Source organism: Streptomyces lateritius (assembly GCF_014649715.1).
In the GTDB taxonomy this organism is placed as follows: domain Bacteria; phylum Actinomycetota; class Actinomycetes; order Streptomycetales; family Streptomycetaceae; genus Streptomyces; species Streptomyces lateritius.
Genome location: NZ_BMTO01000014.1, coordinates 73,340 through 122,083, shown reverse-complemented (window position 1 = coordinate 122,083; position 48,744 = coordinate 73,340). Strand labels below are relative to the sequence as shown.

Below are 48,744 nucleotides of genomic sequence, written 5' to 3'. Positions count from 1 at the left end.
CGCCGAGTTGGCGGAGTGGAGGGCTCTCGGAGGGGCCTGCCGGCTCGGCGTGGATGTCTCCGTCCACGCCGAGCCGGCAGGCCCTCACCTGTCGCGCTTCTCAGAGGGCGCCGACGATGTCCTCGACCCGGGCCTTCGCGTCGCCGAAGAGCATCGCGGTGTTCTCACGGAAGAACAACGGGTTCTGCACGCCGGCGTATCCAGAGGCCATCGAGCGCTTGAACACGATGACCTTGCCGGCCTCCCAGACGGTGAGCACCGGCATGCCGGCGAGCGGGCTGCTGGGGTCCTCTGCTCCGGCCGGGTTGACCGTGTCGTTGGCGCCGATCACGAGGACGACGTCGGTCTTGGCGAAGTCGTCGTTGATCTCGTCCATTTCGAGCACGATGTCGTACGGCACCTTGGCTTCGGCGAGGAGCACGTTCATGTGGCCGGGCAGGCGGCCGGCGACGGGGTGGATGCCGAAACGTACGTCGACGCCCTTCGCGCGCAGTTTGGAGGTGAGCTCCGCAACCGGATACTGCGCCTGGGCGACGGCCATGCCGTACCCGGGCGTGATGACCACGGACCGGGCCGAGGCGAGGAGTTCGGCGGTGCCCTGAGCGGTGGTCTCCTGGTGCTCGCCGTAGTCGACGTCGGAGCCCGACGGCGCCTCGATGCCGAAGCCGCCGGCGATCACGGAGAGGAACGAGCGGTTCATCGCCTTGCACATGATGTAGGACAGGTAGGCACCCGAGGAGCCGACGAGCGCACCGGTGATGATCAGCAGATCGTTGCCGAGCAGGAAGCCGGAGGCGGCCGCCGCCCAGCCGGAGTAGCTGTTGAGCATCGAGACGACGACCGGCATGTCGCCACCGCCGATCGACGCCACCAGGTGCCAGCCGAGGGCCAGCGCCAGGACCGTCACGGTGATCAGCAACCACAGCTCCGGCGTGATCACGAACCACACCGTCAGGGCGAGGAACAGGACCAGCGAGCCGAGGTTCAGGGCGTTCTTGCCCGGTAGCACCAACGGCTTGGAGTCGATCTTCGCGGCGAGCTTCAGGTACGCCACGATGGAGCCGGTGAAGGTCACCGCGCCGATGAACAGGCCGATGAACACCTCGGCGTGGTGTATGCCCAGCGTGCCGAGCGCGTCCAGGGCCTTGGCCTCGTGGCCGTTCGGGTCGTGCTCTACGTTCAGGAAGCCGTTCCAGCTGACCAGCACGGCGGCCAGACCGACGAAGGAGTGCAGAAGCGCGATAAGCTCGGGCATTCCGGTCATCTCGACGCCGCGGGCCCGCTTCAGGCCGATCAGCGCGCCGATCAGCATCGCGACGGCCATCAGGCCGAGGCCGGCGCCGCTGACGTCGCCGTCCAGCGCCAGCACGACCGTCGCGACGAGCGCCACGCCCATGCCGAGCATGCCGAAAGCGTTGCCGAGCCGTGCCGACTCGTGCTTGGAGAGTCCTGCCAGCGCAAGGATGAACAGCAGCGCGGCAACAAGGTAGGCCGCCTGTGCGGCGAGGGTCGCAGACATGTCAGCTCCGGTTGAACATGGCGAGCATGCGACGTGTCACCGCGAAGCCGCCGAAGACGTTGATACTGGCCAGAAGGATCGCGACGAACGAGAGCACCGTGACCGCCGTGCTCGTGTGACCGATCTGCAGGAGCGCGCCGACGACGATGATCCCGGAGATCGCGTTCGTCACCGACATCAGCGGCGTGTGCAGCGCGTGATGCACGTGCCCGATCACGTAGAAGCCGATCACGATCGCGAGCACGAAGACGGTCACGTGGGGCAGCAGCGCCGCGGGGGCGAACGCGGCGGTGAGGAACAGCGCCAGCGCGCCGAGGGCCACACCGCCGAACTTCTGCCTCGCCGTCGCCGGCGCCTTCTCCGGCTTCGCCTGCTCCGCCGCGGGCGCGGGGGCCGGGGCCGCGGAGACCTGGACCGGCGGGGGCGGCCACGCCGACTCGCCCCTGCGCACGACGGTGATCGAGCGCTGCACCGGGTCGTCCCAGTCAAGGACCAGCGACCCGTCCCTGCCCGGCGTCATCAGCTTCAGCAGGTTCACCAGGTTCGTGCCGTACAACTGCGAGGCCTGGGCAGGCAGCCGGCCCGCCAGATCGGTGTATCCGATGATCGTCACGCCGTTCTCCGTGACGGTCTTCCCGCCCTTCACGGTGCCCTCTACGTTGCCGCCGTTGGCGGCCGCCATGTCGACGATCACCGACCCCGGCTTCATGCTCGCCACCATCTCCGCGGTGATCAGCGTCGGAGCGGGACGGCCCGGGATCAGCGCGGTGGTGATGACGATGTCGACCTCGCGGCACTGCGCGGCGTAGAGCTCGACCTCGCGCGCCTTGTAGTCGTCGCCCATCTCCTTGGCGTAGCCGGTCTTGGAGACCTCCACCTCCGGGGACTCGATCGACAGGTACTCGCCGCCCAACGAGCGGACTTGGTCGGCCACCTCCGGTCGCGGGTCGGTCGCCCGTACGATCGCACCGAGCGAGCCGGATGCACCGATCGCCGCCAGACCCGCGACGCCGGCACCCGCGACGAGGACCTTCGCCGGCGGAACCTTGCCCGCCGCGGTCACCTGCCCGGTGAAGAAGCGTCCGAACTCGTGGGCGGCCTCGATGACGGCCCGGTAGCCGGCGATGTTCGCCATGGAAGACAGCACGTCCATCGACTGCGCCCGGCTGATGCGTGGCACGGCGTCCATCGACAGCGCCGTGAAGGGACGCCGGCTCAGGTCCTCGACCATCGCCGGGTCGAAGGCCGGCGCGAACAGGGCGATCACCGTCGCCTCCGGGCGTACCCGGTCCAGCTGCGAAGGGGTGGGGGCGTTGACCCCCAGCACCACGTCCGCGGCCGCCGCGTCGCCGACGGTCGCGCCAGCGGCCTCGTAGGCACCGTCGGTGAAGCCGGCCGCGACCCCCGCGCCCGAGGCGACGACCACGTCGTACCCGAGTTTGCGGATCTGTTCGATCGTGGCCGGCGTGGCCGCAACGCGACTCTCACCTGCCCGCGCTTCCTTGAGGACTCCGACAATCACGGGTGTTCTCCGTTCGCTGCTCTGGCCGTCACCGGCGTGTTCTCAACACGATCAGAAGTGCACCCGCAATGATCCGGAGCACGATGCTCAGCTTGGCCGTCCAGAGCTCTCCTTGAACAGCACCCACCGGTGAGGCACACGCAACATTCGACGGGACACGAATCCCATGTCTCACATAACGTCGTGCGTCTTGCAGCCGAAGCCCGAGCGGTCCGGGCGACTGCGGACGGTGGATGCCCCTGCCCGCCTCGCGTCTCAGGGGCCTGCCGCTGGGCGGTCGTCCGCGAACCGGACGGGCGGCCACGATTGGGCTGAGCACGGTCGGTGGTGATGCAGACCCGCGATCACGGCGCGTTGACCCCCACATGGTCCCCAGGGCCAGTGCGTCCTGGTCGGCTTCGCCGGGCGGGGACCAACTTGGGCTGAGTCGTCGGTCAGCCGTTCGCTCCTGGGAGCTGTGCTGACCGGATCTTGCCGGGTGGAGAGCGAGGACACGTTCAGCGAGCTTCGCCGTGGGGGCGCCGTGGCGAGAAAGCGGACCTGTTCGAGGTATCAACCCTCGGCACCGGCTCTGCAGGAGGACGCGTATCCACTGGTCGCGCGCCCACCCGGAAGTGGTTGGAACAAGCCCGGTGTGGAGCGAAGCGATAGGGATCGGTGTGCCCGGAACCGGGAACATGGCGGACGCACTGGCCACGCACCGGGTGCGGGCCGGGCACGAGGTGTTCGTCGGAGGCCGGGACGAACAGAAGGCCCAGCGGCTCGCGACGCGCATCGGGGGCTGTCGGGCCACGGGAGTCTGCAGCGGGCGGCGGACTTCGGCGAGGTGCTCCTGGCCGCGCTGCCATACGGCTCGGGGGCAGACGTCGTCAGCGGACTCCAGACGGCGCTGAGCGGGAAGGTCCTGCTCGACTGTGCCATTCCGGTCGGGCCCGGCTTCCGGCTGCTGACCGAAGGTGGCCCCTCGGCAGCGGGCCGACTTGCCGTGGCGGCACCGGATGCGCAGGTCGTCAAGGCGTTCACCCTCTGCCACGAGGATGTGTGGCGGATTGACACCGCCGGTCTTCGACAGCCAGCCCCTCGCGGTTCGCATCTGCGGCGACGACGAGGCGGCACTCACGCTGGTGTACGAACTGGTGCGGGACGTGGGCTGTGAGCCGTTGGCCGGGGGTGGGCTGGAACGCGCCGGGCTGCTGGGGGCGACCGCAGCCCTGTTCCCCGGACTGTGGGTGGAGCAGGCGGACGTACGAGCGATCGCACCGCCAGTGGCGACGAAGTATCCGAAGTGGGGGGTGCGCAGCTTCGAAGCCAACGAGCTGATCGAAGAACTGCTCGGTCGACCAGTCCTCCGGAAACCTGATCGGGTGGCGCTCGATCTGGTTGCGCAGGTTGTTGGTCGAGGTGGTCCATCCGCTGAGCGGGTCGTGGTCCAGGTGCCACAGTCGGCTGCGGTCGTCCGGGCAACGTGAGGAGTACGCCGTCGAGAAGGCTCCCCAACCGCGCCACGTCCATCTGCTCAGCCATCTCACGATGAGGAGTGACGGCGGGACACGATTCCAGATGCTGCCGAGTCAGCGCCCCTCAGGCCCCATGTGCGGGGTGCTGCATCTCCCCGCCTTCGACGACAGCCGTCCCCCTATTCTCGAGGTACGCCCCTGGGCGGAGACACCGCTTGGGTCGAAGCTCGACCGTAAGGGTCTTTGCCGCACAGCAGCGGAACGGCTCCGCCCTCACAAGAGGGGGGAGCCGTTTGCCGTCCGGGATGAGCCTGTGTCAGGCGTGGCTGTGATGGCGCTTGTTGCCGGTGACCAGTCGGTAGACGGCGAGGAGGATGACCGACCCGATGATGGCGGCGATCCAGGTGGAGAGGTCGAAGAAGCCATCGATGGAGTCGACGCCGAAGATGACCTTGCCGAGAAAACCGCCGAGCAGACCGCCGGCGACGCCGATGAGCATGGTGATGATGACGCCGCCCGGGTCCTTGCCGGGCATCAGCGCCTTCGCGATGAAGCCCGCGATCAGACCTATGAGGATCCAAGCCAGAATGCCCATGATGCGTCTCCTACCTCGGTGAATAATGCCGGTGTTAACGATCGTCTGCACCGTGCGGTGGTTTCCAAACGTCCCGACTCCCCCCTTGCTCGCATCGGGAGGCGGCTGCGGGCCGCCGGATGACGTGTCGCGAGTCCGGGCGTGCGGCCCGGGCTCGTCGTGCGAGCGTGAGTGGTGCTGGCCAGGGCCAGGTTCGAGACGGAGGGGCGGCATGGCCCCAGGTGTTGTGGCCTTCTTCAGCACCCACGGCATCACCGTCGAACGAGTCCTGACCGACAACGGCTCCCGTTACAAGTCCGCGCATGGGCGTGGTACGAAGCTGCCCTGGGTGCCGGGTGGGTCGGTGCGGATCTCGATGTCGGGGAAGACAGGTGGAACCCGCGGGCTTGATCCCGTGGGATTCCGGGCGCCGATCCTGATCCTTGAGAGACCAGGCCGAGGCCGCCGCGATGGCGCGCCCGGCATGACTGAACCCGTAGGAACACCTGCGAGGGGCCGCGTGGCAGGGGCCTCGACGGCGGCAGCCCGGAGCTGCTGCCCGGTCTGTTCCAGGGCAGCCGAACAGGTCCTGCCGTCGAGGGGCGTGGAATGAGGGCACGCCTTGGCGGTGTGCGTTGCCCGGCAGTCTGTGCGATGACGCTTCCCGAGCGACTGGGCGGCGTGGCTGAGCGGTGGTGCCATCCGAGCTGTTGCGGATCGATCAGTGGAGGCCGGTTACCCGGCGCGCTGGGTGGTCTCCCCTGCCTGGGCGGGTACGGCGGGCAGGGGCACAGTGCAGGACCCGCACCGTCGTGCCTGGGCGGGGACGGGGTTCAGGCACTCGGGGCAGTCCCGTTTGGGGGCTTGGACGTCGTGGTGGGGGGCGAGGCGCTCATGGAGCTTGTTGATCGGCAGCACGACCAGGAAGTACAAGGCAGAGGCGACGAGGAGAAAACTGATCGCCGCGTTGACGAAGGCGCCGTAGGGGAACTGGGTGCCGCCCACGGTGAAGGTCTTGTGGCTCATGTCGCCCGTGACGCCGGTGGCCAGCCCGACCAGCGGTGTCAGGAAGGCACTGACGAAGCCGTTGACCACAGCGGTGAACGCTGCGCCGATGACGATTCCGACGGCCAGGTCGACCACGTTGCCGCGCAGGATGAAGCTGCGGAAGCCCTTCACCTTCTCACTCCTTGGGGTTTCGACGTCGAGAGGGGAACCGACTGTGCTGGGGGCCGCTGACGGGCGTCGGGTCAGACCGCGGCCGGCGTGCGTGGGGGCAGGGCGTGTGTCGGCCGTGATGGCGGGAATGCGCATCGGCGCAGGAGGTCACGTGTGGTGCGCATGCTCAGCGTGCTGCGCCAGGCGAGGCCCGGGTGGCGGGAGCGCAGGTGCGAAAGTGCCCGGGGCGGGTGCGCGGCCACGACTTCCTCCGTTGGTTTCGGGCTACGGGGTGGCGGCGCCGGCCCTCAAAACGAGGCCGACGCCGCCTTTGGACGGTTCAGCCGGGCCAGGTGCCGGTCAGGCGCCGGGTGGTGGCGGCACCCGACCGGTCGACGGCCGCCTTGACGACCGCGAAGATCGCCCCTTGCAAGGCTGCGGCGATCAGGACTTCCCGCCAGGTGCGATGCTCGTCTGTGGCATCGGGGGCATCGTCGTCGTGGCCGATCATCTTCCACGCCTGCTTGAACGCCGCGCCGGCGATCATGCCGCTCGTGGCACCGAGCACCAAGCCGACCGGCTTGTAGGCGATCTTGGACACCTTCACCGGCACCTCCGGCTGCGGCGCAGGAGCAGGAACACCACGACCGCCGCTACCGCGGCGATCAGCGGGGTGCGGTTGGCGCGCGCCATGACCGCGGCCGTCTCAGCCTTCTCGCGGACCGGGTCGGGGGTCTTCTCGGCGGCGAGGTGTCCGGCGCGGGCCGCGCTGTCGCGTACCTGCGCCGCGGCGTGTGCCGCCTTGTCCAGGACCGGATCGGGGGTCTTCTCCTTGACCAACTGAGCGGCGTGCGCCGCCTTCTCCCGGAGCTGGTCGGTGACGTAGGTGGCCTTCTCGGCGGCCTGCTCCTTGAACTCGGCCGCCTTCTCCTTGGCCTGCGCCTTGACGTCGGCCTTGGCCGCCAGTGCCTCCACGGTCAGTCCGAGCTCATCACGGGTGTGCTCCACCTTCTCGCGCAACTCCTCGGGAGTGGGCGCGGATTCCTTGTCGCCCTGGTAGGGGGTGCTCATCGGTGTGTTGCCTCCTTGATCTCGGCCAGGTCGGCCTTGACGCTGTCGATTGCCTGCTCGGGCGCAGGGGTGCCGGCCTTGGTGATCTGCTTCTTCCCGGCAGCGGCCATCCCGGCGGCGACGGCCGCCAGCAGGGCGGCGGTAATCAGAGCCGAGGCCCAGACCGGGAGGAGCAAGGCGAGGGCTGCGATCACGGCGGCGACAAAGGCCTGCGCGGCCAGGATGCCGACCAGGCCGGCGCCGCCGAACAGGCCGCCGCCCACCCCGAAGCGTTTGCCCTTCTCGGTCATCTCCACCCGGGCCAGCTGCATCTCTTCACGGACCAGCTCCGAAATCTGCTGCGACGCTCGTGAAACGAGGTCGCCCACCGATTCGTCGGGGCTGCCGTGGTCCGGGTACCGTCCGACGGCGCTCATCTACTCTTCACCCTCTCCGCATGCTTGCTCCGTTATGGCGCGATGGCTGCACGATGGCCGCCGTTCGGGTCACCTGCGCGGTACCGCGCCGGTCAGTGGTCCGAATTGGTCCGGTGGTGTGCTGGGTGGGGGCGTCGGCGTTGCGTTTGACGGAGTCGGCCGTCCAGGCAGGTGCGATGGCTCTCGTGGTGCTCGCCGGCTGCGATGGCCCGCCCGTTCGCTGCGCTCACAACGAAGTGACAGCCCTTGCCGGAGCCGGTGCCGGACCTCGAATCGAGCCGTCACGGCAGACCCCTCCCTGGTGTAGATGTGCACGCCGCGAGCACGGCGCGCCTACCCCGCGAGCAGCCGCTCACCCGCCTGAGAGTGCTCTCGGTCATCCCAGCCGGAGGATCAGCAGACGGGGCGTCGCATGGACGAGGGCGCCCGCGGCCAGACCGATGGCGACGCCGGCTGCGACGTCGGAGGGGTAGTGCGCGCCGCTGTGGACCCGTTCAAGGGCCACCAACACGGTCGGAACCGCGCAGGCGGCACCCGCCCACGGCCAGGTGGACGCGACGGCTGCGGTGAAGGCCACGGCGGCAGCGGTATGCCCGGAGGGGAAGGAGGAACTGTCGGGCCGGTCCTCGACGTCGTCATGCGGAATCCACTCCTTGGGCGGCCGGCGCCGCTCCACGAGCTTTTTCGCGACTGCGTTGGACAGCAGCTCCGCCACCGCCATGCCCGCGATACCGGCCGTCGCAGCCTTCCGTCCCCTCCACCCGCCCCCGGTGGCCATGACTGCGGCGGCCACCCACCAGAGCTTCGTGTGCTCGGCCGCTTCCTCGACCGGCGGAAGGAGCCGGCGGGCCCAGGCCGAGTCCCAGGCGGCCATCCGCCGGGTCAGCCGATAATCACCGTTGCGCAACGTGGTCAGGACTCTCATGCTTTCGCCGCTTCCCCGCCAGCAGCTGTTCCACGCGCTGCTCACTCCAGGCGGCGGCGGTCCTCATCACTCCACCCACGGGTGTCCCGGGGCTCGACGTAGGGCTCCTCATCCTCCGGGTGCCCGCCGGCGACCGCGCGCTGCCGGGACATCTCGGCGTCGAACTCCAGGCCGAGGAGAATGGCCAGGTTGGTGATCCACAGCCACACCAGGAAGATGATGACGCCCGCCAAGGTGCCGTACGTCTTGTTGTACGAGCCGAAGTTCGCGACGTAGAACGCGAAGCCGGCCGAGGCGATCATCCAGATCACCAGCGCCAGGAAGCTGCCGGGGGTGACCCACTTGAAACCGCGGCCCTTGGCGTTGGGAGCTGCCCAGTACAGGATCGCGATCATGATCGTGACGAGCAGGATCAGGACGGGCCACTTCGCGATCGACCACACCGTCAGAGCGCTGTCACCGATGCCGAGGGCGGCGCCCGCCTGGCGGGCCAGGCCGCCGGTGAAGACGACGATCAGGGCGCTGACCACGGCCAGGATCATCAGTGTGACGGTCAGCGCCAGCCGCAGTGGCAGGACCTTCCACACCGGGCGGCCCTCGGGCATGTCGTAGACGGCGTTGGAGGTACGGATGAACGCGGCGATGTATCCGGAGGCCGACCAGATCGCGACGGCCAGGCCCACGACGGCCAGGAGCGAGCCGATGCCTGCGTTGCCCTGGAGCTGCTGGACCGCGTTGCTGATCACATCGCGGGCCGAGCCAGGTGTGAGCTTCTGAAGGTTGTCCAGGACCTGCTTGGTCGCAGACTCGCCCGCGATGCCGAGCAGCGACACCAGCACCAAAAGGGCCGGGAAGAGAGCCAGCACGCCGTAGTACGTCAGCGCCGCGGCCCGGTCGGTGAGCTCATCGTCCTTGAACTCCTTCAACGTGCCCCGCAGCACCGCCATCCATGATCGTTTCGGCATCTCGGTAAGTTGATCCGGAGCCCGCTCCTCGACCTGCTCATCGGGACCCACGCTCCCGGGCGCGCCCGCCGTGGGCTGGCGGTCGTCCCCGTGCTCTGGTTTCGGTGTACGTGTCATACCCGGCGGCTTTCCACTCACGCCCGTCCCATGCACCGCCCCGAGACCGGCGGGACGGTCCGGTTGCGTGCGGGCTACGGGGGAGGTCCAGCAGCGTGGCCAGCGGCAACGCCGCCGCCGTCAATTGGCGTGAACTGACGCGATGAGCCATTGCCGGCTGGCGCTCGGCCGTAAGGTCTCCGGTGCGCGGAGGCGGCCCCTGCCGTACTGCGTCCCGTCACGGGGACGGCGGCCTGTCCCGCGCGCTCCATTCCGGCACAGGCCGGGGTCGAGCCTAGTCCGTCTGAGGAAAGGGCGGGCCTGACTGGCGATGTTTGAATGTTCGAGCAGCAGGAGGTCCGGGCCGCCGACTCGGGTGATCCGAGACCCGCTGCCGTACGTTCGCCGGGACGGCACAGTCGCCGGATGCACGTCGGAGACCCTTCAAGAACACCTGCAGGGTCTGAACGACCGGATCTCCGCGCTGTCGGAAGCCCGCACTTCCTTGGCGCTCATCTCCGCCACCCATGACTGTTCAGGGCCGTCCTCCCGCCCCACGGCTTCCCGCCTGGCTACAACGCCGGACTGCTCCCAGCGGACGACAGCCACCAGGCGACGGGCGCACTTGTGGACCTCACAGCTGGCGGCCGGTGATGTCCCCGCCCGGATCGTCGGCCAGCATGATGGCCGTGGTGATCCGTTTACCCACGGGCTCGCGGTGGACCGCAAAGCTCTGACCGACCGCCATGACGATCTCCAAGCCGTGCTGGCCGATCCGGGCCGGGTCGGGCGCCAGGATCGCGGGCGGCGTCGGGTTGCTGTCCCACACGGTCACCTCAACAGTGCCGCCGCTGATGCTCAGCGTCAGCAGGCACGGCCCGGGTGCGTACTTCCGGGCGTTGGTCACCAGCTCGCTGACCACGAGCTCGACCATGCCCATCGCCCGCCCGGACACCGGCAGCCCGTAGACGGCCTGCACATCGGTGAGAAAGCTACGGGCCAGATCACGGGCGACGGCGATGTCCTCGCTGCCTTCGAACGCCCCCGTCGCCGAGATGTCGTTCCTCATCAGCGGTGACTGCCGATCCTCACCATCCGCCGTCTGATCCATACCGACCCACCCCGCCCTTGTGCCCATGCGGCCCATCTACCCCCGGACCTTCACATCACACCCACCCGGGTCAGGCCGGAAACCGGAGGGTACCGCCCACGAGAGCGCTCCTGTGGAGGGTGCGGTGTCAGATGCTAGATTCTCCGGCCCCCGCGCCGCCAACGGCTTCGGTCCAGCGGTCGGCCCCATGGTGTGAGGAGTTGGTCGAGGGCCAGGCCGGGCCCAGCGCCGGCCCCCTCCGCGCGATGAGTGAGAGCCCGAACCGTGGCAACGGTATCCTCCACTGCTCCCGCCTCCACCCCCGTCACCGCCCGCACACCGGCGGAATCGAGCGAGGGCTGTCCAGCCGGATGACGTCCATGACGGACAGACGGGTGCGGGGGCTGGTTGATCCAGTGGCTGACGGCCGCCGGCCGACGGAGGCGGCCCGGACGTCCTCGCCCCCGCCCCCGTCCGGTACGGCGCCCCCGGGTCGGTGGGCCGGCGACGCAGGCATCGAGTACCCCAAGGCGGGCAGACCTCTCCGACGCGGCACGCCGCCCCATGTGACGCGGCGGTGCGCACTACGGGTGTCGAGTGCGCCTGGCATCGTTGCGACGCGGCCGGGTAGGCGGTCCGTACACACGGCTCGAGGAGGACAGCATGTCCGGATTGATCACGCGTCTCAAGGAGTACGCCCGCACCCCGCAGGGACAGCGAACGGTCGCATCGGCCCGGCGTGCCGCCGCCGACCCGCGCAAGCGCGCGCAGGCGCGCAAGCTGCTCGGGCGGCTGCGTGGGCGCCGGTAACGGGTCGCGGTCGCGCGGGGACGGTCATAGGTATGGCATGGGAAACGCTGACACGTTGGGAACGAGCCCTGGAGCGGTGGCAGAGGACTCTCCTCGAAAAGGTCCACCTTCGTCAGCCCGTCGAGCTGCTCGACGCGCTGCACCACGAGTGCGATCGTCACGCCGTGGTGTGCAGCAAGAGCCGGGTGGTCGTCCCGAACGCCTATGAGGTGGAGCTGGACACGGGGGTGTACGCGGAGCTGGTGCGCCACGGCTGCGGTGACGTGGGAGAGGTACTGACCGACAGCCTCGCACGCCACGGACTGCAGAAGGGCTATGAGTGGGCGGGGCCTCTCGCCGTGCACATCACCCCGACACCGCTCGCTTCCGGCGATCTGTACCGGGTGTACAGCAGTCCCATGCCCCACGTGCGCGCCGACGCCTTTCCGGAGGAGAGCTGAAACAGCGCCCGTGGGAACTTGGCCGACCTGGTCGCCCACACACACAACCCGCACCCGCTCGGACCCAGGCAGGCTCCGTACGGCTCCGGGTGCGCCGATTCGACGCGGTGGCGCGTCTCGGCTGGACAAGCCCGCCGAGTCGAGCCGGCGCTCCTCGCTCGCCACTTCCGGGCTCAACCTACCTCTGTCGGTGGTCCAGTCGCCCAGTCGGTCGATCGTCACCCGCAGGGCCTCGCCCGCCTCGGTGAGGGCGTACTCGAGCCGCGGGGGTCCGCCGGGCACACCACCCTCCCCCTGCCTCCGAGCAGTATCCGTCCATCCAGCTCGCCGACCTCCTCGCAGGCGCCACCGCCGCTGTCGCCGCACGCCACGCCGACACCGGCGGCCCCGCCGCCTAGGACCTGTTGCAGGTCGTCCTGCCGCTCGTCGGGCACGAATCCCGCTCCCCCCATGCTGGTCGTTTCAGAATGAGGTTTTGACGAATGACAGCGGCCAGTCCAGATTCCCCACGGACGGCCAAGTGAGATCTCACGATCCGTAACTCGTACCTTGGTATCAGAGGTCACTCACCCGGAGGGGGAGGGAGATCGTTCCGGCGGCCGACGCCACCCCGCCGCGACCGGTGCGACGTTCAGAACATGACCAGTGCTGAACGGATGATGAAGGCGCTCTGGAGCGCCTGTTGGCAGCGATGGCCCCGCCGGGTGGCCTGGGCGACGATGCTGTGGGCGGTGTTGTACGCCGGCTTCGGCCTGGTGTGCGCACTGAGAGGGACCTCCTTGCCCTACCACGGCGGTGGCTCAGGGACCTCCGGGTTGGGGTGGGCGGTCATGGCGGTGGGTGCGCTGGCCACGTTGGCCAGCGGAGGGGTGGTGCGGTATGGGCTGAAACCAGGGCTCCGAGTGCTGCTCTGGGTGGCCTGTGGGCTGGCCGGGATCACCGCGTTCAGCCTGCTGATGGATGTGATCACGTTGATGCTCGGTCAGGGAGTGGACAGCCGGGCCTCCGCTGCGAACAAGGCCCTCGCGGCCGTCGGGGCGGTCCTGCTCGCGGCCACGGCCCGGTCCGACCGCCGGTCCGCCGGTACTGCCGTACGAGCACCGTCCGCTGCACCGCAGCTCGTCCAACTCGCCGCCTGGGCAGGGACGTTGACCTTTCTCCCATATGCGGCGATGAAGCTGGTCTGGGCGTCCGGCGGCACGTTCGCGGGGATCACCGGCGAGGAGCTGCTCGCGGTCTCGGAGCGGAACGGCGCCTCCGGGATCTTCCTCACGCTGGAGTCCTGGGGCCTGGACCCCACCGCGCTACTGGCCGCGCTCGGCATCTTCCTTCTCTGGGGCCTGGTCCGCCCGTGGGGGCAAATCTTCCCGCGCTGGACGCTGCTTCTTCGCGGCCGACGGGTGCCGCGCTGGCTCCCGCTCGCCCCGGCTCTGCTCGGCGCTGCCACGCTCGCCCCGTACGGCGTTGTGGGGGTCGGGTACTTGGCCCTGGCCACGGCCGATGTGGTGACGATGCGGCGCGGCGACTTCCACTCCTCGGGCGACGCGCTGCTGGTCGGCTGGATCGGGATGGTCGCCTTCGCTGTTTACGGTATCGCCCTGAGCATCGCGGCCCGTTCGTACTGGGTGCGGACGCGGCCCGCCTGCCCAATGAGCGTCAACACTGAGTGACCGTCTGCGGCCAGCTGGTTCCCCGCTGACTGGCCGCCCATGGGGGATTTCGTCTGGCCACCAACAGACGAGCGACGGCGTAGCCGGGTGTCTGCAGGATGTCTGTCGATCTTGTTTCTGACGGGCCTCTGGGTACGCGTGGCCACGCTGCTGCCGGCACGGCCTGTACTGCGTCATCGCTACCCCGGACGACTGCCGGTGCCCGGCCGGGTCGCGCTGAACGCCATCCTCTACGTCCTGCGCACGGGAGAGGCCTGGCGCTACGCAGCCTATCCGGATGGCGGGTTGCTCGCCGCCCGCGCATGGCCTTGTACAACCGCGTCGCCATTGCCCTCCGGCGACCGGCACGGGGTCCAGCTCCTCCAGCACGGAGGGGTGGGCCGAGCCGGCCTCGCCGCTGACATCAACCGGTACCGCCGCAAGGCCAACCACATCGAGCGGTTCATCATCCTCCGCCCGAAGTCGAGGAACTGAGCATGCCGCTGAAGAGGACCAGGCTCTCCAAGCCGGCTACGGCCGACGCGACCACCGCGCTCGCCGTGCTCGCCGGCGGGGCCCTTGCGGCCTGCTCGCCGGACTCGGACGAGTCGCTCTCGTACGGCGGCGACTACGCCGCCCACGAGCCGCTGCGAGTCGTGGGCTACCCCTCCCGGGACAGCCTCGAAGTGGTGCAGAAGACGGTGTGGCGGCTCGCCGACGGCGACGCCGAAGCGCTGGCGGCGCTCGCCGCGGACAAGGGCGACGCCGCGGAGCCGACGGCAGGCAACTGGGTCAAGGCATTCGGCGCAGCGGCCAAGGGCGAGGTGACGGCCGACTTCTACGACGAAGGCTCCACCCGGCAGGTGGTGGTGCTGTACTTCGCCACCACCGGCCAGGTCAAGGAGATCGAGGCGCGCGTCGGCGAGGACGACGCCTGGGCCGTCACGATGAACGAACCCGACCCGTCCGAAGCCTCGGCCAAGCCCACCTGGGTTCCGCCGAAGCCCGGTGGCACGGGCTCCCGTTCGTCCACCCGATAACCGCACACCGCCTCACGACACCGCGGTATTGCTTCGGTCATCCACCCGAACTTCCAGATGCGGCCACATCATGGCCAGACGCTTCAACTGGCCCTCCACCGGCACCCCAAGCGAAGGCAGTGAGTCGCTCGGTCTGAAGTGGACGAGTGTCCCGGTGGTGCCGTCGGGCTCGACAGGCTCCAGGTCAGTAGCCGGAATGCCGCGCTCGTAGCGTTGGGTCCAGGCCCCATTGAGCCGGCGGTTGGTATGGACGAGCCATTCACTGAGCGCGGCAACCACAGACATGCCCCGACGCGGATGGCCGTCCTGAAGCAGTTCCGCTTCCGGAAGGTCGAAGAACCGAAGATCCTTTGATGCCATGACCGGCTTCTTGACGATCTGGCCGTGCTCGTCTGTACGGGTATCGGTGCCTCGCCCGTCATCCTCCACGGACAAGGAGCCATCCGGATAGAGGGTGACGAGACAGCGTCCACCACCCCTGCCGGATGCTTCGTCAGCGGCGTATGCAAGCACCTCAAGAAGAAGATGCCACGGGCCACCTGGCGCGAACTTCTCCGGAGTTTGTCGGATAGATGCCAGGTGGTCGAGATCGATGACGCTGGACCAATCGTGCGTGGTGTTGACCCAGGAACCCCTTGAGACCTCCATCAGGCAAGTATCCAGTCCGCTCGTGCTGGCCTCGCAGGCAGCCCCGCCAAGAACGGCCGCTCACGAAACTGCGGCCAGAGCCAAAATCGAAGATCCCCATCCACGCCGCCCCCTCCACCCGCGAGCGCAGCCCCGCCCGGGGCCGGCGGCCCGTTCCAGACCGGCGGCCTTCCCGCGCAGCCGGTAAAGCGGTCCCCTCGGCGCGAGCGGAGGTGAGCCGGCTTCGAGAACCTCACGCAGCGGGCGTTCCCCGTCCTCTCCGCGCGAGCGGAGGTGAACCTGACACCCAGGAGCACCCCGGCGTGCCTCGGCCCGGGTCAGCCGAGGTGGGTCTCGGGATGCCTCGGCGTCTGCAGCGTCCCGAACCGAACAGCCCGACGGCAGCGACGGGAAGCGGTGCCTCCTCACATCGGTGCTCCAGTGGTGCTCTCCGCCGCAGTCACACTCGTAGATCCCGCTGTCAGCACGACCTCACCCGAGCTGACCTTCGCCTGTGGGGAAACGAGGTTTCGACCTGTCGTCCACCCGTCGGGCATCGCCGACCGTCCTCCGTCGCTTGTCACCGGAGATTCCAGATGGTGAACCGATTCCCCGTCAAGAACGTTGCCCACGACCTGGCGAGCCGCCCGGGGCGAGGTCGGCTACATGTGGCCGGCCTGCCCCTCGGGTGGTGCGGTAGGGCCGCCGGTTTCCTGCGCGTGCCGGGTCGCGGCAAGGGACAGGCTCGCCTCGATCTGCTCCAGGATCTGGACAGCCTCGGCCTGCCGCTCCTCAGGCAGTTGCCCGGCGGTACATTCCTCCAGCTCCGCCCAGACCTCGTCGACCTGGTGGCGCAGGGCGAGACTGGCCTCGGTGGGCTCGATGATGGTTGCCCGCTTGTCGGTGGGGCTGGGGCGGCGGCGAACGAAGCCGGCGTGTTCGAGCCGCTTGATGGTGCGGGTCATGGTGGCCGCGTCGGAGCCGAGCAGCCGGACCAGGTCGATCTGGCGCTGTGGCCCAACAACAAAGCCCAGGTGATCCTGCCGACCGCTGGACTCGGCACGAACTACAACGACCGCTTCCTGGACACCTCCGAAACACTCCTGCGCCACGCCGTCGCCTGACCCCAGGAGACGAAGACGATCCCTTCGAGGAACCCGGGTGAATCCAGCGTCCCCGGCCGCCTCGAAGGGGCCAGGTCCTCGAAGAGTTCCTCGGTTGACCAGTCCCTCGGGTTGCGGAAGACGCGCCGCTCGATTGCCGCTGGAGCTGCTGTCGGCGTTCGTCGGTGAACCTCGCTCCGCAGCGCGTGCACGCGGGGCGCTGCGCCTCCCCCGCGGCGGCGCCCCGGCCGGATCGGCGGCGATCCGCTCCAGCTCGGTGACGACCACGGGCACCGCCTGTGGTGGTAGTCGGCGGCCGTGACGCCCGCGACCCGGCCCGGGTACGGCTCCCCCGTGAAGTAGCGACAAACGGCCTGCTCGACGCGCCGCATCCGGCTGGCGCGGTGCACGGCACTCCCTGGGCGGCGAGCGCTACCAGATCAAGCAGAAGGACGGCGGACGGCGGCCCGGTCGAGCCGGTCGACCCGGCGGGGACGTTCAACGCCCTCTGCTACGAGGCGGCCCTCGCCGACGTCTCCCGGAAGGTGAAGGGCGTCTCTGCGGATGTACTTGTAGTCCAGGTACGGGCGGCCGCCGTAGGCAGAGGTAGGCAGACGTGCCACATCCGCCGAGGACGGCGGGACTCCGCACAGCCAGTGCACGGCAACGCCCAACCTCCGGCCGGCTCAGCCCTTGGCCGCCCGGGGAGACTTCAGAGACTCAGGGGGCGCAGCCGGACGGCCGCGCCGCCCTCTGGGTCAGTCCTCCTAGTGAGCCGGTTCTCAGGTCCGGCCACCAGGTGTCGCGCCGGAACAGCGTCGCCCCGGGCTGGCCGGAACACTCGGTCTGCATATGCCGGCGGTTCTTTCGTGCACGACCCTGTTGCGACGGTGCCGCGGGTGGCAGTCTGTGCGCACGCGGTCCACGCATTCCACCCCCGGAGAGGGATCGCACCGGCCCCGCCTGCCCCGAGCGGGCGGGGCCGCGCCGCCTCCCGGCTCCCCACGGGAGGCCAGGCGCATGTTCCGGGACGGATGGAGGACTGGATGAGCGGCGAACTCCACACGCGTTCCCTCCCCCTGTCGGATGGGTCCGAGGCACGAACCGCGGTGCGCTCCTCAGAGATGGGCCTGACCGACGAGGAGCTCCTTGAGAGGTACCCGGCCGTGAGGGCCCTCGCGGAGCGATGGGTTGCGGCGGAGTGGGAGGCCGGCCGGTAGCTGATCCGCATGCCGCCGGCCCGACCGGAACCCCGACCGATCGAGCGCCGGAAGAAGCGCCGACGGGACGCGTCGTCGACCTCATGGCGGCCCTGCAGGAGCCCGTGACGAAGGCGGAGGAGTCCCGCGAAGAGGCCGTGGGTGGCGACGCCACCGTTCACCAGTTTCCGAAGAGGAAGGCCGCTGCGGCCCAAAAGGCTCCTGCGAAGAACGCGGTCGCCAAGAAGACGCCGACGAAGAAAGCGGCGGCCCGGCGGAGGCCTGCCTGACCGGTCACGGCAGGAGCCGCTCCTTCGGCGCCCCACGGTGCTGCCTCAGGGGTTCAGCCCCCGATGCTCTGATCTGCCGTATTCCCGCCGATCGTCGTTGCCACGGCGTCGGAGTTGCTGTCCCCGGAGAACTGCTGGTTGTTGCCCGCAGCAACGTTGTGAGGGGAGGGTGAGTCCTCGTTGCTGTCGGCGGCACCGGCGATGCCCAACGCGTTGAGGAGCCCACCCCTTCCCGGAGTGTCGGCCGCAGCGTGCGAGGCCCCGGACAGGGCGAGAGCAGCCCCGGCAAGGGCAACAGCGGCGAACGCGCGCTTGGCCCGACCGAACCCCGGCCTGCCGCTGCTCACTGCCGCAGAAGCCCGGGGCGCTGGCGGCCTGCTGGAGACCCTCGACCTCACTCCGCGCGGGCCGGCGGCCGACCAACTCGCCGCGGACCTGGCCCGGCGTACCCCTCGGCGTGGCCGACGAACGGCGTGCGGCGGCGAGCACGCCGGCGCCGCCCGCCCGCGGGGGCCGCAGAGTGCCCATGCGCTCAGGTCGGAGGGGCCAACAGGAAGGATGAGCCGCCTAGGTTGGTCGCGTCCCCGCCCCAGTGGAACGGGGCGGTCTGGGGTGAGGGCATCGGGATTGAGGGTGCTTGAGTCGCCTGGAGCCGCCCCCGCGGACCCACTGGTGTGACGTGGAGCGATAGGTGGCCTGGGGCGCTCGGATCCGCCCTGGTCAGCCCCCTGTGACGTATGTGGCGCTGTGCCGACCAGTGGTTGGCCATGGGGGATCCGAACTCCATGGCCGAGTCTGAGTCGGGAGAGCGACGGGCATCGGCACCCGTGCTGCTGTGCAGCCCGGGGGCCGAAGGGGGTGCCGCCCGCGCGCCGGCTCGGCTCACTGGATTCCGGTGGCTCTGCTCACCATGCGCTGACCGGCGCGTCGGGTTCGTGCTGTCGCCAGGCCTCATTGAGGCGCGCGAGCCGGTCCGCAGCGGCGACGCCGCGCAGCGACGCCACCTTGCCGTCGCTGACTTCGAACGCCACGACGCCCACGACCCGATCCTCGACCACGGCGAGGATCGCCGGGGAGCCGTTGACCAGCGCGATATGGAACACGGGAGAGTCGCCGGCCAGCCGCCGCTTCGCCGGAGTGGCCTTGAAGCCGGCCCGCACGTAGGAGGCGATGCGCTCGCGCGTCTTGTACCGCAGCAGCCGCCTGGCCAGTCCGGCGCCGTCCGAGACCGCCGTCACGTCGTTGGTGAGCAGCGCCACCAACCGCTCGGTGCGCCCCGACGTGGCGGCGGCGAGGAACTCCTCGACGACCCGGCGCGCGGACGCCGGGTCCACCTCGTCGCCGTTGCGGCGCTCGGCGGCGACCCGGCGGCGGGCCCGATGGGCATGCTGCTGGCTCGCGGACTCGGTGATGTCGAGGATCCCGGCGATCTCGGCGTGAGGGTAGGAGAAGACCTCACGCAGCACGTAGACGGCCCGCTCGACCGGCGAGAGGCGCTCCATGAGGGTCAGCACGGCCAAGGACACCGATTCGCGCTGCTCGAAGGTATCGGCAGGGCCGAGAATCGGGTCGCCCTCAAGGAGGGGCTCGGGCAGCCAGTCTCCGGCAGCGCGCTCATGGCGCGCCTGCGCCGAGCGGAGCCGGTCGAGGCAGAGATTGGTGACGACCTTGGTCAGCCACGCTTCCGGCACCTCGATACGCTCTCGGGCCGCGGCCTGCCAGCGCAGGAACGTGTCCTGCACGGCGTCCTCGGCGTCGGCGGCCGAGCCGAGCAGACGGTACGCGAGCGAGGCCAGCCGGCCCCGGCTGGCCTCGAACCGATCGACGGCTTCGCTGTCCATGCGGAGCAGCCTATGCGGCGAACCCGACACCGGCCGGGCCGGGCGCGGCGGCCAGGCGACGCTTGTGCTTCGGTATGCCGAAAGTCGGGTGGGCGATGCCCCACCCGGCGGCCTTGAGCACGCCCGCCTTGAGCCGCGCGGCGGTCCGGCCACCCAGGTACCAGGACTTCGCCCGGACCTCCCCGTCCACCATCTGGAAGATCGCGTCCCGCCGCCCGAGGCTGATGTGGTTTCCGTGGTACTTCAGCCCGATGGTCGGGACCTCACTGTCCGTCAGACGCGCGATGATCGCCGCGGTCGCCTGCATGTTGGTGAAGCCCGCCGAGGCGCAGGACATCGGCAGCGGCCGCCCGTTCTCGCCGATCGCGTAGGCGCAGTCACCGGCGGCGTAGACGTCCGGGTGGGAGACCGAGCGCATGGTGCGGTCGACGACGATCTGGCCGGTCTCGGCGACCTCCAGGCCGCTGGCGGCCGCGATGGGGTGCACGGCGAACCCGGCCGACCACACAGTCACGTCGGCCGGGATGGACGTACCGTCAGCGGCGATCGCCCGTGCCGGCTCGACGGCTTCGATGCCGGTGTGCTCGTGGACAGTGATGCCGAGCCGGTCGAAGGCCTGGCGCAGGTGACGGCGGGCCTTCGGGGAGAGCCAGGCGCCCAGCTCGCCGCGGGCGGCCAGCGCGACCGAGAGGTCGGGCCGGGACTCGGCGAACTCGGTGGCGGTCTCAATGCCGGTCAGCCCCTCACCGACGACCAGCACGGTGCCGCCCTCGCCCAGGCCGGCCAGGCGCTCACGCAGACGCAGCGCCGAGGACAGGCCGGTCACATGGAAGGCGTACTCGGCCACGCCGGGGACGCCGTGGTGGGCTACGGAGCTGCCGAGCGTGTAGAGAAGCGTGTCGTACGCGAGCTCGCCGTCGCCGCCCTCGCCGCCCTCGCCGGTCACGGCGACCGTCCTGCGCTCGGGGTCGACGCCGGTGACGCGCGCCAGGCGCAGCCGCACCCCGGTGCCCTCGAATACGCCGGTGAGGTTGCGGAACGCGAGGTCCTGGCCGCTTGCGAGCTGGTGGAGCCGCATCCGCTCAACGAAGTCGGGCCCGGCGTTGACGACGGTGATCTCGGTGTCGGCAGGGGAGAGCCGGCGGGCCAGGTTTCCGGCGGCGAAGGCCCCGGCGTATCCGGCGCCGAGTACGACGATGCGGTGCTTCATGGCGTTACTCCTGTCTCGTTCGCGTGCCCGTTGAACGAGACGGCGCCCCCATTGCTGACAGGAGCCGGGTGTGACGTGGGTCACCGAACCGAGACGAGCGGCTGAGGCTCAGACAGGCGCCTGGCTCTGCCTTGGACAGTCAGAACGGGGTGGTGGCCAACTGTCGGTCGGTGCGACTGAGCGTCCGAGTTGGTTCTGACTGCGCTTCCGCGATGGCGACGCCCGGAAGGGAGGCACTCACGCTGCGGGGGGGGCGACCCGTCGGGCTTGTCCTCGCCGGCTTCGGCGGCGTACCACCGACCGCAGGAGCGCCTGGGTCAGCCCCAGCCCGGCCGGACCGGGGCTGCGTGCGATGCGGGAGCGGGCGGGTCGTCCGGGGCGGGACTGCATGCGGTACGGGGAGTGGGCGTGCCGCCCGGGCGGGCCCGGGGCGTCGGGGGTCAGCCGCCGAGGACGATCAGGGCCGCGATGGCCGGGCCGAACGCGCCGCCCAGCTGGTAGCCCAGGTTGAACAGGCCGATCGCCGTGGGGCGCTGGGAGACGGGTGCGGCTTGGCTCGCGTGCACCGCCAGCGTGGCCTGGCCGGCGCTCGTCGTGAACACGGCCAGCGTCGCGACGGGCAGGAGCAGCGACGGCCAGGGGGTCAGCACAGCGGTGAGCGGCGCCAGGGCTCCGACGGTGAGCAGGATGGCCAGGACCCGCGGGCGGCCCAGCCGCGCCGAGGCCGCGGCCAGCGCCATGGAGAGCACGGAACCGGTGAGGAGGGCGACCAGCTGACCGGTACCGATCGTGGAGGTCGACCAGTCGGTGCGGTCGTGCAGCAGCTGCGGGACGGTGAAGAGGAGCGTGAAGTACGAGGTCGCGAAGGTGCAGGCGAGCAGGGTGGAGAGGACGAACGTCCTGGTGCGTAGCAGGGACAAGGGGACGAAGCCGGCGGGGTGGGACCGGATGTGCAGGGCGAGCAGCACGGCCGCCACCAGGGAGGCGCTCACCGCCGGGAGCGGGAAACGCGGGACGAGAACGAGGGCCGTGGCCAGCAGGACCAGGAGGGCTGCGCCCCGGCCGTCGAACGGCGTGCTCTGTCGTGGCACGGACAGGTCGGCGCGGCGGGCGACGGCCGGCAGGGCGAGGAGCGCGACCGCTCCGACGGCGAGGGAGACCCGCCAGGAGGCCGTGCCCGCGATCGCCGAGCCGAGCAGGGGCCCGACCGCGCCGAGCATCCCGAAGCCCGCCGTGATCACGCCCATCCGGCGGACAGAGCCCGCCAGACTCATCGCGGCGGTGACCAGACCGGCGCCGCCCATTGCCTGCGCCGCCCGGCCGGCCATGGCCAGCGGAAGCCAGGGCGCCAGGGCGACGACCGCGGTGCCGGCCGCGACCAGGACCGCGCTCAGACGGAGCGTGGCGCCCAGGCCGCGGCGGCGCAGCAGTCCCGCCATCAGGGGGGTGCCGACCGCGACGGCCCAGGCGAAGACGGTGACGAGCCAGGTCGCCGTGGCGGTGCGGACGCCGAACGACTCGGCCATGTCGGGGAGGATCAGGACGGGGCTGTTGGCGCTCGCGGCGAGGGGGGTCGCCAGTAACGCGAGCCAGACGGCGGGTACGTGGCGTGGCCCCGGTTCCGGAGCGGTGGCATGGAGGGTGCGGGCGCGGTCGAGCAGGGACACAACGGACTCCGGTGTCGGGAAGGGGCGAGAGCGGGGGCGGGGGCGAGGTGGGGCCGGTGGCAGGACGCCGGGTGTGTGTGATGGTGGGCGGCGAGCCGCTCAGACGGTGGTGACGACCTCGTCGTAGGCGAGTCGCGGCGAGCGAGGGAACCAGGGCTTCTCGCCGGGGCGGCCGATGTTGACGACCATCAGCGGGGTGTGGTCGTCGTCCAGGAACTCCTTCTGCACGCCCGGGAAGTCGAAGCCGGTCATCGGCCCTGCGGCCAGGCCGGCCGCGCGCACGCCGAGGATGAAGTAGGCCGCCTGGAGCGTCGCGTTGAGCAGGGCGGACTCCTCACGGACCGGGCGCTCGGCGAACAGCAGGTCCTTGGCCTGCGGGAAGTGTGGGAGGAGCGTGGGGAGTTCCTCGTGGAACTCGTTGTCGGCGGCGAGGATCGCGACGAGCGGGGCGGCGGCGGTCTTCGGCTGGTTGCCCTCGGCCATGTGCCGCAGGAGCCGCCCTCGGGCCTCGTCCGAGCGGACCAGGACGATCCGCAGCGGCGACTGGTTGTAGGCGGTGGGGGCGTACTTGACGAGGTCGTAGATCGCCTGGACCTGCTCCTCGGTCACCGGCTCGGTGGTGAAGGTGTTGGCGGTGCGGGCCTCGCGGAAGAGGAGGTCCTGGGCGAGGGGGTGGAGGGCGAGTCCGGACATGGTGGGGGTGCTCCCGTCATTCAGCCTTGATAATCTCAACGTTGAGATAAAAGCAGCCAGACTCTCTCAGCGTCAAGTCTCTTAACGTTGAGAAGATGTCCATTGAGAGGAGTGCGGCGATGAGCGATGCCGTGGACGCGATCATCGGTCAGTGGGTCAAGGAGCGCCCCGACGTGGCGCAGGATTTGTGGCCCGTGCAGCTCTTCGCGCGCGTCCAGCGCCTGGCCCGAGTCGTCGAGAAGTCCGCCAAGGCCGCGGCCGCCGCCCACGGCGTGGAGTACGGGGAGTTCGACGTGCTCACCACGCTCCAGCGCTCGGGCCCGCCCTACGCCCTCACCGCCGGCGCCCTCCTCAAGGCTTCCATGGTGACCTCCGGCGCGATCACCAACCGCATCGACCGGATGGAGGCCAAGAACCTGGTCGAGCGGGTACGCGACGGGGAGGACCGGCGCACCATCAAGATCCGCCTCACCGACCACGGCCACGACGTCACCCGAGCCGCCTTCACCGACCACCTGGCAAACTACGCCCGACTCCTCGCCGACATGGACCGCGACCTGATCACGAAGACGGGCGACGGCCTGCGCCAGCTGCTGGAGGCCCTCGGCGACACCGGCATCGAGTGACGGGCTGTGCGGTACCGCGTCGAGCGGGGCTTCGGGAAGCTCGCGGCACCCCTCAGCGGTATGGCGTACGTGGAGGGCTTCGAGGGGCTCGACGACACAGCTTGAACACACCACGCAGCGGAGCTCATGCAGAAGTCACCAGGACTTGAGGGCGAGGCCTGTCCGGCGAGGGTGCGGATCTTGACCTGGGAGCGGTTGACCGCTTGCCGGCCGGTGGGCAGCGTCTCCTACCGGCCCCGGTCGGGGACACGGGCCGTTCCGCCGGCTCCGCGGTTTGCCTTGGCTGCCCAGCGCGGGAGACCGACTTCCTGGCAAGGCCGGATGAAAGCGTGATGGAGGAGCCCGCACGGGCTTACCCGTCTCCGCGTTCGTGGCCTCGGGCGACCCGGCATGGCGGGCTTCCTGCGCCCAAGAAGATCGCCTACACAGGCCCTGCTCTGCCTCGCCAGACGGCGTGCCGCCGTCCTCTTCGCGATGCTCCACGCTGGAACGCGCGGGGGATGGTCCCGGCGAGACGCCGGCCGTGATCCTCGCGCCGCCCTCCCCCCGCCCCGCGGGGATGGTCGCCTCTGCGGTAGGGGCGTGGAGACGGTATTCGACGGGGTTGTCGGATAGCGTCATGGGAGTCGGCGTTGACAGATTCAGGGAGGGGCATTCCTCATGCCCATCGAAGGTGTGTACGAGCCCAGTCCGTCGAAGTGGGTGCGGGACCAGGTCGAGCTGTACGAATCGTCGGGTGGAACGCAGGGAACGACGATGCGAGGCCTTCCCGTCGTCCTGGTGACGAGTGTCGGCGCGAGGAGCGGCAAGGTCCGTAAGACACCGCTCATGCGGGTGGAGCACGACGGGGCTTACGCGCTTGTCGCTTCGAACGGGGGCGCGGTGAAGCATCCTGTCTGGTACCACAATCTGGTCGCCTCCCCTCTCGTCGAGCTGCGAGACGGTCCGGAGGTCTGGGACATGAAGGCCCGTCTGGCCACTGGCGAGGAGCGACAAGCGTGGTGGGAGCGAGCCGTCGACGCCTTCCCTGATTACGCGGACTACCAGCGCAAAACCGACCGGGAGATTCCCCTCTTCGTCGTCGAGCGGATCGACTAGGTCGTGTCCGACGGGTCGTGTGACGCTCCCGCAGGGGACTCGTTTCGGGGGACATGGGGCGGGGAGATCTTTCGGATGAAGAGTGGGCTCGGCCGGAGCCGCACTTGCCGGTGAATCGCGGGCGAGGTGGACGCCGGCAATGTCACTGTCGTGTGGTCAACGGGATTCTGTTCCGGCAGCGGACCGGTCTCCCCTGCCGGGCCGTGCCGTCCCGCTTCGGCAGTTGGAAGACGGTTCACGACCGTCATCGAAGGTGGCGGCGGACGGCACGTGGGAGAGGATTCTGCGGGCTGTCCAGGCCGATGCCGATGCCGAGGACCGGATCGACTGAAGCATGGTCAGCGTCGATTCCACGACTTGCCGCGCTCATCAGCACGCGGCTGGCGCCTCCACTCGTGCCCCGAAGTCTCCGGGTCGGCGAAGGAGACCAGCGCGTCACCGTTCTGATGAGGCCCTGGGACGCTCGCGAGGCGGGCTCACCTGCAATATTCACCTTGCCGGGGAAGGCGGGTGCCGCCCGCTCGGGTTTGTGATCACGCCCGGCCAGTGGGCAGACGCACCACAGATGATTCCCGTGCTGGAAGAGATCCGCGTGCCCCGGCGGGCTGGTGGACGCCCGCGCACCCGGCCAGACCGTGTCGGGGGCGATAAGGCGTACTCGTCACGCCGCAACCGGCGTCATCTGCGCAGACGCCAGATCAAGCACACGATCCCGAGCCGAGAGACCAGCGGGCCAACCGTCAGCGCCGTGGCAGCCGAGGCGGCCGACCCACCGGGTTCGACAAGACGGTCTACCGCCGCCGCAACGGAATAGAGCGGACCATCAACCGGCTCAAGAACTTCCGAGCCATCGCCACGCGCTACGACAAGAGGGCCTACGTCTTCCACGGGACGGTCACCGTGGCCTCGATCCGCTTATGGCTCCGCCCGGCGTGAAACGCCCCGTTCAGAGGTCCGTTGCACCCGGATAGTGGTGGCGAAGTTCGCTGAGTACGCGCTCGTCGACAGCCCTGACGTCCCACAACGAGCTGTCTACTTCGGTCAGGACGACCACCAGCTTGTCCTCGGTGAACCCACGTGCTTCGGCGTCGATCAATTGGAGGAAGGGGGTCGTCAGCGACAACAGCGTCAAGGTGTCCATGCCCTTGCCGGCAGACTGTCTCTCCATCTCGACGCAGCGAGGATCGACGATCTCGTCGAATTCGACGCGCCACTTCAGGTCCAGACCGAAGCTGCCGAGGCTGACCAGTAGCTCAGCCAGAGTCACATAGTGCGTTCCGTGCCAGGCAGGAAACGTGATCCCCTTCATCCCCGCCTCTGCTTCGGCCGTATCGCGTGACAAGCGACCCCCTTCGTTCAGCAGCAAACACTAGGCCACGGCCCTGACCAGCTCACACGACCCATCGGACAGGCCCTAGCCCTGCCCGATCCGAGTCCCGCTGAGTCCGCTGAGTGCATTGCTGTGCGGCTACTTGTGCTGGTCTGACGTGGTCGTTCGGCGAAAGCGGCGAAAGCGGGCGCGGGGTGGGACAAGACGGCAGGTCGTGATTCTGCTCACCGCACACGAGAGGATGGCCTCACCGTTCCCGTCGTCGGCGTCACGGTCGGCACCGCGGCCGGTACCCGTGGCCGTGGGGCGTCTCGCCCGCCTCTTTCAGCACGTCGCGGGCCGCCTCCCTCCCGTGGTCCGCGACGGCCGGCACCAGGGCAGTCGGGCCCTGGGCGACGTAGTCCGGGAAGCGATCGGCCTGCCCCTGGAGAGCCAATGTCGCGGATCTCGCGGAGGACGACGCCACGCCGCTGCTCGGTGTGCATGGTGCCGGCGCGCACCTGTATGTCGCGTGACCCCCAGCAGGGCCCCGAAGCGTAGTTGATCTGCTGCCTGCCGCCCCGCGTCGGCAACCGTCGCTCGTGTCTTCGATCCGGGAATGAGGAAAGGCCCGCAGCGGATGTGGCGTCTTTCGCGGCGCCGAGCCCTCGGTGTTCTCTTGTTAGGCGGGTAGGCGATGTGCATCTGTCAGCAGCGTTGAAAGGGGCGGTTGTGGCGGGAGCGTTGGTTGCGGGCGGGTGGGGTCTGTTCGCGGGCGCGGCTTTGCTGGTGGGTGCTGCTGTCGGCTCGTTGGTGCGGGTCCCGCCACGGCTGATCGCCCTGGTGATGGCATTCGGCAGTGGCGTGCTGATGGCCGCGGTGTCGTTCGAGCTGATCGCTGAGGCGTACGAGCGTTCCGGGATGTGGCCGGTGGTGGCCGGGGCGGTCGGCGGTGCGGCCGTGTACTCGGGTGCCAACGCGCTCTTGGCGCGCCGCGGCGCCCAGCATCGTAAGCGCTCCGGGGAGCAGCAGCCGTCCGAGGCCGAGGCGCCGGGCTCTGGGAACGCCATCGCGCTGGGGGCGCTGCTGGACGGCATTCCGGAGTCGGTGGTCATCGGAACGAGTTTGCTGGGGGGCGGGCAGCTCGGTGTGGCGACGGTAGGGGCGGTGTTCATCAGCAACCTGCCCGAGGGCCTTGCGAGTGCCGCCGGGATGCGCAGTGCTGGGCGCAGCCGCAGGTACGTGTTCGCTTTGTGGGGAAGCATCGCCGTGATCAGCGGTCTGGCCGCGCTGGCGGGCTACGCGTTGCTGGGCGGGGCGTCCGCGGCGGTGATGGCGGTGATCACGGCAGTAGCCGGCGGCGCGATCCTGGCGATGATCGCGGACACGATGATCCCTGAGGCTTACGGCAAGGTGCACCTGTTGACCGGGCTGGTGACCGTGGTCGGTTTTCTGTCGGCGTTCGCCCTGTCTCATCTGTAAGTGTGGGGCGGGCAGGGATGGCGGTCGGGTCGCCGGCAGTCAGCCGGGGTCGAGGACCCTGGTCCGGAGGCCCACCACCTCCAAGATCGCTGACAAGGCGGTGTCAAGGGTGGCGGAGGCGGCCGGTCAGACGGTGGCGGGTGCCGGATCAGACAGGGGCCTGCCTGTGTGAGGACAGGGTGGCGAGGTGATCGTGGGAATACGCATGCGGCGCAAGAGATCACGTGTGGCGCGCCTGCTCAGAGTGCTGTGCCAGGCGATTCCCGGATGGCGGGAACGCAGGTGAGAAAGTGCCCGGGTGCCCAGACCGGTGCTGTGGAAGCGCTCGTCGATGGCGACGGCGGTGATGACGCCTTGGGCGCACTCAGGGCACATCCGGTAGTGGACCCGGCCGACGATCTGGCGGATGTGGACGAGGAGCAGGCATTCCTCGCCCGGGCCGGGGTCGTCCGGGATGTGCGTGGACAAGAACTCGATCGCCCGGTAAGCGAGGAGTCGGCGGCGGAGACGGGCGGTGACCCTGCCTCGTCGTGAGTGTTTGGCGCCGGCAGGGCCGGACGGCGATGTCTGGGCTACGGCGGCCCAGCCGAACGGAGTGCCGCTTGGGGGGCGCGCATGTTGTCCGTGCATGAGGTCTCGTGTGCCCAGTCCACGGAGTGATACCCGCCCCGGATGTCGCGGTCGTCCGGTTGACGGTGTGCCCAGGGCTTGCCTGGGCAAGGCGCTGTCGTCGCCGCCGTGGCCCTTGAGGAGCCAAGGAGCCCGAGGTGGCCCCTGGTTCCCACCCGTGCCGGCGGTCGCCGCGGCGGAGCTACCGGGAGGTGAGCTTGTTCGAGGACTGCTACTGCTCCATGTGGGCGTTCCCTCGAAGGGCCGGATCCAGGAACGACGCGTGCAGAGCGGCCACGCGGCCGTGAGCGGTGTACACGCTGGTGGACGGGGCTGTGGTGCGTCGCCAGGGAGTTCTGGCGACGCTGGCACCAGTGGCGTCTCGGACCGCTCGGGTTGCCCATCATCGGGCGAGCAGGACTGCGGTGGTACGAGCGGCTGCGGCGATGGCGTTCAGCTCGGGGCGCGCGGCGCCGACGTCCCTTTCAGGGGCCGACGAGGCTTCCCGTGAAAACCTGCCAGTTACGCAATGGCCCCGGCTGGAGCCCTGTTCCCCAGAGGCAGAAGCCGGGGCGGCCACGGATATCGACAGGCGGCAGTTCATCGAGGGCATACCGGCATCAGCGTCGACTGCGCCATCCGCCTGACCCACCAGCACGCCGCCGGGTCAGGGTCGCCGCCTGACACTCCGTCCGGCACCGATGCCCGCCACGTGGAGGGCCAGGGCGGTCAACCCGAGCAGCATCACATTCGTCGAAGAGAACACGTCGTTGGTGCCGATGTCCGCCGCATTGATCAGCCAAGCGATGAAGAACAGCACCGCAGCCACTATGCCGAGCATGAACAAGCTCCTCTCCAAGAAGGGTCGGAGTCCGTATGCCCGCCCGAAGCCCACACAAGCGGGTGCGCATGCTTCTGTGCCATCGGGGGCGCCCACAGGTGGCTGAAGGGGGCCGGGCCGGGTGGTCGACTCTCACTGAGGCGGATGCGCCCGCCTGAAGAGCTTCTTGTCCGGTGGCGAGGTGGCCACTGACGCAGTACATGGCTGCGGCCTCGCTTCGACACGAGGACAGGGGCCAGGTACGCGCAACAGGCCGGCGGCCATTGATACAGGGTTTCCTGAATTCAGCATCCTGTGTATCGTCTCTGGTGTGCTGAATCTCGCGCAAGACATCGAGGTGCTGGCACGGTTCGGCCGTGCACTCGCCGACCCGATCCGCTGCCGGCTGCTGCTCGCCCTGCGTGCGGCTCCCGCCTACCCGTCAGACCTGGCCGACGCCATCGGTGTTTCCCGCACGCGCCTGTCGAATCATCTGGCCTGTCTGCGCGATTGCGGGTTGGTCGTGGCCGTGCCCGAGGGCCGCCGTACCCGCTACGAGCTCGCGGACCCCCGCCTGGGGCACGCACTGGACGACCTGCGGCAGGCCGTGGTCGCCGTTGCTGAGGACGTCACCTGCCCGGACGCCGCGGAGAAGGGCTGTTGCTGATGGCCGCAGGGGTGTTACTCGGCCCGGTCCCCGCGCGCCGCGAGGTCCTGGCCCGCCGCATACGACTGCTCGTCGCCGCCACCATCGCCTACAACGTGGTCGAGGCGATCGTCGCTCTCACCGCGGGAACGATCGCGTCGTCCTCCGCGCTGGTGGGCTTCGGACTGGACTCGATCATCGAGGTGTCGTCGGCGGCCGCGGTGGCCTGGCAGTTCTCGGCCCGCGAGCACGCCGTGCGCGAAGCGCGGGAGAAGAACGCGCTGCGGATCATAGCGGTGTCGTTCTTCGCACTCGCCGCTTTCGTGAGTGCGGACGCGATACGCGCCCTGATCGGCACCGGAGAGGCGGACTCGTCGGTCCCCGGCATCGTGCTGGCATCCCTGTCGCTGGCCGTCATGCCGTTCCTCTCCGCCGCGCAGCGGCGCGCGGGCCGAGAGTTGGGGTCCGCCTCGGCGCTCGCCGACTCCAAGCAGACTCTGCTGTGCACCTACCTGTCGGCTGTTCTGCTGGTGGGCCTGGTCGCCAACGCGGCCCTCGGCTGGTCTTGGGCGGACCCCATTGCCGCGCTCGTCATAGCGGCCATCGCGGTGAAGGAAGGCCGGGAAGCGTGGCGGGGCGAAGGCTGCTGCGCGCCGGCCGGTCCGAGCACGTTGTCGGCAGACACCAAGCCCGCGGACGGGACGGATGCCTGCGGCTGCGCCCCGGGGTGCGCCTGCCGCAACTGACCTGACACCACTGTCTCTTACAGGCAGGCGGGCCGTGAACGCCCGCACAACTTCACAAGGGGGATTGTGTGCATCGGCCCCCTGAGCGAGACGGGACAGCTCAGGGGGTTTCCCAGCGCGCCCGCGCGCCGCGAGCCACGTCCGATCGTGCCCGATCGGTGGCTCTGACCCGGCCGGGCAGACGGCCCGGCACCCAGTCGTCTTCTTCTTTTGCGCCCTGCTGAGGAGCATCCATGGCAATGCCCGGCACCACCGTAACTGATCCATCATCGCCCGGAAACGCCGGGCTCGCACGCAACCGCTGGCTGGCTCTGGCCGCGCCCGTCTTCGGCCTGATGATCGTCGGCCTGGACGCGACGATCCTGACGGTGGCGCTGCCGACGCTGGCCACGGAGCTCGAGGCGACGACCACAGAGCTGCAGTGGTTCACCGACGGCTACACCCTTCCCTTCGCCGGTCTGTTGCTGCCGCTGGGCGTGCTCGGCGACCGCATCGGGCGTCGACTCGTGCTGATCGGCGGACTGTTGCTGTTCGGCATCGGCTCCTTGATGGTGCTGGGAGTCGACAGCCCCGACGGCCTGATCCTCGCCCGCGTCGTCATGGGCGCCGGCGCCGCCGCCATCACCCCCCTCGCGCTCTCCATCGTGCCGCTGATGTTCCCGAAGGAGGAACGCTCCAAGGCCATGGCCATCGCCACCGCCGGCTTCGCCCTCGGACTCCCCCTCGGCCCGCTGGCCGGCGGATGGCTGTTGAACAACTTCTGGTGGGGCTCGATCTTCCTCATCAACATCCCCGTCGTCATCGTCGCCGTCATCGGCATGCTGGTGTTCGTGCCGGAATCCCGCGACCCGAACGCCAAACGGCTCGACCTCGTCGGCGCCGCCCTGTCTCTGCTGGGCGTCTCGGCGTTCGTCTACGGCGTCATCGAGGTCCCCAACGCCGGCTGGGACGACCCGACCGTGCTGATCACCATGATCGGCGGCCTGGTGCTGCTGGGACTGCTGGGCGTGTGGCTGCGCAGGGCCTCCAACCCACTCGTGGACCTGGGCTTCTTCCGCAACGCCCGCTACACGTGGTCCAGCGTCGCGATCTCGGCGGTGATGTTCATCCTGTTCGGTGTGCTGTTCGTGGTACCGCAGTTCCTGCAGCAGGTGCAGGGCAAGGACGCCATGGACACCGGCCTCCACCTGCTGCCGATGATCGGCGCGCTGATCGTCGCGGCGGGGGTCGGCGGCCGTCTGGTCGGGAAGATCGGCACCAAGGTCATCGTCGCCACCGGCATGGTGCTGTGGGTCGCGGGGCTCGGGCTGCTGGCCACCGTCGAGCCCGACACCGACTTCACCGTCACCGGCACGGCACTGGCCGTCATGGGCCTGGCGCTGGGCTTCACCATGCCCACCACACTGGATGCCATCCTCAGCTCTCTGCCCGCCGACCAGGTCGGCGCCGGATCCGCGCTGGCCAACAGCATGCGCCAGATCGGCGCCTCGGTGGGTGTCGCCGTCCTCGGCAGCTCGCTCAACTCCGCTTACCGCGACAACGTCGAGGACGACATCCCCGCCGCCCTGCCGGAACAGGCTCGGGAAGCGATCCGGGACAACGTGGCCGGAGCCATCCAGGTCGCGGACAAACTCCCGGCTGCCCAGTCAGGCGGCATCGCGGACTCGGCACGCGAGGCCTTCGTGGCCGGCATGTCCACGGTGTCGCTGATCTGCGCCGCCCTCGCCGCAGTCACCGCGGTAGTGGTGGTCGCACTCCTCCCCGCCCGGGACAAGACCCCGCTCCTGAAAGAGCCGGCCGGGGCGAAGGTGGAAAGCGCGAGCCCGTAAAGGCCCCTGGCCGCCCCGGCCCGTGCCGGTGCCGCCAGGCCGGGTGCGGTACGGCTCCTTCCCCCGTGCCGTGCCGCGCCCACCCGCTGCCGGGCCGGCCGCCCCCGCCCGGCCCGGCAGCACCGTCCGCCAGGCGCGCTGCCCCGCGGACAGCACAGCGGGGAGGGGCGCATGGTGCAGGCGTGCGCCCCTCCCCGCTGTGCGCTTGAGGGGGCTGTCAGGGGGACCGGTGTTCGTTCTCCAGCGTTTGCTTCAGACGCTGGAGGGTGACCCGCATGGTCTGCCGGTTGTGGGTGGCCCGGTCGTGGATGCCGCTGACCTTGGGGCCGATGAAGTGCATGAACCAGCCGCGCTGGTCGATCCAGGTCTCGGTGACCTTCGTCGCCTGGCCGCCCTCGAGCGGCTCGAAGCGGTAGCTCCACAGGGCGACGCGCAGCCCGACGCCGCGGGAGAGGAAGGTGAACTTCGCGCCGGGCTCGGCCGCGGTGACGGTGCACTGGGTCGACCACGGCCGCTTGGAGGAGCGGTTGTGGCCGGTGAACTTCATACCCGGCCGTACCTGCCGGCGCGGGCCGTCGCCGTCGTCCTTGACGCTCGCGCCGGTGCATTCGGGGCTCCAGCGGCCCATGTCGGCTACGTTCGTCACCGCCGCGTACACGACGCTCGGCGGCACGGCGATCTCGATGGACTCGGAGACTTGGGACTCTGACATCAGCACCCCTTCTCGGTGAACGTTCTCGGCTCAACAAAAAAGCCCTCGTGTGGAGGGCGGTCAGTGGCAGATCCAGGCACAGGCCGCGGCTAGGACGCCGGCGGCCGCGAGGACTGCCGGAGCGATAGCGACGGCACATGCCACGCAGAAGACCGTCGAGGCGGTCAGCGAGCTGCAACATCGATCGTTGGTCAGCAGGTGCCGGCGGCGGGCGGCCACCGGGCAGCCGGAGCCGGAGTCGGGCTCCGGGCTCTTGTCGTAGGCCATACGGGCCAGCGCGGACGCTGTGGCGTGACGGCCGCACCTGACGCTGGCGGCGCAGTCGGCCCGCATCTCGATCAGTCCGTGGAAGCGTTCGGCGAAACGGACGGCGAACGTGCGCTTGGGCAGCGCCGCGCACCACGCGTCGCTGAACTGGGTCAGCAGGTGGTGGCGTTGGCGCAGGTGGGCCCTTTCGTGCGCGAGGACGGAATCGACCTCTTCGCGGGTGAACTCGGCCAGGACGCAGTCGGAGATGACGGCATGGCCGCCGTCGGGGCCCGGGACGCTGTAGGCGAGGGGTTGACGGCTGGGAAGTATCACCGCCTGGAGGTGGTGCACGGTCTTGCCGAAGAGGGCCAGCAGGGTCAGATGCCGCCTACGGCGTTGCGTTCCCTTGCGGTGGATCCTGATGTACTCGCGCAGGACGCGACCGGCGAACACCCAGGCGACGAGGACAGCGGTGAGGTCGATGGGCAGCCGGAAGATCTGGTGCTGGACGGTTTCCTCGAAGTGGACGACCGTCGTGTAAGTGGCGGTCAGCAGGCCGGTCAGCGCGGCGACGCATCCGGCGAGCCACAGGCACAGCGCCGCGCACGGGGCGCGGTAGGGCCATTTCGTGTGGGTGACGACGGCTGACACTCCCGCCAACAACAGGATGGACAACAGCACAAGACACAGCGCATCCACGTAACCCCCCGTTACCTTGGTTTCACTTGTTCTCGCCTGCGAGGCCTGGCTTCCACCCCTGGAGCCAGGCCCGGTGCCGGCGCAGCGTGTCGCTGTCCGGCCTGTGGCGTTGCCAGATCACGCCTGACTGTCGCGCTCGAGCCTTGCGGCCAGCGCCGCGCGGGCCTGCGGGCTGATGCCGTCGACGAACCGGAGCATCGCCTCGTGCTCGTCCCCGGCGATGCCCAGGGCGTCGGTCATGAGCTCGGTGAACATCTCCTCCCGGGTGGCCACCGCGCTGAAGAGGTGGGCCCGGGCCTGCGCGTCCTGGGTGACCAGGCCTTTGCGCGCGAGGCGCTGCAGCGTGGTCATGACGGTGGTGTAGGCCAACTGCCGTTCCGCCAGCGCCTCGTGCACCTCGCGCACCGTCTGCGGTTCGCCGGCCTGCCACAGGCAGTCCAGCACCGCTCGCTCAAGGTCACCCAGTCTCGCCATGGCGAGCAGCATAGGACATCGACCGATCCTTGACTATCCACGTAGTACTACTGCAATAGTAGGTCGCGCCGCGGTCAGGACCGGTTCGAGCCAACTACCCGACCGCAGTGTGCAGTTATCGCTGCCCAAAGCCAAGGGGGATTCATGGAACTCGCTGCCATGCTCGGCTGTCCGGACGTCGCTTTCCGCCAGCCCGAGAGCGAGTGGGAAGCCTCGGTGACCGCCGCGATGCGCGGTGCGTTCGCCGAGCACGCCGAGCACAACGCCTTCTACCGCGCCCAGTGCGAAGCCGCCGGCGTCGGCGCCGAGGACATCGACACGCTCGCCGACCTGGTGAAGATCCCGCTGCTGCCGGTGCGCATGTTCAAGCAGCCCGACGCGCACGTGCTGATGACCGCCCCGCTGACCGAGGTGGAGCTGGAGATCCGCTCCACCGGGACCGGCGGAGTGCCGAGCGTCGCCCGCCGCGATGTGAAGACGGTCAGCCGTGTGATGACCGCGATCTTCACCCAGTACCGGGAGTTCTTCCAGGTAGGCAAGGGCGCGGGGCTGTTCCTGTGCCCCTCGACGGCCGAGACGCCGGAGATGGGCATGGTCAAGGCGTTCAACGTCCTCAACGGCCTGCTGGACGACCACGCCTACATCGTGCGCGACTACGCCTTCGACCCCGAGGAGGCGCTCGGCCAGCTCGACAAGTGGGAGGAGTCGATGACGCGGCACATCATCGGCCCGCCGTTCCTCGTCGGCCGGCTCCTGCGCTACCTGGAGCTGGAGGACATCGCCCTCAAGCTCGACCCCGAGTCGCTGGTCGTCACCCTCGGCGGCTGGAAGCGGTACACCGGCGAGTCGATCGGCCGCGAGGAGTTCAACGCCAAGATCGAGAAGTACCTGGGCATTCCCGCGGACCGGGTCCGCGACATGTACGGGATGATCGAATCGAACATGCTGGCCGTGGAGTGTGAACACCACCGCAAGCACGTCCCGCCGTGGTCCTACATCTCGATCCGCGACGTCGAGAACACCGACGTCGAGCTCGCCCCCGGCAAGACCGGTGTCATCGCCCTGATGGACGCCCTGTCCACCGGCTACCCGGCCTTCATCCTCAGCGAGGACGTCGGCGAGGTGGACCACACGCCCTGCCCGTGCGGCCGCACCGGTCAGACGGTGTCCTTCCGTCGCCGCCTGCAGGGCGCCGAACTCGGCTGCTGCGCGGTGAGCATCGAGAAGTTCATCGACAGCCAGGAGATCGTCGCCGAGTGCGAGATCCCCGCCGCTGCCGCGCCGGTGGAGGGCTGACACCATGCCGCGCTACAGCCCCACGGTGGTGGACCACTTCACCAACCCGCGCAACGCCGGCGAGCTCGACGACCCCGATGTGCGGGCCTTCATCGGCAACCCGGTGTGCGGGGACCAGATCATGCTGACCGCCCGCGTCACCGACGGCACGGTGGCCGAGATCCGCTTCCGCGCCCACGGCTGCGCCGCCTCGCTGGCCACCGCCAGTGTCGTCACGGAAGCCGCCCTGGGCGCCACGCTGGGCGAGATCGAGGCATGGGACGACGAGCGGGTCGAGGCCCTGCTCGGCGGGCTCGCCCCCGACCAGCGGCACGTCGCCGCGCTCGGCCGGCAGGTGGCGCACCGCCTGGTGACCAACCACCGGGAGGGAGTCGACGATGACGCACCCCTCATCTGTGCCTAGTCCGTCCCAGCCCACGGTGGGCGGACCGGGCATCTACCTCGACCACGCCGCCACCAGCCCCGTCTGCCGCGAAGCGGTCGACGCGGTCCTGGGCGGGATGAGCATCACGGGCAACCCCTCCAGCCGGCACGAAGCCGGAGACGAGGCTAAGGACGCCCTGGAATCCTCCCGAACCCAGATGGCGGCCCTGCTGGACTGCGCGGCGGACGACGTCGTGTTCACCGGCGGCGGCTCCGAAGCCGACGCCCTCGCCGTGTGCGGTACCGTCCTGGCCGCCGACGGTCACCGTCCGGTCCACGTGATCACCTCCGCGATCGAGCACTCCGCGGTCCTCGAATCGTGCGCCATGGCCCACGAGCTGGGCGCCGAGATCACGATCCTGCGGCCGGACGGCCGGGGCTGGATCGACCCCGAGGACGTACGGCGCGCGCTGCGGCCGAACACCGTGCTCGTGTCGGTCATGCACGCCAACAACGAGACCGGCGTCATCCAGCCCATCTCCGACATCGCCGCCGTCGTCCACGAGGCCGGTGCGCTGCTGCACACCGACGCCGTGCAGACCGCGGGCAAGATCTCTCTCGCCGGTCTCGGCGCGGACCTGGTGTCCGTTTCGGCGCACAAGTTCTACGGCCCCAAGGGCGTCGGCGCACTGAAGGTCGCCCCGGGGGTGAGACTGTCGCCGCTGATCCGCGGCGGCAGCCAGGAGCGCGGCCTGCGCGCGGGAACCGAGAACGTCCCCGGCGTGCTCGGCATGGCCGCCGCCGCCACAGCGGCCCTGCACCATCTGGACGATCCGGCCCACCAGGCGCACCGGCACACGGTACGCGCCCACCTCCTGAAGGGGCTTGAGGAAGCGGGCGACATCGCGGTCAACGGTGAGGGGGCGCCGTGCCTGCCGGAGACGCTGAACGTCTCCTTCACCGGAGTGCGCGGCGACACCCTCGTCGACGTCCTCGCGGTGCACGGCATCTGCGTCTCGGCCGGCTCCGCGTGCCACGCCGGCAGCGACGAGCCCTCCCACGTGCTGACCGCGATGGGGATCCCTGCCCAGCGGGCCCGCTCCGCGGTCCGGTTCAGCCCCGGTCGCACCACCACCGTGGACGCCGTCACCACGGCCGCCGCGCGAACGGTCGACGCGATCGGCAAGCTGCGGGCGCTCGGCCCGGCCGGCGCACCACAGCCGAGCCACGCCTGACACCCAGGGGCCGGCTCAGGTCGAGCCGGTCATCTCAGTACGACACACAGCGGTGAGCGACGGGGGCGCAGAGCAGTGAGTGATGACGTGAGCGAGCAGTGGGAGATGGCCCCGCCGCACACCGAACGCGAAGCGGCGTTCGTGGCGGTGCCCGATCCCGTGGCGGCGGCATCGGTGGGGCTCGACGCACCGGTGCGCAATCTGCAGATGCTGGAACTGCAGATCACCGGCGGTGCGACCGAGATCTACCTCGCCCACCGGCCGCCGGCCGGTACGGGCGCCAGCTTCGATGCCCTGCCGGGCAAGCGGGACGGAGACCCTACGCAGGTCTCCAACCGGCGCCTGTTGAAGGAGATCATCACGCAGGCCCACGCGGCCGGCATGAGGGTCCACTTGTGTGCGGATGCCCCCGCCGTCACCGCCGGCGACAAGGACACGTTCCTGGCCCATGTGGCCCAGGGCATCGACGCGGGCGCCGACACCGTCGTCGTCGGCGCCCTGCCCACCGCCCGCTGGATCGCCGCCGAGCATCCGGGCGTTCCGCTCGTCGCCGGCACCCACCTCGGGGTGACCACCGTCGCCTACGCCGAGCGGCTGCACGAGGCATACGGGGTCGGGCGGATCGTCGTACCGCACGCCGCCACGCTGGACGAGATCGCCGCGTTCTGCGAGGTCGACGGCCTGGAGGTCGAAGTCCCGGTGCAGACCGGGTCCGGTGCGAACTGCCACGCCTGCAAGCTGCCCGACCAGCCCGGCTCCGGCCTCGGCTGCCGCGCCGGCTACCAGGGCACCCCGGTGCCCGAGGAAGCGCTGAGGGACCTGGGCGGATTCCTCGACGGGGCGTCGGACTGCGCCCTGTGCGACGTGCCCTCTCTGGTGGCGCTCGGAGTGACGGCGCTGCAGATCCCCGGCCGGGAGAGCCCCATCGTCCGCCAGAACGCCAAGATCACCCAGATGTACCGGCGTGCGCTGAACGGTGTGGCCAAGGGCTGGAGCACCAAGCAGACCATCGCCGACATCGACCGCGTCGAGCTGATGTGGCAGATGGGCTGGGTGCCCCGGATGTGCGAGCGGCAACGCTGCCGCTTCCGCGACACCGCCCGCCGCCGCGCCCACGTCTGACAGGAAAGGGGGGAAGTGATGACTGTGGAAGTCCGCCTGACCACCCCGGGCCGGCTCGACGAGGTGCTCGGCCTGCCGGTCGATGCGGTGAGCATCGGGCAGGAAGGCTGCGCGGCCAAGCTGCCCGAGGCGAACACGCTGCGCCAGGCACTGGACAGGATCCGGCAGGCCGGCCTGCGGGCCGGTGTCGTCCTGCCGGCCGCCTGGCAGCGCACCAGTACCCGCCTCGTCGGCCTGGCACGGGATCTGGCGGAGCAGGGGCCGCTCACCATGACCGTCAACGACTTCGGTACCGCAGCCGCGCTCACCGACACCGGCGGTGAGCTGACCGCGGGGCTCGCCCTGATGCCCGGACGGCCTCACGACGCCGCTCAGGCTCCGCGCGGCCCGCTCGAGGAGCCGGTGTTCGAAGAGGCCTACCTCCACGAACTCGCCGTCTTCGGCATCACGGCGCTGGAGAGTGAGGCCGCCGCCGTCGTTCCCGAGAAGAGCGGTCTTTCGGTGCGGCGCCTGCTCGATGTCACCCCGCTCGCCTGGGCCCGTTCATGCCCCACCGCCCGCCACCATCAGCTGGCGCCGCCCGACTGCGCGAGCGCCTGCGACAGGCCCACCGACATGGTGGCCACCCACCGCTGGCAGCTCGGCCACGGGCACCGCGAACCCATCCCGGTCGCCGACCGGCCCGCCCAGCTGCCGCTGACCGTGTACGGGAACGCCGTCTACGCCGGCACGCCCACCACCGCCCAACCGACCGGTGACGTCATCATCGACGCCCGCTTCTACACGCCGGAACAGCTCGCCGCCCGTGTGACCTCACCGCGGCGCCCGGTGCCCACGGCTTTCCAGGAGTTTTCATGGTTGACCTCGCACTGAGCAGCGACCAGCAGGACATCGTCGACCAGGCCCGGGCGGTCGCCCGCCGCTGTCTGGCCCCGCGCGCCGCCGAGCACGACCGCGACGCCGGCTTCCCGACGCGGAACTTCGCCGACCTCCACGACGCCGAACTCCTCGGCCTGCTCATTCCCACCCAGTACGGCGGCACCGGCGCCGACCTCACCTCGTGGGGACTGGCCGTCGCCGAGCTCGCCGAAGCATGCGGATCCACCGCACTGATCTTCGCCATGCACTCCGGCGCCGCACGCCTCCTGGCCGCCGACGCCGCGACCAACCCCGTCGCCGAACGTGTCCTGAAGGAGGTCACCTCCGAGGGCAAGCTTCTCAGCTGGGGATTCTCCGAACCCGGCACCGGCGGCAACATCCTCAACCCGCAGCTGCGCGCCGCCCCCGACGGCGACACGGTCCACCTGGCCGGCACCAAGGCGTTCTGCACCGGCGCCGGGCACGCCGACTACTACCTCATCAACGCCCACAGCGGCGAAGCCGAGTTCCGCCGCTCCCAGACCATGGCCGTCATCCCCGCCGGCCACGACGGCCTCACCGTCAAACAGACCTGGGACGCGATGGGCATGCGTGCCAACAGCGCCAACACCCTCCTGCTCGACTGCCGTGTCCCCGCGGCGAACTGTGTCGGCGGCCCCGGTGGCGGCATGACCCGCCTCACCCACGCCCTGCCGGCACTCATCCTGGGACTGGCCTCCGCCTCCCTCGGCATCGCCCGAGCCGCCCAGAACTTCGCCAACGACCACGTGCTGCGCCGCAAACTCGCTCCCACCGGCCGGCCGCTGGCCGCATTCCAGGGCGTACGCCTCCACGTCGCGGACATGGCAACCACCGTCCACACGGCCCGCCTGTCCCTGCTGCACGGCGCGTGGACGGCCGAGAACGACCCTCTCGAAGCACTTCCGGCGCTGAACATGACCAAGTACATCTGCAACAAGGCCGCCATCACCGTCGCCGACACCGCCATGCAGGTCACCGGCGGCCACGGCTTCCTGCGCGCCAACCCGCTCGAGCGGCACTACCGCGACGCCCGCGCCGGCGCCGTCATGGGCGCCAACCTCGACGCCCTGCGCGACATGATCGGCAAGGCGGCTCTCGGCCTCGACCCGCGCAGCGACACCATCACCGCACCCACAGGAGAGAACCGGCCGTGACCACCACACCCGCCGCTGCCACCCCCACCGACGACGAGCTGCTCACCACACTGCGCGAAGCCCTCACCGACATCCTCGACCCGTCCGACCTCGCCCACGTCGACCTCGACCGACTCGACCGCACGACGCCGCTGCTCAGTCTGCCGCTCGACTCCATCACCCTGGTCGCCGCGATGAGCCGCATCGAGAACGCCTTCCGGGTCTTCATCCCCGAGCAGAAGGCGTTCGCCTTCACCCACATCGGCGACCTCGCCGACTACGTCCGCGAGCGAGTGGCCGCCAAAGCCGCCCGCGCCGACAAGTGAAGGACCAGCCCATGACCATCACCGCCGTCGACCCATCCGCCCTGTTCGACTACCACGCCCTCGGCGACCACACCGCGGACATCACCTTCCTCGACTCCCGTGGCACCACCGCTTCCCTCACCTACCGTCAGCTCGCCGAACGGGCCAGGAGAGCCGCGGGGGCGCTCCTGGCCCGCGGCCTCAGGCGCGGTGACCGCGTACTGCTCCCCCTCGGCACCGGCCCCGACCACCTGGCCGCCCTGTGGGGCTGCCTGCTGACCGGCCTGGTCCCGTGCACGATCGTCGTCCCACCCAGCCCGGGTGACGACAGCGCGACGGGCACCCGCCAGTTCCGGGCCGTCGTCACCGTCACCGAACCCGCCGCCGTCATCACCGCCGACAGCGCCACCGCCGCCGCCCTCGCCACCGAAGGCGGCCCGCAGTTCCTGACCGTGGCCGACCTCCGGCACCCGCCGGCGACCGACGAGCAGCTCACCCCACCGCACCCGGACGACGCGCACCACATCCAGCTGACGTCCGGATCAACCAGCGCCCCCAAAGCCGCAGTCCTCACCTACGCGCAGGTCACCGCCAATGTCCGCGCCATACACCAGGCGCTCGAACTGGACGCCGCCCGGGACCGGTCGTGCCACTGGCTGCCGCTCCACCACGACATGGGCTTCATCCTGACCCTGTCCACCCTCACCCGCGGCGTGCCGCTGGACCTGATGCCGTCCATCAGCTTCCTGCGCGACCCGCTGTCCTGGCTGCGGCACATCTCCCAGCGCGGCGCGACCATCACCACCGCCCCGCCCTTCGGCTACCGCACCGCCACCGAACGCTTCCGCCGCACCCCCGACACCGACCTGGACCTGTCCACCCTGCGGCAGGCATACGTCGGCGCCGAACCGATCCCACTTCAGGTCCTCACCGACTTCCGTGACACCTTCGCCGGACAGAACCTCGGCGAAGACGTGGTCATCCCCTGCTACGGCATGGCCGAGACCGTGCTGGCCGCCACCATGTCCCTCGACCGCCGCCCGCCCGGCAGCCTCTCGTGGGGCCGGGTGAAAGCCCTCCGCCTCGACCGCGAGGACCTGCACCACCACGACAAGGTCACCGACGCGACCGGAGACCGGCCCTCGATCACGGTCATCGCCTGCGGCCGGCCGCTCGGCGGTCTCACCGTCCACATCCGCACACCCGACGGCGCACCGTGCGGCGACAACGAGATCGGCGAGATCCACCTCCACGGCGACTCCGTCATGGCCGGCTACCTCAGCCCCGGCGGCGCCCCGACACTGGTCTCCGACCGCACGCACGCCACCGGTGACCTCGGCTTCACCCGCGACGGCGACCTCTACGTCGTCGGGCGCGTCAAAGAACTCCTCATCGTCAACGGCCGCAACCTGCCGCCCTACGACGTCGAAGAGACCATCGAAACCCACCCCGACATCGACGCCGGCAACAGCGCCGTCTTCTCCTGCACCGACGACAACGGCGAACACGTGGTCGCCGTCATCGAAACCCGCCTGCGCGCCGAGGAGCACCCCCGCGTCAAGCGCGAAGCCGCGATGGCGGTCCGCCGGGCTTTCGGTTTCAACCTGCACGAGGTGATCGTGCTGCGCCGCGGCGGCATCCCCCGCACCACCAGCGGCAAGCGTCAGCGCGGCCGTCTGCGCGATGACTACCTGACCGGGAGGCTGGCCTAGATGCCACACAGCACCGTGCCCCGCACAGCCACCACCCCTCCCGACAGCCGCGCCCAGGAGCGACAGCAGCAGTTCCGCCGCGTCATGGGCGAACTGGCCGCCGGGGTCACGGTGCTGACCACCGCCTCCTCGGCCGGGCCCATCGGCATGACGACCAGCGCCGTCACCTCGCTCTCACTCGACCCGCTGCTCGTCCTGGCCTGCCTGGCCAACCATTCCAGCACCCTCGCCCTCATCCGCGAACACGGAGCCTTCGCGGTGAACATCCTCGGCGCCGGCATGGACCACACCTCCCGGGTGTTCGCCGAGAAGCCCCTCATGGAACGCTTCGCCGGCGTCCCGCACCACTACCGGGACAGCGTGCCGGTCCTCGACGGAGCCGTCGCCTCCCTGACCTGTACCGTCCACGCCACCCACCCCGGCGGAGACCACACCATCCTGATCGGCGCCGTCAGCACCTCCAGCCAAGGATGCGGTGAGCCGCTGCTGCGCCACCGCGGCACTTACCGCCGCCTCGTCTGACGGGCGGCGTCCCTGCTGCCGCCGCCTCTCTCCGACCGGTCGACCGCCGCCGCACCGCGCACAGGCGAGAGGAAAGCGGATGACAGCCTGGACCCGGCACCACCTCCTGCCTCAAGTGGCCCTGCCGCCCACCGGATACCGCCCCGCCGCCGACCACATCGACGTGTGGACCCTGCACGCCGACCCGGTCACCGCCGACAGCGCACAACGCCTCACAACCTTGCTCGACGCCTCAGAACGTCGTCGCGCGAACAGCTTCCTCAGCACCGACCGACGCGACACCTACGTCCTCGCGCACCTGGCGCTGCGACTCATCCTCGCCAACTGCCTCGGCACCGCACCGCGAGCCGTCACCATTTCACGCGCCCCCTGCCCCTCCTGCCACAAACCCCACGGCAGACCGACGCTTCCACAGAGCAACCTGCACTTCTCCCTGTCCCACACCCGCACCACCGTCATGATCGCCCTCGCTCCGACTCGTGTGGGTATCGACCTTGAGGCCGTGGACCGCGTCGATGCGGCACTGCTGCGCCGTCTCCACCCGAACGAGCAGGAAGCGATCCATCGACTGCCCTCGGCGCACCGCTCCCCCGCGCTGCTCGATTGCTGGGTCCGCAAAGAGGCCTACCTCAAGGGATACGGAACCGGCCTCGGCGCAGGTCATCTTCAGCGCCTGGACATCGGCCCGGGACCCCAGTTCGGCGGCCACAGCGCCGGCCCTCCCGCCGGCTGGCTTCTGACACCACTCGCCGCGCCTCCCGGGTATGCGGCCGCCGCCGCCCTGCGGTCCCGTACCGCAGCCGGCCGGCAGCCGACCATCGCCCGTCACGGATGCGACCTGTGCGGCCGTCCGGCACACGCGGCCGATGAGAATCGACTCCGCCGAGTACGCCCGGCGACGTACGCATCCGTACTCGACATCCAAGGGGAACCATGACAACCGTCGTACCGGAATTCCTCAAGGTCTACACCCCGAGCAGGGGCATGAAACGGATCACGCCGTTCTCCCGGACGCCGGCTACCGGTCGTTACGGTGAGGCGTGGCACCTCGCGGCTCGGCGCTTTCCGAACCAGCAGATCATCCTGTCGCGGCCTGCGGACATCGCGCCCGACGCAGGCACTCTCTTCAGCTACCGGCGGTGGGCCGCGCTGGTCGATGACGTGGCCGCTCGCCTCTACGGGGCCGGAGTGCGACCGTGGGACCGAGTCGCGGTGATGAAGGCGAACCACCCCGACGTCCAGGTCATCGGATCGGCCGCGGCCCGCATCGGCGCCATCCCCTTCCAGCTGGCCTGGAACCACGACAACGAGGTGGCCACGACGCTGCTGCAGCGGATGGAACAGCCGTTCCTGGTGACCGACCCGGGTCGTCTGGAGATCGCCGAGCTGAGCGCGGAAGCGCTGGCGAAGCTGACCCGCAAGACCATCGTCATCGGCGCCGGCGATGGGCTGCCCGACGGTGCCATCTCCTTCGAGAGTCTGGCCGGCAGCCCCGCCGCGCCCGTCGAACTGCGCGGGTTCGACGAGCCGATGGTCGCCACCCACACCTCGGGCACCACGGGCATCCCGAAGCTGGCGCTGCACAGCGCCGAGACGCTGCACGCCATCGCGCACGTCCAGACCGAGCGCTGGGGCGGGATGGGATTCCGGCACAGCGACACCTTCGCCTTCTTCGACCCCTTCTTCCACCAGCACACCCTGACCGCGCTGTTCGCCGTCGCCACGGTCGGGCCGAAGTACATCGCGGTCTCGGACGTGCCCGACGACCGCATCGCGGATCTGATCGCCGAGCACCGCCCGACGATCGTCGACATGCTCCCCAACATGTACCTGGGCCAGGAACACCTGCTCGACGACCCGCGCAGGCTGTTCAAGCAGGTCCGCTTCTTCATCAGCTCCTTCGACGCGGTCCACACCCGCTCGATACGCAGGTTCCTCAACGCCTCGGACGCGCGGTTACCGGTCTGGGTGCAGTCGTGGAGCCAGACGGAGAACGGCGGTCTCGTGCTGAGGCCGTACTTCAAGTCGGTGGTGCGTGAAGTCGGCCGGTTCCCGCCGCCCACCCAGTACATGGGCTGGCCGCTGCCCACCGTCGCCAAGATCCGTATCACCGACCCAATCACCGGAAGGCAGCTGCCGAAGGGCGAGGTGGGCCTGGTCGAGATCAACCAGCCCGGCCGTTGCCTGGCCTATGTCGGTGAGCAGGACCGTCACGACAACAAGGTCAGCGGCTGGTGGTGGAACACCGGTGACCTCGGCGTCAAGTCGCGCAGCGGGATGATCCGGCTGGTCGACCGGGAGATCGACCGGATCGAGGGCACCAGCGGAATCGCCATCGAGGACGTGCTGCTGGACCGGCTGCCCGAAGCGAGCGAGGTGATCGTGCTGGCCCGCCGACAGGGCAGGCCCGGCGTCGTCTACTCCACCTACTCCGGCGAGGAGATCGACCCGCGGCGATGGCGCGCGGCGCTGACCGGTCTGCCCGATCTGGACAGCCCGATCCACCTGGGCTGGAGCGACATCCCACGCACGGCCACCTGGAAGGTCAGGCGAGTGGCGCTGCGGCAGCAGCTGTTCAACGAGGCGCCTGTCGGCAAGGGCGACTGGAGCTGACCTCCGTTCGCACCTGACACACGACTCTTCTACCGAACGGGAGACCCTTTCGTGCCCAGGACCCAGAAAAGCCAGATGGTACGGCGCCTCCAGCAGAACTGGAGCATGAAGATCATTCGCGCCCTGGAGCTGGAGGGCAAGTCGCCGTACTTCCGTGCCCTGCAGACGGGCAACTCGCCCCGGATCGACATGGACGGACGCCCCCGGATGATGCTGGGGTCGAACAACTACCTCGGCCTCGCCGATCACCCGTTGGTCGTCGAGGGCGCGCGCAAGGCACTGGAGCGCTTCGGAACCGGGTCCACCGGCAGTCGGCTGCTGAACGGCACGATCGACCTCCACCTCGAACTGGAAGCCGAGATCGCCGACTGGTACGGCACGGAGGCCGCGATCGTGTTCACCACCGGGCACCAGTCGAACCTGGGAACCGTGGGGGCCCTGGCCGGCCGCGGCGACGTGATCGTCGCCGACTCCGACGCACACGCGTCCCTCCACGACGCGGCCAGGTTCACCGACGCGCAGTCCGTCCGGTTCCGTCACAACGACATCGACAACCTGGCCGAGAAGCTGACCGCAGCGGCCAAACGCGGCCGGCCGACCATGGTCACCGTGGACGGCGTGTACTCGATGGAGGGCGACCTGGCGCCGATCGACCAGATCGCGGAGGTATGCCTGGAGCACAACGCGCTCCTGCTGGTCGACGAGGCGCACTCGGTCGGCGTGTTAGGCCCGGACCTGACCGGGGTCACCGAGCTTTACGGAAAGGCCGACACGACACCACTGCGCACCGGCACGTTCTCCAAGAGCATCGCCTCGACCGGTGGTTTCGCGGTGGGCTCGCACGACCTCATCGACGCGGTCCGGACGAACGGGCGAGCGTTCCTGTTCACCGCGGCAGGCGTTCCCGCCGCCATCGGCGGCGCACTCGCCGCGGTCCGGCTCATCCGGTCCGCCGAGGGCCGGGAACGGGCCGAGCGGTGTCTGGCGAACGCCCGGTTCCTGCGCGACTCCCTCGTCTCGCTGGGGGTTCCGCTGACCGGCCCGGCGATCGGACCGGATGGTGCCGAGACGGTGACGCCGATCGTGCCGGTGATCGTCGGCGAGTCCCTGCGGGCGTTCGCGAAGTGGCACGAGCTGTACGAGCACGGTGTGTTCGCCGCTCTCGCGCACTACCCCGCGGTGCCGCTCGATCGCGCCCTGCTACGGCTGGCCGTGACCGCCGAGCACACTTTCGCCGACCTGGAAGAGGCGGCCACGTCCATCCACACCGTGCTGGAGCCGGCCGTCGAGCGCCGGCTCGTGGCCTGACGACACAGGGGGGACATCGTGACGATCCGGATGATGGCGACCGAACGCGCAGCCCTTGCGCGCTGCCTGCCCGGTCTGCAGAAGGAACTGGCCGGGCACAGCCTGCTCGACCTCGAGGCCCGCGACAGCGGGGTGATAGAGATGTTCAAGAATTCCGACGCGCCCGCGCTGGTGGTGCCCGAGGAATGGGGTGGTCTCGGCGCATCCGCGTTGGAGGCGACCCGCGTGCAACGGGCCGTCGGCGCGCTGTCGCCGTCGCTCGGTGCCGCCACCACCATGCACCACCTGTCGATCGCCACGCTCATCGAGCACAGCGCCACCGGCACCGACGACGAGAAGGAACTCCTCAAGTCCGTGGTTCTCGCGAGGATGGTGCTCTCGTCGGGCTTCTCCGAGGGCAGCGTCGGCACCAGCGCCGCGAGTGCCTTCAAGCCCACCGTGACGGCGCGGTCGGTCGCGGGCGGCTTCAAGGTCAACGGCCGCAAGCAGCCGTGCAGCCTTTCCGTGTCGATGGACCTGCTCACCGCCGGCGTCGCCGACGAGGCGACCGGCCGTCGCGGCGTCATCGTTATCCCGGCCGCGTCCGAGGGGATCACGGTCGAGCCGTTCTGGGAAACTCCGGTCCTCGCGGCCTCGCAGAGCGACACCGTCGTTCTCGAGGACGTGTTCATTCCCTCGGACATGCTGTTCTGGAACGACGTCGACGACCCGGCCGGCCGACACGAGAAGACCGGCTATGTCTGGTTCGGCCTGCTGATCTCGGCCACCTACCTGGGTGCGGCGTCGCTGCTGCTCGAGCGGATGCTGGCGAACCCGAAGACCAGCCCGATGCTCTATGCCGACGCCGCGTGCGAGATCGAGACGTCGATGGCGGCGCTCGAGGCCATCGCCCGCGCCTTCGACGAGGGCGACCGGTCCGACGAGCTCAGCGCGCGGGTCCTGTTCGTGCGGGAGGGGATCCGGCACGGCATCAAGCGTGCCGTCTCGACGGCGGTGGACGCGCTGGGCGGCATCGCCTTCATCAAGTCGCCCGAGATCGCCTACCTTTCGGCGGCGGTGCAGGCGGCCGGCTTCCATCCGCCGTCGCGCCGGGCGACCGCGGACACGCTGCACGCGTACCACGCAGGCACCGGCGCGGTGACGCTGCGCTGACCAGGCTCCGTCCCACCCCCGTACGATCTGCCACGATGCCCGCGGGCAGATACCTCAGGCGTACGGGATGGACAGGGGAACCGGCCGGCGCCTTCGCGGAGGCTTCGGCGCCGACCGGCTTCGGCGAGGCGACCGGTACCGGCCCGCTCCGCTCGAAGGGCAGCGCGAGCGCCGGCCCGGTGTGGACCGCGACCTCGCACTTCAGGAATCCGTCCACGCTTTCATCGCGGGTTCTTCCGCAGCCGAGGTGTGGGTCACCGGGCGAGCTCATCGCATACGTCGGCGACCAGTCCGTCGGCGTCGTCAAGCGCGGCAGCGAGCGTCTCCGGAGTGGTACCGAGCGCGGAGAACAGCTCGTGGGCCCGTTCGGCGAAGTCCGGGGGGGGCACTGGCGAGTTCGCCCGCGGCCTGCACCGCGCCCT

The 48,744-nt window shown here is 69.9% G+C and carries 48 protein-coding genes and 3 pseudogenes; 29 read left to right on the top strand and 22 right to left on the bottom strand.

The window, feature by feature from the left end:
- Window positions 1–100: 100 nt before the first annotated feature.
- Both pntB and IE136_RS26330 read right to left on the bottom strand, forming a co-directional pair.
- Window positions 101–1,519, bottom strand: coding sequence for a Re/Si-specific NAD(P)(+) transhydrogenase subunit beta (pntB, locus tag IE136_RS26335; protein ID WP_189601585.1), 1,419 nt, complete (start codon window positions 1,517–1,519; stop codon window positions 101–103).
- 1 nt (window position 1,520) lies between these two features.
- Window positions 1,521–3,041 carry a Re/Si-specific NAD(P)(+) transhydrogenase subunit alpha gene (locus IE136_RS26330; RefSeq protein WP_189601584.1) on the bottom strand — a complete coding sequence of 507 codons (1,521 nt, stop codon included), beginning with the start codon at window positions 3,039–3,041 and terminating at the stop codon, window positions 1,521–1,523.
- A gap of 647 nt (window positions 3,042–3,688) precedes the next feature.
- Between IE136_RS26330 and IE136_RS26325 the strand changes: the two are divergent.
- Window positions 3,689–4,312 (top strand): annotated as a pseudogene (locus IE136_RS26325) (NADPH-dependent F420 reductase); the annotation flags it as partial.
- Window positions 4,313–4,405: 93 nt separating this feature from the next.
- On the opposite strand, the pseudogene IE136_RS37025 reads toward IE136_RS26325, so the two are convergent.
- From IE136_RS37025 to IE136_RS26285, 9 genes and pseudogenes are all read right to left on the bottom strand, one after another.
- Window positions 4,406–4,570 (bottom strand): annotated as a pseudogene (locus IE136_RS37025) (hypothetical protein); the annotation flags it as partial.
- A gap of 244 nt (window positions 4,571–4,814) precedes the next feature.
- The gene (locus tag IE136_RS26320) at window positions 4,815–5,093 is read right to left on the bottom strand and encodes a GlsB/YeaQ/YmgE family stress response membrane protein (protein ID WP_158983792.1); all 279 of its coding nucleotides are present in this window, start codon (window positions 5,091–5,093) and stop codon (window positions 4,815–4,817) included.
- Between the two features lie 714 nt (window positions 5,094–5,807).
- Entirely contained in the window at window positions 5,808–6,251 is a 444-nt protein-coding gene (mscL, locus tag IE136_RS26315) for a large conductance mechanosensitive channel protein MscL (RefSeq protein ID WP_158983794.1), read from the bottom strand.
- Between the two features lie 319 nt (window positions 6,252–6,570).
- Complete coding sequence (locus IE136_RS26310) at window positions 6,571–6,837, bottom strand: DUF4235 domain-containing protein (RefSeq protein ID WP_158983796.1); 267 nt, start codon at window positions 6,835–6,837, stop codon at window positions 6,571–6,573.
- Window positions 6,834–7,301 carry a DUF3618 domain-containing protein gene (locus tag IE136_RS26305; RefSeq protein ID WP_158983800.1) on the bottom strand — a complete coding sequence of 156 codons (468 nt, stop codon included), beginning with the start codon at window positions 7,299–7,301 and terminating at the stop codon, window positions 6,834–6,836. Before IE136_RS26305 ends, IE136_RS26310 begins: the two co-directional genes overlap by 4 nt.
- Window positions 7,298–7,717: a phage holin family protein gene (locus IE136_RS26300; RefSeq protein ID WP_189601583.1), complete on the bottom strand. Its 420-nt coding sequence runs from the start codon at window positions 7,715–7,717 to the stop codon at window positions 7,298–7,300. The genes IE136_RS26305 and IE136_RS26300 overlap by 4 nt, the downstream gene beginning before the upstream one ends.
- A gap of 376 nt (window positions 7,718–8,093) precedes the next feature.
- Window positions 8,094–8,642, bottom strand: a complete 549-nt coding sequence (locus IE136_RS26295; RefSeq protein WP_189601582.1) for a phosphatase PAP2 family protein — start codon at window positions 8,640–8,642, stop codon at window positions 8,094–8,096.
- Window positions 8,643–8,683: 41 nt separating this feature from the next.
- Entirely contained in the window at window positions 8,684–9,724 is a 1,041-nt protein-coding gene (locus tag IE136_RS26290) for a YihY/virulence factor BrkB family protein (protein ID WP_158983806.1), read from the bottom strand.
- A 613-nt stretch (window positions 9,725–10,337) separates the two neighbouring features.
- Window positions 10,338–10,814: an ATP-binding protein gene (locus IE136_RS26285; RefSeq protein ID WP_158983808.1), complete on the bottom strand. Its 477-nt coding sequence runs from the start codon at window positions 10,812–10,814 to the stop codon at window positions 10,338–10,340.
- Between the two features lie 642 nt (window positions 10,815–11,456).
- Here IE136_RS26285 and IE136_RS26280 point away from each other — a divergent pair.
- The 5 genes from IE136_RS26280 (at window position 11,457) to IE136_RS26260 (ending at window position 14,732) form a co-directional block, all read left to right on the top strand.
- Window positions 11,457–11,603 carry a hypothetical protein gene (locus IE136_RS26280; RefSeq protein ID WP_189601581.1) on the top strand — a complete coding sequence of 49 codons (147 nt, stop codon included), beginning with the start codon at window positions 11,457–11,459 and terminating at the stop codon, window positions 11,601–11,603.
- A 32-nt stretch (window positions 11,604–11,635) separates the two neighbouring features.
- Window positions 11,636–12,043, top strand: coding sequence for an FhaA domain-containing protein (locus IE136_RS26275; RefSeq protein WP_158983810.1), 408 nt, complete (start codon window positions 11,636–11,638; stop codon window positions 12,041–12,043).
- A 638-nt stretch (window positions 12,044–12,681) separates the two neighbouring features.
- Window positions 12,682–13,713: a hypothetical protein gene (locus IE136_RS26270; RefSeq protein ID WP_229819164.1), complete on the top strand. Its 1,032-nt coding sequence runs from the start codon at window positions 12,682–12,684 to the stop codon at window positions 13,711–13,713.
- 111 nt (window positions 13,714–13,824) lie between these two features.
- Window positions 13,825–14,187 carry a transposase gene (locus IE136_RS26265; RefSeq protein WP_189601580.1) on the top strand — a complete coding sequence of 121 codons (363 nt, stop codon included), beginning with the start codon at window positions 13,825–13,827 and terminating at the stop codon, window positions 14,185–14,187.
- 2 nt (window positions 14,188–14,189) lie between these two features.
- Window positions 14,190–14,732, top strand: a complete 543-nt coding sequence (locus IE136_RS26260; protein WP_189601579.1) for a hypothetical protein — start codon at window positions 14,190–14,192, stop codon at window positions 14,730–14,732.
- 12 nt (window positions 14,733–14,744) lie between these two features.
- On the opposite strand, the gene IE136_RS26255 is transcribed toward IE136_RS26260, so the two are convergent.
- Entirely contained in the window at window positions 14,745–15,380 is a 636-nt protein-coding gene (locus tag IE136_RS26255; protein ID WP_198422417.1) for an ATP-binding protein, read from the bottom strand.
- A gap of 641 nt (window positions 15,381–16,021) precedes the next feature.
- On the bottom strand, window positions 16,022–16,324 hold the full coding sequence (locus tag IE136_RS26250) for a MarR family winged helix-turn-helix transcriptional regulator (protein WP_308432472.1): 303 nt from the start codon (window positions 16,322–16,324) through the stop codon (window positions 16,022–16,024).
- Between IE136_RS26250 and IE136_RS35975 the strand changes: the two genes are divergently transcribed.
- Window positions 16,295–16,483 (top strand): hypothetical protein, encoded by a 189-nt coding sequence (locus tag IE136_RS35975; RefSeq protein ID WP_229819193.1) that lies wholly within the window; start codon window positions 16,295–16,297, stop codon window positions 16,481–16,483. The two genes, IE136_RS26250 and IE136_RS35975, sit on opposite strands and share 30 nt — an antisense overlap.
- 1,303 nt (window positions 16,484–17,786) lie before the next feature.
- The gene (locus IE136_RS36490) at window positions 17,787–17,951 is read left to right on the top strand and encodes a hypothetical protein (RefSeq protein ID WP_189601578.1); all 165 of its coding nucleotides are present in this window, start codon (window positions 17,787–17,789) and stop codon (window positions 17,949–17,951) included.
- A 905-nt stretch (window positions 17,952–18,856) separates the two neighbouring features.
- Here the strand turns inward: IE136_RS36490 and IE136_RS26240 are convergent.
- From IE136_RS26240 to IE136_RS26225, 4 genes are all read right to left on the bottom strand, one after another.
- Window positions 18,857–19,792 (bottom strand): sigma-70 family RNA polymerase sigma factor, encoded by a 936-nt coding sequence (locus IE136_RS26240; RefSeq protein WP_189601577.1) that lies wholly within the window; start codon window positions 19,790–19,792, stop codon window positions 18,857–18,859.
- A gap of 10 nt (window positions 19,793–19,802) precedes the next feature.
- Window positions 19,803–21,002, bottom strand: a complete 1,200-nt coding sequence (locus tag IE136_RS26235; protein WP_189601576.1) for an NAD(P)/FAD-dependent oxidoreductase — start codon at window positions 21,000–21,002, stop codon at window positions 19,803–19,805.
- A 440-nt stretch (window positions 21,003–21,442) separates the two neighbouring features.
- The gene (locus IE136_RS26230) at window positions 21,443–22,669 is read right to left on the bottom strand and encodes an MFS transporter (RefSeq protein ID WP_189601575.1); all 1,227 of its coding nucleotides are present in this window, start codon (window positions 22,667–22,669) and stop codon (window positions 21,443–21,445) included.
- Window positions 22,670–22,768: 99 nt separating this feature from the next.
- On the bottom strand, window positions 22,769–23,362 hold the full coding sequence (locus IE136_RS26225) for a malonic semialdehyde reductase (protein ID WP_158983832.1): 594 nt from the start codon (window positions 23,360–23,362) through the stop codon (window positions 22,769–22,771).
- Window positions 23,363–23,481: 119 nt separating this feature from the next.
- On the opposite strand from IE136_RS26225, the gene IE136_RS26220 reads away from it, so the two are divergent.
- The 3 genes and pseudogenes from IE136_RS26220 (at window position 23,482) to IE136_RS26210 (ending at window position 26,022) form a co-directional block, all read left to right on the top strand.
- Window positions 23,482–23,988 carry a MarR family winged helix-turn-helix transcriptional regulator gene (locus tag IE136_RS26220; protein ID WP_189601574.1) on the top strand — a complete coding sequence of 169 codons (507 nt, stop codon included), beginning with the start codon at window positions 23,482–23,484 and terminating at the stop codon, window positions 23,986–23,988.
- A 660-nt stretch (window positions 23,989–24,648) separates the two neighbouring features.
- Window positions 24,649–25,086, top strand: coding sequence for a nitroreductase family deazaflavin-dependent oxidoreductase (locus IE136_RS26215; protein ID WP_158983836.1), 438 nt, complete (start codon window positions 24,649–24,651; stop codon window positions 25,084–25,086).
- A 53-nt stretch (window positions 25,087–25,139) separates the two neighbouring features.
- Window positions 25,140–26,022 (top strand): annotated as a pseudogene (locus IE136_RS26210) (IS5 family transposase).
- 10 nt (window positions 26,023–26,032) lie between these two features.
- Here IE136_RS26210 and IE136_RS26205 read toward each other — a convergent pair.
- On the bottom strand, window positions 26,033–26,395 hold the full coding sequence (locus tag IE136_RS26205) for a hypothetical protein (RefSeq protein ID WP_189601573.1): 363 nt from the start codon (window positions 26,393–26,395) through the stop codon (window positions 26,033–26,035).
- Window positions 26,396–27,127: 732 nt separating this feature from the next.
- Between IE136_RS26205 and IE136_RS26200 the strand changes: the two genes are divergently transcribed.
- A complete protein-coding gene (locus IE136_RS26200) occupies window positions 27,128–27,877 on the top strand; it encodes a ZIP family metal transporter (RefSeq protein WP_158983838.1) in 750 nt (249 codons plus the stop codon).
- 315 nt (window positions 27,878–28,192) lie between these two features.
- The gene (locus IE136_RS26195) at window positions 28,193–28,411 is read left to right on the top strand and encodes a hypothetical protein (protein WP_158983840.1); all 219 of its coding nucleotides are present in this window, start codon (window positions 28,193–28,195) and stop codon (window positions 28,409–28,411) included.
- 742 nt (window positions 28,412–29,153) lie between these two features.
- Here IE136_RS26195 and IE136_RS26190 read toward each other — a convergent pair.
- Window positions 29,154–29,327: a hypothetical protein gene (locus tag IE136_RS26190; protein WP_189601572.1), complete on the bottom strand. Its 174-nt coding sequence runs from the start codon at window positions 29,325–29,327 to the stop codon at window positions 29,154–29,156.
- Between the two features lie 310 nt (window positions 29,328–29,637).
- On the opposite strand from IE136_RS26190, the gene IE136_RS26185 reads away from it, so the two are divergent.
- The 3 genes from IE136_RS26185 to IE136_RS26175 all read left to right on the top strand — a co-directional run bounded on the left by IE136_RS26185 (window position 29,638) and on the right by IE136_RS26175 (window position 32,527).
- Window positions 29,638–29,973 carry an ArsR/SmtB family transcription factor gene (locus IE136_RS26185; RefSeq protein WP_158983842.1) on the top strand — a complete coding sequence of 112 codons (336 nt, stop codon included), beginning with the start codon at window positions 29,638–29,640 and terminating at the stop codon, window positions 29,971–29,973.
- Complete coding sequence (locus IE136_RS26180; RefSeq protein ID WP_189601571.1) at window positions 29,973–30,698, top strand: cation efflux transmembrane domain-containing protein; 726 nt, start codon at window positions 29,973–29,975, stop codon at window positions 30,696–30,698. Before IE136_RS26185 ends, IE136_RS26180 begins: the two co-directional genes overlap by 1 nt.
- A gap of 233 nt (window positions 30,699–30,931) precedes the next feature.
- The gene (locus IE136_RS26175; protein WP_189601570.1) at window positions 30,932–32,527 is read left to right on the top strand and encodes a DHA2 family efflux MFS transporter permease subunit; all 1,596 of its coding nucleotides are present in this window, start codon (window positions 30,932–30,934) and stop codon (window positions 32,525–32,527) included.
- A 217-nt stretch (window positions 32,528–32,744) separates the two neighbouring features.
- Here the strand turns inward: IE136_RS26175 and IE136_RS26170 are convergent, their stop codons facing one another.
- The 3 genes from IE136_RS26170 to IE136_RS26160 form a co-directional block, all read right to left on the bottom strand.
- Window positions 32,745–33,239 carry an SRPBCC family protein gene (locus IE136_RS26170; RefSeq protein WP_189601569.1) on the bottom strand — a complete coding sequence of 165 codons (495 nt, stop codon included), beginning with the start codon at window positions 33,237–33,239 and terminating at the stop codon, window positions 32,745–32,747.
- Between the two features lie 60 nt (window positions 33,240–33,299).
- Window positions 33,300–34,169 carry a M56 family metallopeptidase gene (locus IE136_RS26165; protein WP_158983850.1) on the bottom strand — a complete coding sequence of 290 codons (870 nt, stop codon included), beginning with the start codon at window positions 34,167–34,169 and terminating at the stop codon, window positions 33,300–33,302.
- Window positions 34,170–34,304: 135 nt separating this feature from the next.
- Window positions 34,305–34,661 (bottom strand): BlaI/MecI/CopY family transcriptional regulator, encoded by a 357-nt coding sequence (locus tag IE136_RS26160; protein WP_158983852.1) that lies wholly within the window; start codon window positions 34,659–34,661, stop codon window positions 34,305–34,307.
- 144 nt (window positions 34,662–34,805) lie between these two features.
- Between IE136_RS26160 and IE136_RS26155 the strand changes: the two genes are divergently transcribed.
- The 13 genes from IE136_RS26155 to IE136_RS26095 all read left to right on the top strand — a co-directional run bounded on the left by IE136_RS26155 (window position 34,806) and on the right by IE136_RS26095 (window position 48,322).
- Window positions 34,806–35,957: a LuxE/PaaK family acyltransferase gene (locus IE136_RS26155; protein WP_189601568.1), complete on the top strand. Its 1,152-nt coding sequence runs from the start codon at window positions 34,806–34,808 to the stop codon at window positions 35,955–35,957.
- Between the two features lie 4 nt (window positions 35,958–35,961).
- On the top strand, window positions 35,962–36,360 hold the full coding sequence (locus IE136_RS26150; protein WP_189601567.1) for an iron-sulfur cluster assembly scaffold protein: 399 nt from the start codon (window positions 35,962–35,964) through the stop codon (window positions 36,358–36,360).
- Complete coding sequence (locus IE136_RS26145; RefSeq protein WP_229819162.1) at window positions 36,353–37,555, top strand: cysteine desulfurase family protein; 1,203 nt, start codon at window positions 36,353–36,355, stop codon at window positions 37,553–37,555. Before IE136_RS26150 ends, IE136_RS26145 begins: the two co-directional genes overlap by 8 nt.
- An 87-nt stretch (window positions 37,556–37,642) precedes the next feature.
- The gene (locus tag IE136_RS26140; protein ID WP_158983860.1) at window positions 37,643–38,677 is read left to right on the top strand and encodes a peptidase U32 family protein; all 1,035 of its coding nucleotides are present in this window, start codon (window positions 37,643–37,645) and stop codon (window positions 38,675–38,677) included.
- Between the two features lie 18 nt (window positions 38,678–38,695).
- Entirely contained in the window at window positions 38,696–39,550 is an 855-nt protein-coding gene (locus tag IE136_RS26135) for a hypothetical protein (protein WP_158983862.1), read from the top strand.
- The gene (locus IE136_RS26130) at window positions 39,532–40,731 is read left to right on the top strand and encodes an acyl-CoA dehydrogenase family protein (RefSeq protein WP_158983864.1); all 1,200 of its coding nucleotides are present in this window, start codon (window positions 39,532–39,534) and stop codon (window positions 40,729–40,731) included. Before IE136_RS26135 ends, IE136_RS26130 begins: the two co-directional genes overlap by 19 nt.
- Complete coding sequence (locus IE136_RS26125) at window positions 40,728–41,036, top strand: acyl carrier protein (protein WP_158983866.1); 309 nt, start codon at window positions 40,728–40,730, stop codon at window positions 41,034–41,036. The genes IE136_RS26130 and IE136_RS26125 overlap by 4 nt, the downstream gene beginning before the upstream one ends.
- Window positions 41,037–41,047: 11 nt before the next feature.
- Window positions 41,048–42,727, top strand: coding sequence for an AMP-binding protein (locus IE136_RS26120; RefSeq protein ID WP_158983868.1), 1,680 nt, complete (start codon window positions 41,048–41,050; stop codon window positions 42,725–42,727).
- Entirely contained in the window at window positions 42,728–43,249 is a 522-nt protein-coding gene (locus IE136_RS26115; RefSeq protein WP_198422418.1) for a flavin reductase family protein, read from the top strand.
- Window positions 43,250–43,328: 79 nt separating this feature from the next.
- Window positions 43,329–44,186: a 4'-phosphopantetheinyl transferase family protein gene (locus tag IE136_RS26110; RefSeq protein WP_189601565.1), complete on the top strand. Its 858-nt coding sequence runs from the start codon at window positions 43,329–43,331 to the stop codon at window positions 44,184–44,186.
- Window positions 44,183–45,862 carry a class I adenylate-forming enzyme family protein gene (locus IE136_RS26105; protein WP_189601564.1) on the top strand — a complete coding sequence of 560 codons (1,680 nt, stop codon included), beginning with the start codon at window positions 44,183–44,185 and terminating at the stop codon, window positions 45,860–45,862. The genes IE136_RS26110 and IE136_RS26105 overlap by 4 nt, the downstream gene beginning before the upstream one ends.
- 105 nt (window positions 45,863–45,967) lie before the next feature.
- The gene (locus tag IE136_RS26100) at window positions 45,968–47,170 is read left to right on the top strand and encodes an aminotransferase class I/II-fold pyridoxal phosphate-dependent enzyme (protein WP_229819160.1); all 1,203 of its coding nucleotides are present in this window, start codon (window positions 45,968–45,970) and stop codon (window positions 47,168–47,170) included.
- An 18-nt stretch (window positions 47,171–47,188) separates the two neighbouring features.
- Entirely contained in the window at window positions 47,189–48,322 is a 1,134-nt protein-coding gene (locus IE136_RS26095) for an acyl-CoA dehydrogenase family protein (protein WP_229819158.1), read from the top strand.
- The last annotated feature ends 422 nt before the right edge of the window (window positions 48,323–48,744 follow it).

Excerpts from the sequence above, each read along its gene's own strand:
- pntB (WP_189601585.1), bottom strand. The coding sequence starts at position 1,519 with ATGTCTGCGACCCTCGCCGCACAGGCGGCCTACCTTGTTGCCGCGCTG.
- IE136_RS26320 (WP_158983792.1), bottom strand. The coding sequence starts at position 5,093 with ATGGGCATTCTGGCTTGGATCCTCATAGGTCTGATCGCGGGCTTCATC.
- IE136_RS26305 (WP_158983800.1), bottom strand. The coding sequence starts at position 7,301 with ATGAGCACCCCCTACCAGGGCGACAAGGAATCCGCGCCCACTCCCGAG.
- IE136_RS26300 (WP_189601583.1), bottom strand. The coding sequence starts at position 7,717 with ATGAGCGCCGTCGGACGGTACCCGGACCACGGCAGCCCCGACGAATCG.
- IE136_RS26295 (WP_189601582.1), bottom strand. The coding sequence starts at position 8,642 with ATGAGAGTCCTGACCACGTTGCGCAACGGTGATTATCGGCTGACCCGG.
- IE136_RS26290 (WP_158983806.1), bottom strand. The coding sequence starts at position 9,724 with ATGACACGTACACCGAAACCAGAGCACGGGGACGACCGCCAGCCCACG.
- IE136_RS26285 (WP_158983808.1), bottom strand. The coding sequence starts at position 10,814 with ATGGATCAGACGGCGGATGGTGAGGATCGGCAGTCACCGCTGATGAGG.
- IE136_RS26280 (WP_189601581.1), top strand. The coding sequence starts at position 11,457 with ATGTCCGGATTGATCACGCGTCTCAAGGAGTACGCCCGCACCCCGCAG.
- IE136_RS26275 (WP_158983810.1), top strand. The coding sequence starts at position 11,636 with ATGGCATGGGAAACGCTGACACGTTGGGAACGAGCCCTGGAGCGGTGG.
- IE136_RS26270 (WP_229819164.1), top strand. The coding sequence starts at position 12,682 with ATGACCAGTGCTGAACGGATGATGAAGGCGCTCTGGAGCGCCTGTTGG.
- IE136_RS26260 (WP_189601579.1), top strand. The coding sequence starts at position 14,190 with ATGCCGCTGAAGAGGACCAGGCTCTCCAAGCCGGCTACGGCCGACGCG.
- IE136_RS26255 (WP_198422417.1), bottom strand. The coding sequence starts at position 15,380 with ATGGAGGTCTCAAGGGGTTCCTGGGTCAACACCACGCACGATTGGTCC.
- IE136_RS26250 (WP_308432472.1), bottom strand. The coding sequence starts at position 16,324 with ATGACCCGCACCATCAAGCGGCTCGAACACGCCGGCTTCGTTCGCCGC.
- IE136_RS26240 (WP_189601577.1), bottom strand. The coding sequence starts at position 19,792 with ATGGACAGCGAAGCCGTCGATCGGTTCGAGGCCAGCCGGGGCCGGCTG.
- IE136_RS26235 (WP_189601576.1), bottom strand. The coding sequence starts at position 21,002 with ATGAAGCACCGCATCGTCGTACTCGGCGCCGGATACGCCGGGGCCTTC.
- IE136_RS26225 (WP_158983832.1), bottom strand. The coding sequence starts at position 23,362 with ATGTCCGGACTCGCCCTCCACCCCCTCGCCCAGGACCTCCTCTTCCGC.
- IE136_RS26220 (WP_189601574.1), top strand. The coding sequence starts at position 23,482 with ATGAGCGATGCCGTGGACGCGATCATCGGTCAGTGGGTCAAGGAGCGC.
- IE136_RS26215 (WP_158983836.1), top strand. The coding sequence starts at position 24,649 with ATGCCCATCGAAGGTGTGTACGAGCCCAGTCCGTCGAAGTGGGTGCGG.
- IE136_RS26205 (WP_189601573.1), bottom strand. The coding sequence starts at position 26,395 with ATGAAGGGGATCACGTTTCCTGCCTGGCACGGAACGCACTATGTGACT.
- IE136_RS26190 (WP_189601572.1), bottom strand. The coding sequence starts at position 29,327 with ATGCTCGGCATAGTGGCTGCGGTGCTGTTCTTCATCGCTTGGCTGATC.
- IE136_RS26180 (WP_189601571.1), top strand. The coding sequence starts at position 29,973 with ATGGCCGCAGGGGTGTTACTCGGCCCGGTCCCCGCGCGCCGCGAGGTC.
- IE136_RS26175 (WP_189601570.1), top strand. The coding sequence starts at position 30,932 with ATGGCAATGCCCGGCACCACCGTAACTGATCCATCATCGCCCGGAAAC.
- IE136_RS26170 (WP_189601569.1), bottom strand. The coding sequence starts at position 33,239 with ATGTCAGAGTCCCAAGTCTCCGAGTCCATCGAGATCGCCGTGCCGCCG.
- IE136_RS26160 (WP_158983852.1), bottom strand. The coding sequence starts at position 34,661 with ATGGCGAGACTGGGTGACCTTGAGCGAGCGGTGCTGGACTGCCTGTGG.
- IE136_RS26155 (WP_189601568.1), top strand. The coding sequence starts at position 34,806 with ATGGAACTCGCTGCCATGCTCGGCTGTCCGGACGTCGCTTTCCGCCAG.
- IE136_RS26150 (WP_189601567.1), top strand. The coding sequence starts at position 35,962 with ATGCCGCGCTACAGCCCCACGGTGGTGGACCACTTCACCAACCCGCGC.
- IE136_RS26135 (WP_158983862.1), top strand. The coding sequence starts at position 38,696 with ATGACTGTGGAAGTCCGCCTGACCACCCCGGGCCGGCTCGACGAGGTG.
- IE136_RS26130 (WP_158983864.1), top strand. The coding sequence starts at position 39,532 with ATGGTTGACCTCGCACTGAGCAGCGACCAGCAGGACATCGTCGACCAG.
- IE136_RS26120 (WP_158983868.1), top strand. The coding sequence starts at position 41,048 with ATGACCATCACCGCCGTCGACCCATCCGCCCTGTTCGACTACCACGCC.
- IE136_RS26115 (WP_198422418.1), top strand. The coding sequence starts at position 42,728 with ATGCCACACAGCACCGTGCCCCGCACAGCCACCACCCCTCCCGACAGC.
- IE136_RS26110 (WP_189601565.1), top strand. The coding sequence starts at position 43,329 with ATGACAGCCTGGACCCGGCACCACCTCCTGCCTCAAGTGGCCCTGCCG.
- IE136_RS26105 (WP_189601564.1), top strand. The coding sequence starts at position 44,183 with ATGACAACCGTCGTACCGGAATTCCTCAAGGTCTACACCCCGAGCAGG.
- IE136_RS26100 (WP_229819160.1), top strand. The coding sequence starts at position 45,968 with ATGAAGATCATTCGCGCCCTGGAGCTGGAGGGCAAGTCGCCGTACTTC.